General features: G+C 62.9%; 30 protein-coding genes and 1 rRNA gene (1 of these 31 running past the window's edge). 15 read left to right on the forward strand and 16 right to left on the reverse strand.

Annotated elements, in window-relative coordinates; genetic code table 11:
* The 3 genes from GC162_14760 to GC162_14770 all read right to left on the reverse strand — a co-directional run.
* Positions 1 to 162: the beginning of a diaminopimelate epimerase gene (locus GC162_14760; protein ID MBI1369901.1), read on the reverse strand. 657 nt of this gene lie to the left of the window's left edge; the window shows 162 of its 819 coding nt (coding positions 1-162); its start codon is at positions 160 to 162; the stop codon falls past the left edge of the window.
* Between the two features lie 4 nt (positions 163 to 166).
* Positions 167 to 1,582 (reverse strand): M48 family metalloprotease, encoded by a 1,416-nt coding sequence (locus tag GC162_14765; protein ID MBI1369902.1) that lies wholly within the window; start codon positions 1,580 to 1,582, stop codon positions 167 to 169.
* Between the two features lie 108 nt (positions 1,583 to 1,690).
* Positions 1,691 to 3,106 (reverse strand): hypothetical protein, encoded by a 1,416-nt coding sequence (locus GC162_14770; protein MBI1369903.1) that lies wholly within the window; start codon positions 3,104 to 3,106, stop codon positions 1,691 to 1,693.
* A gap of 83 nt (positions 3,107 to 3,189) precedes the next feature.
* Between GC162_14770 and GC162_14775 the strand changes: the two genes are divergently transcribed.
* The gene (locus GC162_14775; GenBank protein MBI1369904.1) at positions 3,190 to 3,768 is read left to right on the forward strand and encodes an NADH-quinone oxidoreductase subunit C; all 579 of its coding nucleotides are present in this window, start codon (positions 3,190 to 3,192) and stop codon (positions 3,766 to 3,768) included.
* 245 nt (positions 3,769 to 4,013) lie between these two features.
* Here GC162_14775 and GC162_14780 read toward each other — a convergent pair whose 3' ends face one another.
* The 4 genes from GC162_14780 to GC162_14795 all read right to left on the reverse strand — a co-directional run bounded on the left by GC162_14780 (position 4,014) and on the right by GC162_14795 (position 14,093).
* Complete coding sequence (locus tag GC162_14780) at positions 4,014 to 7,598, reverse strand: hypothetical protein (GenBank protein MBI1369905.1); 3,585 nt, start codon at positions 7,596 to 7,598, stop codon at positions 4,014 to 4,016.
* Between the two features lie 194 nt (positions 7,599 to 7,792).
* Entirely contained in the window at positions 7,793 to 10,273 is a 2,481-nt protein-coding gene (locus GC162_14785; protein MBI1369906.1) for a DUF1549 domain-containing protein, read from the reverse strand.
* A gap of 3 nt (positions 10,274 to 10,276) precedes the next feature.
* Positions 10,277 to 12,763 (reverse strand): peptidase, encoded by a 2,487-nt coding sequence (locus GC162_14790; protein ID MBI1369907.1) that lies wholly within the window; start codon positions 12,761 to 12,763, stop codon positions 10,277 to 10,279.
* 70 nt (positions 12,764 to 12,833) lie between these two features.
* The gene (locus GC162_14795) at positions 12,834 to 14,093 is read right to left on the reverse strand and encodes a DUF1501 domain-containing protein (protein MBI1369908.1); all 1,260 of its coding nucleotides are present in this window, start codon (positions 14,091 to 14,093) and stop codon (positions 12,834 to 12,836) included.
* A 687-nt stretch (positions 14,094 to 14,780) separates the two neighbouring features.
* On the opposite strand from GC162_14795, the gene GC162_14800 reads away from it, so the two are divergent.
* The 3 genes from GC162_14800 (at position 14,781) to GC162_14810 (ending at position 16,697) form a co-directional block, all read left to right on the forward strand.
* Positions 14,781 to 15,668: a 4-hydroxy-tetrahydrodipicolinate synthase gene (locus GC162_14800; GenBank protein MBI1369909.1), complete on the forward strand. Its 888-nt coding sequence runs from the start codon at positions 14,781 to 14,783 to the stop codon at positions 15,666 to 15,668.
* 150 nt (positions 15,669 to 15,818) lie between these two features.
* Positions 15,819 to 16,358 carry a sigma-70 family RNA polymerase sigma factor gene (locus GC162_14805; protein ID MBI1369910.1) on the forward strand — a complete coding sequence of 180 codons (540 nt, stop codon included), beginning with the start codon at positions 15,819 to 15,821 and terminating at the stop codon, positions 16,356 to 16,358.
* Between the two features lie 72 nt (positions 16,359 to 16,430).
* The gene (locus GC162_14810) at positions 16,431 to 16,697 is read left to right on the forward strand and encodes a 4Fe-4S dicluster domain-containing protein (GenBank protein ID MBI1369911.1); all 267 of its coding nucleotides are present in this window, start codon (positions 16,431 to 16,433) and stop codon (positions 16,695 to 16,697) included.
* A 179-nt stretch (positions 16,698 to 16,876) separates the two neighbouring features.
* Here GC162_14810 and GC162_14815 read toward each other — a convergent pair whose 3' ends face one another.
* The 5 genes from GC162_14815 to argB all read right to left on the reverse strand — a co-directional run bounded on the left by GC162_14815 (position 16,877) and on the right by argB (position 20,673).
* Positions 16,877 to 17,359 (reverse strand): GNAT family N-acetyltransferase, encoded by a 483-nt coding sequence (locus GC162_14815; protein MBI1369912.1) that lies wholly within the window; start codon positions 17,357 to 17,359, stop codon positions 16,877 to 16,879.
* A 30-nt stretch (positions 17,360 to 17,389) separates the two neighbouring features.
* Entirely contained in the window at positions 17,390 to 17,674 is a 285-nt protein-coding gene (locus GC162_14820; GenBank protein MBI1369913.1) for a hypothetical protein, read from the reverse strand.
* 13 nt (positions 17,675 to 17,687) lie between these two features.
* Positions 17,688 to 18,590 (reverse strand): cupin domain-containing protein, encoded by a 903-nt coding sequence (locus tag GC162_14825; GenBank protein ID MBI1369914.1) that lies wholly within the window; start codon positions 18,588 to 18,590, stop codon positions 17,688 to 17,690.
* Positions 18,591 to 18,786: 196 nt separating this feature from the next.
* Positions 18,787 to 19,710: an ornithine carbamoyltransferase gene (gene argF / locus GC162_14830; protein MBI1369915.1), complete on the reverse strand. Its 924-nt coding sequence runs from the start codon at positions 19,708 to 19,710 to the stop codon at positions 18,787 to 18,789.
* A gap of 87 nt (positions 19,711 to 19,797) precedes the next feature.
* The gene (gene argB, locus GC162_14835) at positions 19,798 to 20,673 is read right to left on the reverse strand and encodes an acetylglutamate kinase (protein ID MBI1369916.1); all 876 of its coding nucleotides are present in this window, start codon (positions 20,671 to 20,673) and stop codon (positions 19,798 to 19,800) included.
* 104 nt (positions 20,674 to 20,777) lie between these two features.
* Between argB and GC162_14840 the strand changes: the two genes are divergently transcribed.
* Positions 20,778 to 21,752, forward strand: a complete 975-nt coding sequence (locus GC162_14840) for a hypothetical protein (GenBank protein ID MBI1369917.1) — start codon at positions 20,778 to 20,780, stop codon at positions 21,750 to 21,752.
* 262 nt (positions 21,753 to 22,014) lie between these two features.
* Positions 22,015 to 23,052 carry a hypothetical protein gene (locus GC162_14845; protein MBI1369918.1) on the forward strand — a complete coding sequence of 346 codons (1,038 nt, stop codon included), beginning with the start codon at positions 22,015 to 22,017 and terminating at the stop codon, positions 23,050 to 23,052.
* Between the two features lie 143 nt (positions 23,053 to 23,195).
* Here GC162_14845 and GC162_14850 read toward each other — a convergent pair whose 3' ends face one another.
* The 4 genes from GC162_14850 to GC162_14865 all read right to left on the reverse strand — a co-directional run bounded on the left by GC162_14850 (position 23,196) and on the right by GC162_14865 (position 26,250).
* A complete protein-coding gene (locus GC162_14850; GenBank protein ID MBI1369919.1) occupies positions 23,196 to 23,750 on the reverse strand; it encodes a hypothetical protein in 555 nt (184 codons plus the stop codon).
* A gap of 136 nt (positions 23,751 to 23,886) precedes the next feature.
* Entirely contained in the window at positions 23,887 to 24,399 is a 513-nt protein-coding gene (purE, locus tag GC162_14855) for a 5-(carboxyamino)imidazole ribonucleotide mutase (GenBank protein ID MBI1369920.1), read from the reverse strand.
* Positions 24,400 to 24,492: 93 nt separating this feature from the next.
* On the reverse strand, positions 24,493 to 25,479 hold the full coding sequence (locus tag GC162_14860) for a hypothetical protein (GenBank protein MBI1369921.1): 987 nt from the start codon (positions 25,477 to 25,479) through the stop codon (positions 24,493 to 24,495).
* A 39-nt stretch (positions 25,480 to 25,518) separates the two neighbouring features.
* Complete coding sequence (locus tag GC162_14865) at positions 25,519 to 26,250, reverse strand: sigma-70 family RNA polymerase sigma factor (GenBank protein ID MBI1369922.1); 732 nt, start codon at positions 26,248 to 26,250, stop codon at positions 25,519 to 25,521.
* A 260-nt stretch (positions 26,251 to 26,510) separates the two neighbouring features.
* Here GC162_14865 and GC162_14870 point away from each other — a divergent pair, with 260 nt between their 5' ends.
* The 9 genes from GC162_14870 to GC162_14910 form a co-directional block, all read left to right on the forward strand.
* A complete protein-coding gene (locus tag GC162_14870) occupies positions 26,511 to 31,130 on the forward strand; it encodes a PEP-CTERM sorting domain-containing protein (GenBank protein ID MBI1369923.1) in 4,620 nt (1,539 codons plus the stop codon).
* Positions 31,131 to 31,203: 73 nt separating this feature from the next.
* Complete coding sequence (locus GC162_14875; protein MBI1369924.1) at positions 31,204 to 37,011, forward strand: hypothetical protein; 5,808 nt, start codon at positions 31,204 to 31,206, stop codon at positions 37,009 to 37,011.
* A 249-nt stretch (positions 37,012 to 37,260) separates the two neighbouring features.
* A complete protein-coding gene (locus GC162_14880; GenBank protein ID MBI1369925.1) occupies positions 37,261 to 38,649 on the forward strand; it encodes a hypothetical protein in 1,389 nt (462 codons plus the stop codon).
* A gap of 36 nt (positions 38,650 to 38,685) precedes the next feature.
* On the forward strand, positions 38,686 to 40,377 hold the full coding sequence (locus GC162_14885; protein MBI1369926.1) for a hypothetical protein: 1,692 nt from the start codon (positions 38,686 to 38,688) through the stop codon (positions 40,375 to 40,377).
* Positions 40,378 to 40,917: 540 nt separating this feature from the next.
* Positions 40,918 to 42,428, forward strand: a 16S ribosomal RNA gene (locus tag GC162_14890).
* 227 nt (positions 42,429 to 42,655) lie between these two features.
* A complete protein-coding gene (locus tag GC162_14895) occupies positions 42,656 to 43,105 on the forward strand; it encodes a TIGR03067 domain-containing protein (GenBank protein ID MBI1369927.1) in 450 nt (149 codons plus the stop codon).
* A gap of 24 nt (positions 43,106 to 43,129) precedes the next feature.
* A complete protein-coding gene (locus GC162_14900; protein ID MBI1369928.1) occupies positions 43,130 to 43,594 on the forward strand; it encodes a TIGR03067 domain-containing protein in 465 nt (154 codons plus the stop codon).
* 21 nt (positions 43,595 to 43,615) lie between these two features.
* A complete protein-coding gene (locus GC162_14905; GenBank protein ID MBI1369929.1) occupies positions 43,616 to 44,098 on the forward strand; it encodes a TIGR03067 domain-containing protein in 483 nt (160 codons plus the stop codon).
* 58 nt (positions 44,099 to 44,156) lie between these two features.
* Positions 44,157 to 44,826 (forward strand): DUF1549 domain-containing protein (locus GC162_14910; GenBank protein MBI1369930.1); only part of this gene is annotated, 670 nt, incomplete at its 3' end.

Consider the following 44,826-nt stretch of genomic DNA (forward strand, 5'->3'; position numbering starts at 1 on the left):
ACCCGATTCCGGCGGGAGGATCAGGATGAGCCCGTCGCCGCCGACGCCCGTGTGCCGGTCGGCGATGCGCGGGGCGAGCGCGGCCGGATCGCGGACGGTTTCTTCGAACCCGTTGACGTAGACGTAGTCGTTACCGATGCCGTGCATCTTCGTGAATCGCATAGGTCTACATTGTACGCCCGTGGTCAAGGGCGAAAAGGCCGACCATCACGGCGACGCTGGACCAGCGGATGAGGCGGATCTGCGCATCGATCGAAAGTTTGCGGACCGGCTTGCCGACGAGCGAGCGGAGGTAGTCGATGCGCCATTGGATCGACCCATGGCGCCAGCTTCGCTGCTCGACCGTCATGTGATTGAGCAGCGCCACCTGCTTGAGCGCCCCCGCGACGGTGTCGACGGCTTCGGCGCTGACGTTCGTTTCGCAAAGGTGCTGCACAGCGAACGTGTCGGCCTGCCGCTCGAAGCGCCGCGAGATGTACCCGAAGATCAGGGCCCACGCACCGATCATGAACAGCGCCGACAGCCCGTCGACGCCGAGCTTCGCGGTGTGGTTGAGATGTTTGTATTCGATGCCGGTGACGAACTGAAGATGATCGGTGAGGGCGGCGATGAGGTCGCCGACGAACCAGAGGGCGGCTCCGGCGCAGACGATCATCCAGGGCATGTGGTGCCGCTTGACGTGGCCGAGTTCGTGGGCCATGACGGCTTCGATCTGCGCGTCGGTCATGCGTTCGAGCAGGCCGTCGGTGAGCAGGATGAACCGCAGCGGGGCGATGACGCCCATGACGGCGCCGTTGATCATGCCCCCGTAGGTGCGCCAAAGAAGAAGCTGCCGCACGCGCACGCGATATTGTCCGCACAGGTGCAGGAGCCGCTGGCGCAGCGCGCTTTCGGGGAGCGGGACGGTGTCCCAGATGTAGCGGATCATCAGGGGCGCCAGCGCGAACGCCGCCACGCCGCCGAGCATGGTGAACTCGACCTGGTACTGTTCGATGGTCGACCCGGGCGTCGCCCAGTGCCGCACGGACTCGGTCCATGTGAGAATCAGCAGCAGCGGCGCGAGCATCAGTAGAAGCTGATGGCGCACCTGCGAGAGGACATATTGCCGGCGGGACCAGATGGGGAAAATCGGGCCGCCCTCGTCGACGTTGCGAATCAGCGTCGCCTCGCGCATGCGGCGGTCGATCGGGTAATGGGCCCACCACATCGCCGTGATCGTCGCCAGCGGCGGAGCGAGCACGATCAGGTCCGGCAGGAGGACCCAGTCGCCGATCAGATCGCGGACCCACGTGAGCATGCCCAGGAGGTACAGGTCCGCCATGAAGACGCCGACGCACGCCGCGCGCGCCGCGCCGATGATCAGGTCCAGCCGGTGCAGCGTTTTCGTGACCCGGCCCGGCTCGCGCCGCATCACGCCCCGCGTCCGCGCGCACGCCGCCAGCACGATCATGAAAATCACCGCGTAGGGCAACAGCGCCGCCAGCGCCATCGCCCCATGCCCCCACAGCGGCTCGACCGCCATGCCCGCCTCGTCATGAGCCAGCAGCCCCATCATCAACATCAAAATGAGAATCTGCATCATGAGGAAAACTCGAAATCTGAAACTCGAAACACGAAGTAGAAACTACGCCGCTCCGTCCGCGCCGGTTCCCGCTTCTTTACTCCCCACTCCGCACTCCCCACTCCGCATTTATCTCCGCACCACTCCCATATCGACCACCACATCGTGCGGCTGGTAATAATCGACATTCAGCGTGTCGCGGTTGATGAATGTGAAGACGAGGGCGGAAAACTGTTGTGTGGCGGCGATGCGGTGCATGTCGCCGATGCCCGGGCCGGCGTAGATCTGGTTCTGATAGTCCTGGGCGTGAAAGTGGTAGTGGGCCAGCGCGGTGTAGCCGTCGAGGACGAGCTCCTTGGGCGGGTAATAGATCAGGTCGTGCCGGCGGACCATCGGCTTGTAGAGATGCGCATAGGGGTGATCGGCGTCGGTGAGTCGGATAAGTCCGCCGTATTCGGTGCTTTTGTCGGCGAGGTCGGCGTCGGCCTGTGCGAAGATCTGCTCGACGCTCGGCCGCTCGCTCATGAGTCGCGTCACCATCTCCAGCACGACAAAATCCGCCCACACCATCTGATCCTGCCATTCGCGCAGCCGCTGCGGGTGCGTATCCATCGGCCCGTCGTACGTCGGACCTTTGAGATAATGCGGCTGCGCATCGAAGAATCGCCCGAGCTTGTCCGCCAGTTGCGCCCGCGTCATCTTCAGCACCGCCGCATCCGTCTTCGCGAACCACACGAGCGTCGGCAGATGGCGCAGCTCCAGTCCGTGCCGCTGCTCGGGCGTGAGCGCGGCGACCACATCGCGCGCCGCGGCGTAAAAGTCGTGATGCTCCGGCGAGCGCAATACCTGAAGCCAGGCGATCGTCTCGGGGTTGTCCGGCACGACGCCCAGCTCCGTCGCCCCCGCCTGAAGATCCGCCACCAGCGGGTCCTTCGCCTTGATCGAACGCATGGCGGCGATCAGCTTGTCGGGGTCGTCGGTCAGCCGATGCAGAAGATCCCATGCGGCGGCGCGCTGCGTGATGGTGGCGTCGGTTCCTTCGGCGAAGACTTCCATGACGACCTGTTCGATCGGTTCGCCCGGCCGCAGCGCTTCGATGGCGGCGCGCTCCGGGCGGTCGGCGTCCCTGTACACCGGCGTGCGAAGCGAATAGTTCCGCACCAGCGCCGGCACGAAGTCGACCCAGCGGCGCTCGACGGCGATGTTCATGATGTGCTTGAGCGTTTCCCAGTCCTTGCAGAGCACGATGGCGCTTTTGAGGAACTGCTTGGCGTCGGCCTCATTGATCTCGACAAGCTGATCGACGGCGTAGTTGCTGAACTCGGCGGGGTAGCCGCGTTCCCAGACGAGCTTCTGGAGCACGGCGATGCGCTGGGGGTCGGCGTACAACTCGGCTTGGGCCTGATGGGCGGCGTCCCATCGCTTGCGCAGGCCTTCCTGCCGGTCGAGCATGACGGCGAGCGGATGGTCGTAATGGGTCGGGCCCGACGCGCAGGCGGTCAGGCACAGCAGCAGGGCGGCCGGGAGCGTGATGCGGGTCCACATGGGCTTTGCCTCCGTCGGCGGCATTGTAGCGAAGTCGCCCGCCGCTATAATGACGCCTTTAACCACCGCTGGAGCACGCCCCGATGTCCGACCCCGCCGCCGCCTCGACCAAGCCGACGCCCGCCACTGCTCACCCGACGCTGGCGCGTCTGAAGGCCCAGTTCCCCGGCGCGGGGCTCAAGGCCGCCGAGTTCCGCGGCGATACGACCGTGCTCGTGCCCGCGGCGATGCTGCATGACGTGATGGCGTTTCTCCGCTCCGATCCGGAGTGCGATTACGACTTCCTCTCCGACGTGTTCGGCATCGATTATCTGAATTATCCCGATGCGATGGGCCGCTTCGGCGTGGTGTACAACCTCGCGTCGTACAAGCACAATCGCCGGTTGTTCGTGAAGGTCCTGCTCAATCCGACGCTCGACACGACGGGCATCGAAGACGACCCCGCTCTGCACATCCCCTCCGTCTGCGACATCTGGCCCGGCGCCGAATGGAACGAGCGCGAGACGTTCGACATGTTCGGCATCCGCTTCGACGGCCACCCGGACCTCCGCCGCATCCTGACCTGGGAAAAGTTCCCCGCTCATCCCCTCCGCAAGGACTACCCCCTGACCGGCCGCGGCGAACGCGAAATGTACCGCGTCCTCGCCCGCGACTCGGCGTAGCCACTGCATCATCACCATCGCACCCCGCGGCACGGTCGCCCTCGACCGTGCTTTTTCGTTTGAGGATGTTCACTACGCGGGCACGAGGAATATGGGGAGTTACAAATTGAAAATTGCCCATGGAAAAATGCAAATTGCAAATTGAGGACGCGACGCCGCCAATTTGCAATTTGCAATGGTCAATTTACATTTTTCAATCGTCTCTTCCCCGTGTCCCCCGTGCCCCCGTGGTGAATTGAATCTTCTCAATGCGGCTTGGCGGCTTCGTAGTCGGCGGTCAATTTGGCGAGCTGGGCCTCGGCGTCGGTGACGGTTTTGGCCTGCTGGTCAAGCTGAGTCTGCGCCTGGCCGGCGTCGTTTTTCGTCTTTTCGACGGCGGCCTTCGCGGCTTCGAGACGCTTGGGGGCGGCGTCGGCGTCGGCCTGGGCTTTGGCCATCGCCTGCTGCGCCTGGGCGTATTTCGCCGCCGCATCGTTGGCTTTGGCGGCCATGTCGTCGACGATCTTCTTCTGAGCGTCACGCGCGGCGACCGCGGCGTCGGCCGGGCCCTTCGCGGCGGCGGCCCCGTCGGTAAGCTGCTTGATCTCGCCCGCCAGCGCGGCGATCGCGTCGCTGGCCGTCTTCTGATCGCCGGCGATCTTCGTGAACGCATCATTGGCGGCGGCGGCCTCCGACTGCGCCTTGGCCATCGCGCCGTTCATGACATTCAGCTCCGCCTGCATCGCGGCGACCTGACCGGCGATCTGCTTCTGCTCGCCGTCGAGTCGGGCGACGTTGTCGGTCGCCGCCTTCGCTTCGCCTTCGAGCTTCGCGACATTCTCCGTCATCGCCTTCTGCTCGCCATCGAGCTTGTCGCGCTCGGCGTTAAGCGCGCTCGCTTCATTGGTGAGCTGCGCCACGCGATCCGCCAGCGACTTGTCATCGGGTTTCTCGGCGGCGGCCTTCTGAGCGGCGGCCAGTTCGTCCGCCTTCGCTTTGGCCTTGTTCACCGCGTCATTGAGCACGTTGCCATGATCGGCGACCTGCTTGCGCGCCGCATCCAGCGCCGTCGTCTTCGCCGCCGCGTCGGCCTTGGCCTTCTCAAGCTCCTCCGTCTTGCCCTTGAGGTTCGCCTGTGACTGGGCGATGGCGTCCGTCTTGGCCTTGAGATCCTGCTGGGCTTTGGCGGCGGCGGCGTTCTTCGCATCGAGTTCGCCCTTGGCCTTGTTCATCGCGTCGGCCATGGCGTTCAAGTTGTTCTGCGCCGCGGCCATCTGATCCTGCTTCGTCTTGGCGTCAGCGAGCATCTTGTTCATGCCATCGACCTTCGCCTGCGCCTCGGCCTCCAGCGGCGCCAGCGCGTTCTTGGCATCGGCCAGCGCCTTGGCCGCATCGTCATTCGTCTTGCCCATCGCCTGCGCCTGCTGCTGAGCCGCCTGCACGAGGCCGGGGGCGTCGGCGATGAACTTCTGCGCGTCGTTGAGTTCCGCCGCCGCGGCGTCGGCCGCGTTGCGCGCAATCGTCAGTCCCGCCGCCAGCGCCGCCTGCCTGGCCTTCTGGTCCGCCAGCGCGTTGCGGGCGTCGTACACGCCGCTGAAGATCTTCGCCGCCTTGAAGCGGGTCAGGTCATGGTCGGCGTTGTTCATCGTCCCCACGATCTGTTCGAGCCGCCCCGCGTTCTCGCCCGCCGCTTTGGCCTTGTTCGCAAGGTCCGGCAGAGCGCTCGCGATCGCTTCGATTTCCTTGTTCATCGCGTGCGTCTGATCGACGAGCGTGTTGCGATCGGCTTCGATCTTCTTGTACGCCGCATCCTTTTCCGCCGCGTCCTTCTCGGCGGCGGCGACGGCGGCGTTGGCCCCATCGAGTTCGCCCTTGGCCTTGGCCAGCGTTTCCTCGGCCCCCTTGAGCGCATTGGCGCGATCGTTGACCTGGTTCTGCGCCGCCGTCTGTTCCTGATGCGCCTTGTCGGCGGCGCCCTTCGCCGATTCCACCGCCTTGGCGAAGTCGGCGTTGTCCTTGGCCTTGTCCAGTTCCTCCTGCGCCTTCTTGAGCGCTTCATCCGCCGCGGCCACGGCCTTGTTCTTCTCCTGAAGCTGCTTCATCGCTTCGCCATGCTCCTGGCGCGCCTTCTCGGCGGCGCCATTGGCCTGTGCGAACGCATCGTTCCTGCCCTTCGCTTCGTTGCGCTTGGCGTTGAGCGTATTGTTGGCCTGATCGCGCGGGCCGGCGGCGGCCTGCATCTGCTTGGCCATCTCCTCGATGCGGCCCTGATGCGCCTTGACCTGCTCCTCGAGCTGGGCCTTGCGGCCCGTCGCGCCGGCCAGTTCGTCCGCCGCCTTCTTTGCCGCGTCGCGCGCGGCGTTGAACTCATTGGTCAGGTTCGGATTCTGCGTGCGAAGCTGCGAAAGCTGCTCACTCAGCGATGCGATGCGCTGATCGAGCGTCGGGGGATTGGCGGTCAGGTCGGTGACGATCGCGCCGCTTTCGGAATCGAACACGCGGACGATGCCCGTCCAGTCGCCGCCGACGACGCGCTTGCCGTCATACGTGAACGTCGCGCGCGTCGCCAGATCGGGGAACGCCTCCAGTTCGCGAATCTGCTTGCCCTCGCCGTCCCAGAGCCGGATGCGCTGATCGCGACCGGCTGAGACGAGACGCCCGTCGTGCGTGTAACGCACATCGAGCACGCCGCCGTTGTGCGCGTTCCAGCTTTTGATCTGGTTCCCGTTCTGCATGTCCCAAAGCTTGATCGTCCCGTCCTCCGACGCCGACGCCAGCACGTTGGAGTCGGGGCGCCAGGCCACGGCCGTGATCGCCCCCTTGTGTCCGCGCAGGTCGTAGAACATCTCGCCCGTCGGCGCTTCCCAGACGTGCAGCCCGCCGTTGCGGTCGCCGGACGCCATCAAGACGCCGTCGGGGCTGAACGCGATGGCCAGCACCCAGTCGGTATGCTTCTTGATCGAGTAGCGCAGCGAGCCGTCGGAAGTGTTGAACGCTTTGACGAGCTTGTTGGGCCCGCCGATGGCGATCATCGACTGATTGGGCGTGATGTCGGCGGCGAGCACCGAGTCGAATTCATCGCCGACGCTCGTGACCCGCCGCCCGTCGGCGACGTCCCAGAGCACGGCGAGCCCGTGATCGGCCCCGTGTCCGCCGGCGGTCAGAATGTACTTGCCGTTGCGCGTGAACCGCACCACATCCGGCACGCCTTCGCGGAAGGGCAGCAGCCCGAGCATCCGCCAGTCGTCGGAGTTGTAGAGAATGACCTGCTTCTGCCCGCCGACGGCGATCAGCGGGGCCCACGGACTGCTCGTCACCGCCAGCAGGGCGTTGGCCCGGCCCGTGTGAACGATCGGCTCCATCAACAGATCGCCCGGCATCGGCGGCGGACCGTCGGGCTTGCCCACCGAAATCTCGCCCAGCGCCAGATTCACCTTCGGCTTGCTGATGGGCATCGCCTTGGACCCGCTCGTCTCCAGCAGCCCGCCTTCGATCCACGCCTTGATCGTGTCGATCTGGTCCTGCGGAATCTTGGGTTTTTTCGGCGGCATGTTCGGCTCTTCCTCGTGATTGACCACGAGGAAGAGCGTCGACTGCCCCGCGTTGCCCGCCGTGACGATCTCGCCGGAGCTGGAACCGGCCATCAGTCCGCCGAAGTTCGACAGATCCAGGTCGCCCTTTTTCTTGTCGGGGTTGTGACAGGACGAGCAGTGCTCGCGGATGATCGGCGCGATGTTGTCGTTGAAGTTGAGCTTCGGCGCAGCCAAAGCGCCCGATGCGCTCAGGGCTGAAACACCCAGCGCGATGCACCATCTGCGACCGCGGTCATCCGTGAAAAACTTCGTACTCATCAGCAGGCGAGCTCCGAAAGGTGGCGGGTCCTCAGATTTCTCCCGATGCGCGGGAGGGCTTTTTCCATCCCCTCCCCCTCGAAGGGGGAGGCCGGGAGGGGGATTGCTTCTTCAGGCATGTCGAGTCATGCGTGTCGTTCCCGATCCCCGGAATCCCTCCCCCAGCCCCTCCCTTCAAGGGAGGGGTGAAAAGGTCAATGGTTGAACAGGAATTCCTTGGAGTTGAGCAGGGCCCAGAAGAGGTCTTCGAGTTCCTGCCGGGGGTCCTTGGCGTCCTTCATCATCTGCGAAATCCGCCCGGCTTCGTCGGCGGTGGGTTTGCGGCCGAAGCAGCGGATGTACAGGTCTTCGACGATCTGCTCGGGCGTCTTGCCGTCCTTGAGGGCCTGTTCGACGATCTTGCCCTGCTTGATCTTCCGCTCGACGGTGTCGCCGTTGAGCAGATGCAGCGCCTGCGAGAGATTGGGCTCCATCTTCACTTCGCACGAGCACACCGACTCGCGCTCCGCACGTCCGAACGTCTTGAGGAAGTACGTTGACGTCGCGCCGTCGGCGATCTGCACCGCTCGCGATCCCTTGGGCAGACCGCGGAACTTGTTCTCGTCCATCGTGTCGGTCACTTCCGAGATCGAATCGAAAAGCACTTCGGCGCGCATGCGGCGGATGTACGAGTGGGAGAAGTTCGTGCCGTCGGATTCGTTGGAGTCGTTCGTCACGGTCGAAAGCTGATACGTGCGGGAGGTGCAGATGTCGCGCACCAGCTTCTTGAAGTCGTAGTTGTACTCGGTGAATTTCTTGCCGAGGGCGTCGAGCAGTTCGGGGTTGACGGCGGGGTTGGACACGCGGACGTCGTCGACGGGTTCGACGATGCCCCGGCCGAAGAAGTGCGACCAGACGATATTCGCCAGGTTCTTGGCGAAATACGGATTGTCCGGCGAGGCGAGCCATTCGGCGAGCACCACGCGGCGGTCCTTGCCCTTGACGTCGGGCGAGGCCCCGCCGAGGAACTTGGGCTCCATCACGCGGTTGTCGACGGGATGACGGATGTCGCCATTGCCCTTGTTGAAGATGATCTGCTCGCGGGGGTCTTCGGCGTTCTTGCGGCCGACCTGCGTGAAGAACGACACGAAGCTGTAGTAGTCGTCCATCGTCCAGCGGTCGAAGGGATGATTGTGGCACTGAGCGCACTGAATGCGCATGCCCATGAAGACCTGCGCGACGTTCTCGGCGAGCTTCTTGTCATCGCGCTCGACCTGATAGAAGTTCGTCGCCGGCACGCTGAACGTCCCGCCCGACGAACTCAAAAGCTGCTGCACGATCTGGTTCATCGGCACGTTGTTGGCGAGCTGCTCGGACATCCAGTTGTAGTAGAGCAGGGCGGCTTTGTAGCTTAACGCCTGATTGCCGGCGTTGTTGTCGGAGCTGATCTGAAGCAGCTCGGAGAACTTCATGACCCACATCTCGACGAATTCCTTGCGGCTCAAAAGATCGTCGACGAGCTTGGCCCGCTTGTCGGGGTCGGTGTCGGCCATGAACTTGTCGTACTCGGCGCGCGTCGGCAGGGAGCCGATGATGTCGATCGTCGCGCGGCGGAGGAACGTCTCGTCGGAGCAGAGCGGCGAGGGCGTGATGCGCAGCTTCTTGAGCTTGTCGTCGACCAGTTCGTCGATGTAGTTGCTTTCCTTCACGTCCTGCCAGGCGTACTGCAAACCCTTGGGCAGCACGATGGCGTTGGACCCGACGGTGAACTCATCGAAGCGGGCCATGACGTACGCCTCGCCGCGCTGGCCGGCGACGACCTGGCCTTCGGGGTCGATCTTGCAGGAGACATCGTTGTTGGACATGAACACGGCGTAGCGCGTCACATCCCGATCGGTCCCGTCGGTGTAGTGCGCCAGCACGGTCATCTGCTGCGCGGCCCCGGCGCCGTCCATGACCAGCTTGTGCGGATACATCTCGATGCCGACGCACTTGGCGACATCCTTGACGTCATCCGGCGCGCCGGCTTCGAGCCAGCGGACGAGCGTGGCGTAGTATTCGGTTTCGGGCTTGAACAGTTCGCCGCCGGTGTGGTTGACTTTGCCGATGGCTTTTTCGACGAGGAGGGATTCGGCGGGGAGGGCGAGATTGATGCGCCGGCCGCTCATTTCGCGCGTGATGCGGTAGTAGTCGCCGGCGGGGTCGTAGCCGAAGAGCGAGAGGTGGAAGCCGTCTTTGCCGCTCGCTGAGCCGTGACACGATCCGCTGTTGCAACCGGCCTTGGCGAAGACGGGCATGACGTCGAGGCGGAAGCTGATGGGGCGTTCGGTCTGGGCGTCTTTGACGTTGACGGGGACGGTCAGTTTCTGTCCGCCGTATTCGACGAACATCTGCGTTTGGCCGTCCTTGGCGGGGTGGATCACGTGACCCTCGACCTTGACGAGCGAAGCGTCGGCGAAGCTGAGCTTGGCGTCGTTGGTGACATCGCGCGTGATGCCGTCGTCGTAGGTCGCCTGCACGACGAAGGACTGGCGGTCGCGGAGGGTATTAAGGTTGACGGCATCGGGCATGACGACGACGGACTTGAGCGCCGCCTCGCCGCGCACAAGGGTCGAAGCCGCCAGCAGCATCGCGGCGGCGAGGATGACACGGCGGATCGGGGTCCGGTCGATGGTTCGAGTGAGGGTATGCAACATCACTTATTTGCCCTCCGCTTTCGCTTTGGCTTTTTCGGCGAGTTCCTGACGAAGCTGCTCGAGGCGGGAGAGCGGCTTGGGCGGCGGCTCGTTGGGCTTGGCCTCGGGCTTGGGTTCGTCCTTCTTGGGTTCGGCTTTCTTTTCGACCGGGGCGGGGCGCGGCTTGTCGATCCGCAGGACGCTGCCCCCGGCCAGACTCTGCACGATCGGCTCGCCGTTCTGAATCAGCGTGAACTGGCAGAAGAGCGACTTGTGCTGACCCACCGGGCTGTTCGGGTCCGTCTTGATGTGGAAGACCGCCTGCTTGGAATCCTTGGTGATCATCACGGGCTCGGCCGTCACCTTGTCGGGCAGGCCGAACAGTTCGAGCTTCGCTTCGCCGTCAAAGGGCTGCCGCTGCTCGAGCTCGCAGACGATGTCGACGGGCTGACCCTGCTCGCAACTGACCATCTCCATCTTGCCCACGACATACTCGGGCACGATGTTGAGCTTGGCCATCTGCGTGGCGATGTACTGCCGTCCGCCGTTGACGTTCGCCCAGGCGACCATGCAGATGTCCCACGTGCCGGTCGCGGCGTTGCCGTTGGCATTGACGGGGTATTCGACTTCGTTTTTGCCTTTGTCCATCGTGACCGTCGAGTTGCAGTTGAACCCCGGCGAGCGGCGGAGCATCTGCACCGTGATCGGCTCGTCGAACCCGTCCTTCCGCTCGGCCACGACCTTGATGTTCATCCGCCCCGACTGCGCCAAGGGGACCTTCGGCTCGACGATGCTCACCTTGAACGGCACCTCGTCCTGCACCGCCATCGTGAACTGCGGCACCGTCGTCGAGATGTACGCCGTGTTGTTGGGCTGCCCGCGGACGAGCACGACGGTCTGGCTGAACGTGCCCTTGATGTTGTTCTTGTCCGCATCGATGTGCTCGCCGCGCAGCGTCGTCAGCTCGCCGCCGATCGGCGCATCGGGCGCGGCCTCGAAGAGAATCGGCACTTCGCTGACGTTGTCCGCCATGTTCGGCGCGATCATCTGCACGCCCTGCGGCATGTGATCGATGAGGAACTTCAATTCCCCGCCGAAGTTCTCGCGCTTCGCCGATAGCAGAATGGCGAAGCGGTTGCCCTTGGGGATGCTCGCCATCTGGCGCGTCTGCGTGTCATCCCGGTCGGCCTGCGGAATGGTGAAACTCACCGCCGGCGCCTTGGGCGTGATCTCCACGCGATACACATAATCCGGCCCGCCCTTGCCGAGCTGATCGGTGACGGACAAGACGTACTCGCCGTCCTCCTTGACCTGGAAGTTGAGGTAGCTGTCGAGCCCGCCGGAGTCGTCGTTGCCGCCGACGTTGGCGATCGACATCACCGGATCCAGCGGCGATCGCAGCGCCCGGGCGTACACGCGCACATCCAGATTCTGGCCTTTTTTAGCTTTGAATTTGAACAGATCGACATCGCCGGCTTTTTCGATCACGCCGTTGATCGCGACCGGCAGTTCGGCGTCGACGACGTTCGGAGCGCCGTAGTCATTGTTGGGCTCCGCTTCGTTGTACGAACCGAAGGGCGAGACGCGCATGTAGTTGGGCGACGGGCTGGACGCGCCGTTCTGCTCCGCGTACACGCCGTACATCTCGTTGGGCTGATCGGGAAGCTTGATCGTCTTCTCGATCGGCCCGGACACGTCGCCGACGAATGTGACCTTCAGTTCCTCGCCGACTTTCCCGCCGGGCGGGTAGACGGCCCGGGGGCGCGGGAAGTCGCCGATGTGCAGGCGGTACTGCGAATCGCCCGACCCGCCGTAGCTGCTTTCGCGCACCATCACGATGTAGTTGCCGTCCGCCGGCGCGACCACCGATGCGTAGCAGTCCTGCCAGAGCAGCGGGATGTCGTCGCACGACGCCAGCTCGAACCGCCGCATGTCCATGATCGCCACATACGGATCGAAATTCCTGCGGCCGAGTCGAATGGCTTCGACCTCGGCGCTGATGCGCTGGCCCTGCTTGGCTTCGATCAGGTAATAGTCGATGTCTTCGTTTTCGACGACGCCCTCGATCGTCGTATTCATGGCGACTTTCTGCGGGGCGTCGAAACTGCTGTTGGGCTCCGCCTCGCCGACCATCGGGTAGGGGCCGACGAAGAACGTCTTCAGGTCGGTCAGCCCGAACTTCGTGCGCAGGCGCAGATGATGCTCTCCCAGCGGCACGTCGGCGGCGACATTCAGGTGCACCTTGATGTGCGTGCCCTTGTCGCCGACGACTTCGAGGTTCGTGACGGTGAAGCCCGGTTCGTAGAACATGACTTCCTGCGGCTCGTCGAGGCGTTTGCCGGCCAGGTCGAGCGTGCCTTCGACGCCGCGCTGCACGCCGCCCTGTTGAATCCCGTCCAGGTCCGGCGGGCCGACGGCGATCGCGTCCAGTGAGGTCGTCAGCAGCAGGGCGGCGCAGGCGATGGCCGTCCGAATAACCGGAAGGGTTTGTGCGGAGAGGTGTGATTGCATGTCGTCCCCAAGGGGCATGGGTCTCGTCGATCCGGCGCGCGGAACAGGCCGGCGCACGAAGCACGGTGCATCAGGCGATGAGGTCCTTGATGACCTGCCCGTCCTTGACGATCTCGATGGGCCGCGCGCCCGGAGCCATCAGCTCCTTGTCGGCGACGATGCCCATCTGGTTGTACACGGTCGTGGCCCAGTCCGGAACGGTCAGGCCGTCCTCTTCGGGCTCCGTGCTCGTCGTGTCGCTCTTGCCGTAGATGAGGCCCTTCTTGAGTCCGCCGCCGGCCATGACGATCGAGAAGACCTTGGGGTAGTGGTCGCGGCCGGCATCGTTGTTGATCTTGGGCGTGCGGCCGAATTCGCTGGTGACCATGACCAGCGTGCTGTCGAGCATGCCTCGCTTGTCCAGGTCGCTGATCAGCGCCGCCAGCGCCTGATCGAGCTTGGGCGCCTGATTCTTGAAGGCGTTTTCGATCTTCTGGTGATGGTCCCATCCGCCGAACGTCATCGACACGAAGCGGACGCCGCCCTCGACGAGCCGGCGGCAAAGCAGCATGCGCATGCCCGCATCGTTCTGGCCGTACATGTTCTTGGTTTCTTCCGATTCCGCGTCGAGCTGGAACGCTTCGCGGGCGCCCTTGGAGCTGATCATCGCGTACGCCCGCTGATAGAACGAGTCCATCGCGTCCAGCGCATCGGACTTCTCCATCGAGCGGAAGTGCGCATCGACCGTATCCAGCAGCGTGCGCCGCTGATCGAACCGGGCGCTGTCCACGCCGCTCGGCAGCGACAGGTCGCGCACGGCGAATCCCTTGTTCGCCGGATCGGCGCCGAGACTGAACGGGCCGTAGGCGCTGGACAGATACCCGGAGCCGGCGAAGACATTGGGCTGGCTCGGCACGCAGACGTAGGGGGGCATGCTGTTGCGCGACCCGAACTCGTGCGACACGACCGAGCCGATCGACGGGAACTGAAGCGCCGGGCTGGGCCGGTAGCCGGTGAACATGTTGTGCGTGCCGCGCTCGTGGGCCGCTTCGCCGTGCGTCATGCCGCGGCAGACGACGAGCTTGTCGGCGATGTCGGCGCACTTGGCGAACGACTCGCTGAAGTATTCGCCGCTGATCTTCGTCTTGACGGTGCCCAGCGACCCGCGGTACTCCAGCGGGGCGTAGAGCTTGGGGTCCCAGGATTCCTGCGCCGCCATGCCGCCGGGCAGGAAGATATTGATCACGCTCTTGGCCGGGCCTTCCTTCGATTCGTAATTCTTCTGAGCCGCTTCGAGGCGAAGGGCGTCGCCGAGCGTCAGCCCCAGGCCCCCGATCACGCCGACCTGCATGAAGGTTCGACGGTTCGTACGTGTGCGGAAGTGATACGGATCGTCCAGCCACGTGCCTCGAATTGGATTGCTCATCGCGTCGTTCCTTCAGTAAGAGTTCGTGGGACCCAGATCATTGGGGGCGGGGTGTGGGGTGGTGCGGCGTCGTCCCGGGCGGAGAGTGCACCTGTTCACGCATTAAGGGTATTGTTCGTCGTCGAGCCGAGTCGGACAAGTGACCCTAAAATTTTCCTTATGCGTTTTGGCCGGATCGGCGTGATTACCGATGATGGCACGATGCTATTCTACCATCGGGTCCAACGGCCGCAACCTCAAAATAATTGCCCCCGTTTTCCAACTTCCGCCCAGGTGATCCGACGCCCCACGCAAGTCGCACCCCGATCCTGCCGATACCGCTCGTGGAGGATGTTCCATGCCTGAACAAGTCATCCGCATCATGTGTCCGAACCTCAAGTGCCGCCGCATCCTCGGCGTGCCCCCCACCGCGCGCGGTAAAAACATCCGCTGCGGCAGCTGCGGGTCCAACGTCCGCGTCCCCGCCGCTCCCCCGGCCCCGGCGCCCGCTGAAACCGCAAAGACCGTCGAGTAACACGCGACTCGCTTTGCATCAACCCCCAGCTTGACTAAGATGGCCCGGCGACGCGCGCGCGTCGCCTTTTTCGCTGCGCTTCCCAAAGGGCCATCCCCATGTTCCAAGGCGCTTTCACCGCCATCGTCACTCCCTTCGCCAACGGTCAGCTCGACGAAGCACGACTCCGCGACAACGTCGAATTCCAGATCGCCGGCTCCATCGACGGGCTCGTCCCCGTCGGAACCACCGGCGAGTCCCCGACCCTGACTCACGCCGAGCATAACCGCGTCGTCGATGTCGTCATCGAAGCCGTCAACGGCCGCGTCCCCGTCATCGCCGGCACCGGCTCCAACTCCACCGCCGAAGCCCTCGAATCCACGCGCCACGCCGCCGACGCCGGCGCCGCCGCATCCCTCCAGGTCAATCCCTACTACAACAAGCCCACGCAGGAAGGCCTCTACCGTCACTTTGCCACCATCGCCGACGAAGTCGACCTGCCCATCGTCCTCTACAACATCCCCGGCCGATCCGCCGTCGCCCTGACGATTGGCACCATCCAGCGCCTCGCCAAGCACCCCAACATCGTCGCCATCAAGGAAGCGACCGGCTCCCTCGACCTCGCCTCCGAAATCTGCGCGACCACCGACCTGGCCGTCCTCTCCGGCGACGACTCGCTCACCTTGCCCCTCATGTCCGTCGGCGGCAAGGGCGTCATCTCCGTGGCGTCGAACATCATCCCCGACCGCGTCACCCGCATGGTCCACCTCGCCCTCGGCAACCAGTGGGCCGAAGCCCGAGCCGCCCACCTGGAAATGTTCGAACTCTTCAAGGGTCTCTTCGTCGAGACGAATCCCATCCCCGTCAAGACCGCCATGATGCTCATGGGCATGGACAGCGGCGAATTCCGCCTCCCCATGTGCGAACTCGCCCAGTCGAATCTCCCCGCCCTCGAAACATTGCTCCGCAAGCACCACGTCCTGACCACCACCCCCGCCACGCGCTGACCCATTTAGCGGCGGCGCTCGCCCCGCGCGGGAATTTCACATTCCCATTCCCCCTGTTTAGCGACGCCGCAACGCGGCGTGCTTCTTATTTCTTCGAGAACCCCGTTACACCCGCACCTCTCCCGCCATCAATAATCACAGAGGTGCCCCATGCTCCTGACCCGCCTCGACAATCCGGCCGCCGCCGCGCCCCGCGTGACGCCCTCCGTCCTTGTCTCGTCCGACAACGAGCGCATGGTCCGCCGCTACGTCGCCGCCCTCTGCCACCAGCCCCGCGATGTCGACGACCTGACGCAGGAAGTCTTCGTCCGCGCCCTGACCCGCATCAATTCAATCCACAGCCCCGACGCCGCCCCGCGCTATCTCCGCGGCGTCGCCCGCAAAGTCGTGCAGGAGCATTTCCGCTCGCGCACACGCAGTCAGCGTCATGTCGAACTGACCGCCGAAGCGGTCGCCGGCTCCGTCCGCACGCCCGCCGCGCTCTGCGCCGATCGCGATGCCCTCCGCGCTCTGCGCGACGCCATCGCCGCCTTGCCTATCGTCTCCCGCCGCATGCTCGAAATGCGCTATCACGATGATCGATCCGCCGCGCAGATCGCCGCCGCACTCGACATCGATCACGCCGCCGTCCGCATGAGTCTCATGCGCATCCGCCAGCGCCTCCGCCGCGCCATCGGCCCGCATCTCTGACAACCTGACCCGACCCAGCGTCCCCAACCTCCGTGCGCGATCGCCGCGCGACCATCATGGAGTTCACAAATCATGGCTTTCGTCATTACCGACAAATGTGTCGGCGTCAAAGACGCCGGATGCGTCAGCGTCTGCCCCAGCGACTGCATCGCCCCGCGTCCCCACGACCCCGACTTCCCTGCCGCGACCCAACTGTACATCGACCCCCACGATTGCATCGACTGCGGCCTGTGCGTCGACGAATGCCCAGCCCGCGCCATCTTCGCCGAATCCGACCTCACCGGCGACGACCGCCGCTTCATCGCCCTCAACGCCGCCCACTTCAAGCGCCAACCCTGACCCCCCGTTTTGCATTATCGCATTACCCCGTGTAGAGCGGTATCGCAAATCAAATCGCGTTCCAAACGAGCCGCGACCGTGAGGGAGCGGTCAAGGAACATGATTGGATGCGGGTTCGACCGCTCGCTGACGCGCGCGGCTCGTTGAAGACGTGCAGCTACGCATTTATTGAAACTGCTTTAGGGCGTCCATGCATACCGTCGTTTCGTGCGGGAGCCCCGCTGGTAATGCGGGTCGTTGACCGGCACCGCGACCTCGTCCATGAATCGTGCGCCGAGTCGTTCGATGGTCCGCCGCGACGCGGCATTGTCTGGGTCGCACGTGACGATGACGGTTTCGTAGATCGATCGAACAAACGGCCCGATCGCCCGGCAGGCGGCATACGCATAACCCCGCCCGCGAAAACGCTCCGCGATCTCAAACCCGATATGCCCGGCACAAAGACGCACATGCTCCGTCTCCCCCACACGAAAGTTGATATGCCCCGCATCCGAACCGTCCGCCGCGATGATGCGAAAATGAAAAGACGGCACCAACCCCCGCGCCGCCTCACCGGGCACCACACGACTGAACCGCACCGTCACCTCGCCGAACGCCAACGATTCCGGCGGCAAGGGAAGCGACTCGATTTGTGTCGGATCGGTCATGAAACTCACGCCCATCCTTCTGTCGGTCCATGATCGCCTCAGCCGTCAATATCCCGTTTCTTCCGCAACAAGTTCGCCATCGCAGAAGACTCGATACGATTGAGGACGAAGACCCGCGAAGAACACCGGGCGCGACTTTTCGATGACCAGTGTGTGTCCGTCGAATTCGACGTGCCAGATGCGCTTGCATGAGAATGAAAAGTGTGTTCCCAGATTGTATGGACTTTGCAACGGGACGCGGACGCCGTCGACCGTGACCACGGCGCGGCCGGTAAACCAATGGCGTGAGAACTCGACGCACTTGCCGGAAATGGTCACATTGAATTTCATACCGTTTCCGATCTCACCCCGGCTTCACCCACGACATCCCGTTCCGCTCCGCCGCGGCCATCATGCGCTGGATCATGGCATCGTTGATCTCCGGCAATGCGGCGTTGCGGTCGGTCGTCGGCGTGAACGATTCTTCGAAGAACTGCTGCATGCCCGTCGGGCCGGCGGGGGAGATGATCACGATCGCACGGGCGGGGACCGTTTCTTCGTTCTTGATCGAATGCACCGTGCCGCGCGGAATGTGGATGAAGTCCCCCTGTTTGGCGCGAATCGTCCGTCCCCCCGCGGTGAACGTCGCCCCGCCTTCGAGCATGTAAAACGTCTCGTCCTCAAAATGATGCACATGCGGCGGCGGCCCGCCCCCCGGCGCGATCACCCCCTCCACAATGAAACAACTCCCATGCGTTTCCAACCCCGTCGCCAAAAACGTCACCCGATCCGCCGGCCCGCAATACATCGGCCCCGTCCCCGCGGGCACATACTTGACCGGCTCCGGATTCGACATGATGCAATGCCCTCCGATTGAGTTGAGTAGCGCCGCGATACAGGTCCGCCCCGGCCGGACACGATTTGCATGATGATACTCAAACCCCGTCGATGATCCATCGCGCGACGGGCGCGGGGCAACGGCGCTGGGGTGAGGTGACGGGCGGCGGCGCGGCATCCGGTTTATCCATTCCGCGCATCGGCCCGAACCGGCCCGGAACGGGTCGGCGATATAGCCGACCCCTTTGGGGTCGGGGTTGGGGCATTGGGTTGAACGGGGGGCGCGATGCGGAAGTGGGTATCCGGGGGCGGGGATTTTGTCGGATTTCGCACGGGGGTGTCGCGGATCGCGCATGCGGGAGGCAAATCTGCCCGCTGTGTGCGCATGGGTTTTTGTAAGTCGAGGAAATGCGTCGCACAGGCGTGACATGGCGCGATTTGACTGTGCGCATGGGCGCGCCCGTGCGCGCGGGAAGTCGCGTGGGGCGGCGATTTTGTGGGATTTTGAGGGCGGAAACGGGGGCGCACAGGGCGGGCGAAAATCGGAGTGGGGCGCGCGCCGGTGCGCGGGGGAGAAGCCCCGCTCCGCTGAAGCGGGGCGGGCCGGGTGGAGAATTGAGTAGGGGTCAAAGACCCGCGAGGAGGACGGCGAGGAGGCCCTTTTGGGCGTGGAGCCGGTTGTGGGCTTGGGGGAAAACGCGGGAGGGGGGGCCGTCCATGGCGGCGTCGGTGATCTCGATGCCCCGGTAGGCGGGGAGGCAGTGCAGGACGACGGCGTGCGGGGCGGCGGCGGCGATGAGCTGATTGTTGATCTGATAGGGGGCGAACACCTTGAGCCGCGCGGCTTTCTCCTCCTCCTGACCCATCGACACGAACGTATCGGCGTAGAGGGCGTCGGCGCCCTTGGCGGCTTGGAAGGGGTCTTCGGTGACGATGAGTTTGCCGCCGGCGGCCTGGCGTTCGATGCGTGCGATCGCAGCGTCGGAGAAGGAGTAATCGCGCGGGGCGGCGAGCGTGAAGTTCACGCCGAGTTTGACGCATAGTTCAGCCAGACTCAGCGCGACATTGTTGCCATCGCCGACGAACGCCACCGTGCGGCCGGCGAGGTCCGGGCCGAATTCGTCGATGAGCGTCATGACGTCGGCGAGGGCCTGACACGGATGCGAATCATCGGAGAGGGCATTGATGACGGGCACGCTCGCGTGCTCCGCCATGCTCAGCAGTTTCGCGTGCTCGGCGACGCGCGCCATGATGGCGTGCACCATGCCGCTCAGGACGCGCGCCACATCCTCGGGGCTCTCCCGCTTGCCGAGGCCGATCTCCTGATTGGACAGCGGCACGGCGTGCCCGCCGAGTTCGGTGACGGCCAGCTCGAAGCTCACGCGCGTGCGCAAGCTGGGCTTTTCGAAGATCATCGCCATCGACTTGCCGCGCAGGAGCGGATCGTTGACGCCCGCCTCCGCCCGCTGCTTGCGCAGCTTCACCCCGACGTCCAGCACGTGCTGGAGCCACTGCGGCGAATGGTCGGCGATGTCGATGAAATGAGTCATGAGCAGCTTTCAGCAGTCAGCGTTCAGTCATCAGCGGATAAGGCATTCAAGCGACAACGCTGAATGCTGACCGCTGATGCCTGGCGGCTATTCCAATACGATTTCGGTTCCGATGCCCGTGCGGGAGAAGATTTCCAGCAGGAGCGAATGCGGGATGCGGCCGTCGACGATGTGCACCTTCTTGACGCCGCCGGCGAGCGCGGTGAACGCCGCCTCTACCTTCGGGAGCATGCCCGCGGAGATGATGCCTTTCTCGACCAGCTCTTCGATCTGCGCCTTGGTCAGATGGCTCACCAGCGTGTCGGCCCCTTCGCCGGTGCGGATGCCGTGCGTGTCGGACACAAGCACGAGCTTCTCGGCTCCGAGCGAACCGGCGATCTTCCCGGCGGCGGAGTCGGCGTTAATGTTCAATTTCCCGCCCGCACTGTCGCGCGCGATCGGAGCGATCACCGGAATGTACTCGGAGGCGATGAGCACCTTGAGCAGATTCGTGTTGACCGAATCGACTTCGCCGACGTAGCCCACGTCGATCTTGCGATTGTCCTCGCCCTTGAGGTAGAGCCGCTTGCCGAAGATCACGCAGCTCGCCAAGCTGTGCAGCGGCATGGCCAGATGTTCGTAGGCATTGATCTGATCGACGATGAACTTGTTGACGTCGTTGATGAGTACATGCTCGGCGATCGTCAGCGTGCGCTCGTCGGTGTAGCGACGGCCCTGCACGAACTGCGCTTCCAATCCCTCCGCCGCCATCGCCTGATTGATCGCCTTGCCGCCGCCATGCACGACGACCGGGCGCATGCCCACCGCGTCCATGAAGCACACGTCACGGATGAGCCCCTTGAGCGCTTCGGGGTCGTCCATGATCGATCCGCCGACTTTGACGACAATCGTGGCGTTCTCGAACTGGCGGATGTACTGATGCGCTTCGATCAGCACCGCGGCTTTCTGAATGGCTTCTTCCATGACCGGCTGTCCCATAGCGAGCATCCCAAGGGGGAAAAACGCACATGATACCGGCTTGCCCGCGCGTTTGCCAACCGCTGGCCGTTCGCACACAATGCCGGGCTATGCAACACACACCGATTCGCTTCATCGTGGCGCTTGCCGCCGTGCTGTTCCTTCACACCGTCGCCTTCGCGCAGTCCAATGCCGCGCTGATGATCAAGCCGTGGACCGAGGGTCAGGCCGGCTCCGTCAACGCCCAGTTCGTCTATCAGGGCAGCAGCCACACGCGCGACGCCGCCCGCAACGACTTCTCCCTCCAGCGCTACGAAGCGACCGGCCGATTCCGCTTCAACACCACCGATGAGCACAGCCCCGCCGTCGGGTTCAACATCCTTCAGTACCAGCTCGACTCGCCCGACCCGCGCCTGCCCGAGCGGCTCTCCGATCAGTCCTTCGCCGTCGGCTTCGGCGTCGGCAAATATGAAGACTGGGAATTCGGCCTCACCGCCGGCGTCGGCTTCGCCGGTGACAATCCCTACGGCGACAGCAACGGCTTCTACGCCAAGGCCGACTTCATCGCCTCCCGCAAGATCAACGCCGACGAATCGCTTCAACTCTTCCTCAACTACAACGGCAATCGCACCTTCCTCCCCGATGTCCCCTTGCCGGGCGTCGCCTTCAACCACCGCGTCAGCGACGAACTGACCTACACCGCCGGTCTGCCGTTCAGCTCCATCAAATGGCAGCCCGGCGCCGGTCCGTGGACCCTCCGAGCGTCGTACGCCATTCCTTTCACCGTCGACGCCGCCGTCGAATATGCGGTGACGGACACGCTGTCGCTTCAGGCCTCATTCCACAACGACTTCAACGCCTTCCACATCGACCGCACCGACGACCACACGCGCCTGTTCTTCGAGCAGCGCCGCATCGAGGCCGGCCTCCGCTGGACCGCCTGCCGCAACTGCACCCTCGACCTCGCCGCCGGCTACGCCTTCAGCCAGAAATTCTCCACCGGCTTCGACTCCCGCGACCTGGACACGCTTTTGAAAGTATCGAACGCCCCGTATGCACGCGTGGGCATCGATCTTTGGTTTTGATGATTTGAAGCACGGAGACACGAGCTTTCTTACGAGCCGCGACCGTCAGGGAGCGGTCAGGGAATGATGTTTGGACGTGGGTTGGACCGCTTGCTGACGCGCGCGGCTCGTGATACATGGCACCCATCACCTGGTTGTCTGCCCTCCGTGGCTCCCCGTGGTGAATCTGTTTCTCTTTTCGTTGTGGCGTGGTGAGCTTGGGCGGATTATGCTTTAGTAGCTACTGACCCGCCAGGTTGGTTTTTCGGGAAGAGCTTTCGTCATGCAGCAATGGGCCGTTGAACGGACGTCGAGGCGTCGCCGCATTCGTTTGTCGTGCGCAGTGGTGCTGTTGTCGTTGTGCGGTGCTTTGGGGGCGGCGCCGACGGAGCCGGTGGTGACGCCGGCGGAGCGGACGGAGGCAATGAAGCTCGCTTACGACTATCGCAAGGCGCGGACGGATGAGGAACGCTCGGAGCTGGTCGCGAAGGCGGCGGGTTCGACGGCGATGGCGAAAGAGCGCGTGCTCGAACAGGTGCATGTGCTCATCGGGCGCGATCGGGAGCGGTATCAGACGATGATGCTGCGGGCGACGCAGATGGCAGCGGCGAAGATGAAGAGCGGCGCCGACGCCAACGATCTGAATCAGCAGCGCGAGGCGATCGACAAGGTGATCGCGGCGCCGACGAAGGAAGCGGTGCACGACACGGCGGACCCGGCGCTGGCGAAACTGCGGACGGCGCTGGTGCCGGCGACGAGCGACATCCTGGCGGCGGATCAACGCATCGCCGAGGTGCGACAGTCGCTGGAGGTCTACGCGGAGCAGGCGGCGAAGCTGGGCGATGCGCCGGTGGAGCGGACGCTGTCGAATCTGGATCAGGCGGTGATCATCGCGGCGCTGGGAACAGCGCAGGATCGCGCGGCGGTGGCGGCGAATACGAAGCTTTACGATGAGCTGGACCCCGAAGAAGTCGCGGGATTTTTGGAGCTGGATTTGATCCGCGTGCTGTTGAAGCGGCCGGTGCAGGTGATCGACCCGAAGCTGGTCGGGGCGGCGCGTGGGCACAGCCGGGAGATGGTGGAGAAGGGGTATTTCTCGCATGAATCGCCGACGGCGGGGCTGGTGTCGCCCTGGGATCGGGCCAAGCGGGCGGGCACGAGCGCAAACGCGGAGAACATCGCGGCGGGGACGAACTCGGGCGTCGGGGCGATTCAGATGTGGTGGCACAGCCCGGGGCATCTGACGAACATGATGGCGAACCACCGGCGCGCTGGGCTCGGTAAATCGAGTCAGACTTGGACGCAAATGTTTGGGGATTGAGGCGTCATGCTCCCCGCCCTTGAGGGCGGGGCTGGGGGCGGGTGAGGCGCGTCAGATCGTGCAGGTTTCGTTTCGATGCGGGTGCGGGCCGGGGCTGATGCGGTTCACCCCCACCCAACCCTCCCCCTCGAAGAGGGAGGGCTTCAATCATCGTCATCATCTTCGAGGCCGAATTCTTTGAGCCAGCGGTCGGTTTCGGTGTCGAGGTCGGCGGGTGGGGGTTCGTGGCCGGTGAGGCCGAATTTTTTCATCCAGGCGTCGGGGTCGTTGGGCATAGGCGGGCGCGGTTTGGCGTGCTGCTGATGCTCATAGCGCGCGAAGGCGCGGGCGAGTTGATTGAGGAAGGTTTCGCACGACAGCACGCGGGCACGGCGGCGTTTTGCGGCGCGCTGAATGCGATGATCATTGGACACGACGGTCAGTTTGCGCGGGGACGTGTCGGCGTCGATGAGGCGCTCGATGACGTCGTCGGCTTCTTCGGATTTGCCGGAGTGGAGCAACTCGGCCCGGCCGATGTCGCACAGGGCCAGATCTTCGTCGGGTTTGGGATTGCCGTCGCAGACGACGATGAGGCGGCCGGGGTCGAAGTTGGAACGGTCGAGCATGGCGGCGAGCTGGAGGGCGTTGATCGACGCGTAGCGCTCCGGGAGCACGTGCGAACAGTGCAGCACGTTGTAGGCGTCGAGGATGAGGGACATGAAGGGAGAGGGGGGTTGGGGGTTAGGGGTTGGAGATCAGGGGGTAAGGATAACATGCATGGGAAAAGCACGCCCCGCTGAAGCGGGGCGTGCCGAGGGGGCGCTGGTGTTTTGCTGATCCTTGAACTCCGAGCCCTTATTTGATTGAGGCGCGGAGTTTGGCGTCCTTGGCCTCGACCTGTTCGGTTTGGCCGGCGCGCCAGGCGGTGACTTTTTTGGCGAGGTTGGGGTCGGTGAGGGCGATGATCTGAGCGGCGAGGACGGCGGCGTTTTTCGCGCCGGCGGAGCCGACGCCGACGGTGGCGACGGGGACTCCGGGGGGCATCTGCACGGTGGAGAGCAGGGCGTCGAGTCCGTCCATGACGCCGCCTTTCATGGGCACGCCGATGGTGGGGCAGTGGGCATGCGCGGCGACGACGCCGGCGAGGTGGGCGGCCATGCCTGCGGCGCAGATGAACACCTTGACCCCGCGGCCGGGGGCGTCTTCGACGATCTTGAGCACCTTGGCGGGGGTGCGATGCGCGGACGCGACATGCACGTCATGCGCGATGCCCAGTTCGCTCAGCAGTTCGTGACACTTGCTCATGGCTTCCCAGTCGCTGTCGGACCCCATGAGAATGATGGCTTGGACGGGTTTGGCGTCGCTCATTGCGGTGACTCCTTTGAAGAAGGGGATGATAGCAGTGAGCGAGACCGCCGCAAGCGGCGTCGCTAAACGTGGCGAAGGGATAATAAATTGAAGTTACGGCACGAGGAACGAATCGTCGACGCTGGTCGGACCTTCGAGGCCGGTGTAGTTGTCGAAGCCCTCGTCGCCGGCGTGGAAGATGTTGTCGTCGTTGGCGAGGTGGGGGTTGTCGAGCCAGGTGACTTGGCCGTTGGTCATGAGCACGTTCTGTCCGCCGTCGGCGCCGTGGTTGAAACTGCTGGTGTCACGGGCGAGGCCCATGCGGTAGTGGCCGGTTTCGAAGAAGGGGTTTTTGTCGGCGAGGATGGCGATCAGCGGACCGCCTTCGAGACTGGCTTTGTTGCGGGAATACTGATTCTGAAAGCTGAAGCTGGCGGAGGCGAACGTGGGCCAGTCGCGGGCGTCAGTGGGCAGCGACTCGGGCGCTTCGGGATTCTCTGAGCAACTGAGCAATTTGAGCGTGACATATCCGTCGCGCACCGCCACGAACAGATGCGCCGAGTTCGACAGCGCATTGCCCTGTTCATCGAACTGGTTGGTCAGCCACCAAGGCGACCCGAGCCGCGACTTCGTGGCCGGCATCGACCCGCGATTGTCGGCGGCGTAGCTGATGAGCCCCATGCCCGCCCCGGCGAGATTCGCCTGACAGGCGACCTGCCGCGCGGTCGATCGGACGCTCGACAGCATGGGCCAAAGCAGCGACACGCCGATGAGGAACATCGCGGCGGTGGCGACGAGTTCGCGCATGTCCACGCGCAGCGGACCGAACCCGCCGCCGGACCCGGTCAGATGATCGATCTGCTGCGAGAGGGCTTCCTGGCGGCGAGTGGACTCGATAAGCTCGAGCGTTCGCGGAACGAGCAGGTCGCCGGTCGAAGGGGTGGGCAGATGGTCGAGCAGGCCGAGCAGTTCCATGATCCGGTGCGCCCGATCGTGATGAATTTCGTCGAGGGCGCCGAGATCGAAGCCGCTGTCGATGAGCGCGTCGAGGACGGTCTGGTCCTGTGGACTGAGCGTGTCAGAGTATGGAAGGTCCGTCATGGCCGAAAATCCGATCGTTGGGCACAACACCAAAAAGTGTTACGACGTTTGTTCTTCCCGATGCTCCTGCTGCCAGGTCTTAGCAAACGTCGCGACTGCCGTATGCAGGCGGCTCTTGACGGTTCCGAGCGGGATCGACAAGGCGTCTGCGATTTCGTTGTACGACAGTTTCTGGAAATACGAGAGAAGCAAAATTTCCCTCAGATGCTCAGGCATCCGAGCAATAGTACGCTGCACCTGCTGCTGGAGTTCGCCCGCCTGAAGATTTTCATCGGGCATGGGCAGGTCGGATTTGAGCAGGTCCACGAAGCTGCCCGCTTCGCCGTCGCTGCTCATCGGGGCGTCGAGCGGCGCGGCCGGCCGGCGACCCTTTTTCCGCATGTAATCGCGGGCTTTATTGGCCGCGATCGTAAAGAGCCACGGCTTGAACCGCCGCTCCGGATCGAACGACTCGGCGGACAGGTGCACCTGCAGGAAGGATTCCTGAAAAATGTCCTCCGCCGCGGATCGATCGCCCATGAACCGCGCCAGAAAATGGAACAATTCGTTGCGGTAGCGCTCGATGAGCACCTCGAAAACCTCGTGCTGACCGCGCTGGTACAGCTCGATGAGCTGCTCATCCGTCATATCCTGCGGATCTTGCGTGTTTTTGGTCGAAGCGGAACGGCTCATGCGGATCCTGGTTTGGTTCAGGCCGCTGATTATACGACCATGCGCGCGTGCCACAACGCCGGCCATACCGCCACCAAGATGTCCAGTTCTCGTACCCATCTCGCTGATCCTTCATACGCTTGGATGCCCGGTCCGGTTCGAATGTTTCACCCGCAAGTTCCCATCCCTCGTTTTTGACCCAAAATTTGCATTTTGTTTGCAACATTTCGATTGACGCCTCGAACGGCGGTTCGGTACACTCCGGTAGTCATTTTCGCCGAGGTATCGCTGTGGATTCCGGGATCCCTCGTGATTGTGATCGGTCTTGAACGACGCCCGCCGGGCGCGCGTGGAGGTCTGTCGTGATGCGTAAGTGCCTCATGAGCGACTTGCTGATGTCGCTGCTATTGATCATCGGGGCCATGCCTGCCGGGGCGCAGACCAACGATACATGGAAGGCGGACGCCGGCGGCGACTGGTCCGATCTGGCCAACTGGCTCAACGGCATGCCGCCCAACGACGGCGGCGTCGCCACGTTTCCCGATGTGCTCAGCAACATCGCCAACATCAACCTCGACATCCCCGTCGAACTGTCCGGCCTCGTCTTCGACAGCGCCTACACCATCAACCTCAATCCCACGACCGGATCGCTGACGTTCGCGAACGGCGTCGACACCGCCACGATCGACAACACGCATGGCGCACACGCGCTCGGTGCGTTCACACTCAACTCCAACCTCGCCATCAACAACACCAGCGAAACGCTCACGTTCGGCGGCGTCATCTCCGGGCCCGGGGGCCTGATCAACAACAGCGGCTTCACCGTCCTGAACGCCAACAATACCTACGCCGGTCAAACCGTCATCCAGGGCGGCCGCATCGATGTCGCCACCGACGCTGGTCTCGGCGCCGGAACCGACACCGAAGCGGACGGCACGATCGTCAAATCCGGCGGTGTGCTGCGACTGGGGCCCGGCGTCGACATGACGCATGAGATGCTCATCCTCGAAAACGGCGGCGAACTGAGCTCCACCACCGGCTCCGGCACCGAAAACGTCTTCACCAACGAAATCAAGCTCGTCGGCTCCGGCGTCATCAATCCGCAGGGCACGCGCAGTCTGCTCTTCAAGGGCGTCATCTCCGGCGACGGCGATCTGATCATCAAACGCGCCAACTATGGAATCTTCTTCAACGACAACACCTACACCGGCAAAACCACGCTCTCGAACGTCAATCTCACCGTCCTGACTTCCAACGGTCTGGGCACCACGGACCAAGGCACGGAACTCATCAGCGGATACCTGTTTCAGGAAGTGCACACCGATGAGGATTTCACCGTCCACGCCCGCGGGACGCTCATGCTCGGCGGGTCGGACACGCCCTACACGAACGAACTGATCTTCTTCGGCGGCACACTCGGCGGAGATCGGCCGCCTTCGTCGCCGAATCTGGTCGACATTCAGTCGCAGGTCCACGCCATCGGCGCGATCACGCTCAACAACGTCAATTCCGGCGGCGTCACCACTCAAATCTCCGGCGGACTCGATGTGCAGGGCGATCTGATCCGCCTCGGGGCCAACGGGCAGATCATCCTCAACAGCGCCGCGACGATCTCCGGAAACGTCGACGTCGGCGGCGACCTGACCGTTCGCCACGCCTACGACGCGCCCGGCGCGCTGACCATCCTCGGCGGCTTCGCGCGGTTCGAAGTCGACCAGTCGGTGGCGGATTTGCGGATCACGTTCAACTCGACCTACTACCTCAGTTCCGCGGACCTGCCTGAATTGCAGACGGGCAACGGCGCGGTACTGACGGTGCTGGCGCCGGAGATCGAGCTTGAGACGGCGATCGACATCGACGCGGACATCGCCGGCGTGCAGGTGATTCATAAGCGCAGCGGCAATCGTCTCGTCGCCTCGAACATCGGCGCATCCAACGACGCCCGCATCGACGTCGAAGCCGGGCAGTACAACGTGGCGGGGGCGACGGGTCTGGGCTCGACCGTCGGCGAAACCTTTGTGGTGGGCAATCTCGGTGACGTGGCGATCAACGCCGGCGTCAGCACCGCCGAGAACTTCCATATCGAAAACGCAAACGGACTGGGTCTGGCCGGCGCCCTGCGCGGGTTCAGCAACGGCGCGACGGTCACGGGCAACATCGAACTGGGCGACGGCGCCACCGTCGGCGCCGGACTCACCATCGCCGGCACCATCAGCGGCGGCACGCTCGAATTCTCGTCCCACGACACACGCACTTTTACCTTCGTCGACGCCCTGATCGCTTCCTCCGGCCACACCTACACCGGCCTGACCCGACTCAACGCGGTGAACCTCTTTCTGATCAACAACGGCGCGCTGGCGTCGACCGCGGGTGTCTTCGTCGGACGCAATTCGCTGTTCGTTCTCGATAACAGCGGGACGGCGAATCTGACGGATCGCCTGGCCGACGACGTGCCTGTTCAGATGGCGTTCGGAACGCTGGAAATCCGCTCGGCCGTGGGCGGATCGAGTTCTGAAACGATCGGCGAAGTCGATCTGCTTCAAAGCAGAAATACGATCAAGGCCACGCTCAGCGGCGGCGGAACCGGCGCCGACCTGACCCTCGGCAACCTCGTGCGATCCGCCGGCGCGACGGCCGACTTCCGCACGACCCCCGCTTCCGGCGCACGCATATTCCTGCCCGGCGTGACGCTCAACGACGGGCTCGTCGGCGGATGGGCCGTCGTCTCCGACAAGAAGGACTTCGCCACGCTGACCGCCAACGGCGTCGAACCGCTCAGCACGACCGGCCGGGCGTCGCAGATCAATGGTGCCGCCGCCGACGCCAACGTCCGCACGACCGTCGCCCTCAATCCGCTCACCGCCGATCAATCGATCAACTCGCTTGTCGTCGATTCCACCAGCGCGATCGATGTGGACCTCGGCGGGCATCTGCTCAACGTCGCCTCCGGCGGCATCCTCAACGCCGGCACGGGTTCGCCGAACCATTCCTACTTCAACGGCTCGCTGACCGCCGGCGGAAGCACGCCCGACGCCGAACTCTTCATTCATGCCAATGTCGTCAAACTGAACATCGCCGCGAACATCGTCGACAACCCCGGCGGAGCCGTGGCGCTGGTGGCGGGCGGGTCGGGCACCGTCAAACTGTCCGGGACGAACACCTACACCGGCGCGACCTACGTCAACACCACGCTCGAAATCGCCAACATCAACGCCATCGCCCCCGGCAGTCCGCTTTATCTGGCCGGGACGTACAAGGTGCTCGACACGGGCGGCGGGGTCCTGCCGCTTGATGAAGTGCATCTGATTGGCGGTACATTTTCCTCCGCCAGCGGAACCTGGAAGTACGATCCGCAGGGCCTCATCGCCGAGTCCGGCACACTGGCGGTCGCGCTGACCGGCAACGCGGACATCATCAAAACCACGCGCGGCCGGCTCCTCATCAGCGGCGTCAACACCAGCTACTCCGGCAACATCGATGTGCAGGAAGGCATTCTCTCCGTCGGCGGGACTGCGGTGCTGGGCTCCGGTGTCACGACGATCCACGACGGCGCGCAGCTTAACCTGTACAGCTCCACCGCCGGGGGCAACATCGACCTCGCCGGCGGCATCGTCTATCTGCAGAACACCGGCCTGTCATGGTCCGGCTCGCTTCACGTCAGCGCCGAATCGACCTTCGTCGGCTACCAGCCCGATGTTTATCCCATGCGCATCGCGGCGACGAATCTGCTGGCGAATCTGAGCGGCGACGGAAACCTGCACATCGACGCGCTGACCGGCACCGTCTCCCTCAAGGGCGACAACGCCGACTACACCGGCGCGATGATCGTCGAGAGCGGCACGCTGATCAATGCGTCGCTTGACACGGGCATGGGCTCGATCGTGGTCAAACACGGCGGGGCGTATCAGGAAACGGCAGCAACAAGCCGCGTGATCCATCTTGACGGCGGCGTGGCGTCGGGGTCGGCGATGAGTTCGCATGTGGTGGCCGAAGCGGGTGCGGGTTTAGGCGTGCAAACCTTCACCGGCACGCTGGACATCAATGACGGCGTGCAACTGCTCACCTATAACACGATCAACGAAACCATCAGCGGGCGCGTCAATGTGCGGGGTCACACCGCGATGCGCGGTTTGTCGACGACCGTGACGCTCAATGGTCTGATCGCCTCCGATGCGCCGGACGCCGTGCTGGATCTGCGCGTCAGCGATGTATTCAGTCTCTCAGCCAGCTACCTCGTGCATGACGGACAGAGCTTGACGATCCTGCGCGACGGGCAGACCGCCACGCTGGCCGTCAGCGGCGCCGGCAAGTCCGTCGGCGGCGCCGGTGCGATTCACGACAGCGTCGCCTTGAAAAACAATGCGGCGCTCAATCCCGGCAATTCTCCCGGAACGCTCATGATCGACGGCGCCCTGACGATGGACACAACCGTCACGACCACGATGGAGTTCGCCGCCGACGGAGCGCATGACCGGGTCGACGTGTCTGGCGACGTGGCTCTCGCCGGTCACCTGAATCTGCTGCTCGACGCCGACTTTTCGCCCGTCGCCGGCCAGGTCTTCCCGCTGCTGACATACGAAGGAAATCGCACGGGTCGCTTCACGTTCGCCACCGGCCCGGGGCTGATCGATCAACTGGCGATGCTGCTGCTTTACGACGACGACCCCGGCGGCGTGACGGGCGAAGTGGTCGCCCGGGCGACGCTGCTCGGCGACGCGAACGTCGATGGCAAGGTCGACATCAGCGATCTGGTCCTGCTCGCCAAAAATTTCGGCGCTCTCGGCTCGATGGACTGGTTCGATGGCGATTTCAACTTCGACGGCACTGTCGACATCAGCGACCTCGTCCTGCTGTCCAAGAACTTCGATCTGACGGATCCCCCGGCCGCGTCGTTGATGATCTCGGTCGGCAATGTGCCCGAGCCCGCCACGCTGGGGCTTTTATTCGCCGGTCTGGCGAGCATGGGGCGATCTGCGCGGCGACAGGTTCGGCGCAAATAGATAGGAAGACAGCGAACGAGGAGTCGTCATGATGTCCATGTCATTCCGGGCGCGATGGACCCAAAGGGGACGGATGATCGCTTGTTGCGCCGCGGCGTTGTGGCTCGCCGGTTCCGCTGGAAACGCCCATGCGGAGATTGAAGCGCACTGGCTCAACGCCTTGACCGGGTCATGGGGACAGACGGCGATGTGGTCGACGAATCCCGTGTTCCCCAACAACGGCAGTCCGAATCCCGGCGACTTGTATGACGTATATTTCGACGCGACCGGTGCGGCCTACATCGTCAGTGCCACGCAGAACGTGACGCTCTCGAGTCTGACCCTCAACTCCCCCGACGCCACCATCGAAGACTACAGCGGCAAAACAATGGAGATCGGCGTCCTGCACGTCGACGCCAGCCGCTTCAAAATCGGCGGCGGCTCCACCCTGCTCAACACGCGCATCGAAACCGCCGGCGACGGCCGCGTCCTGCTTCAACTCTTGCACGGTTTCTCCGTCTTCGATAACGTCACGCTTGCCGGCAACCTCACCGCGCAGTCAAGCAATGACATGATCATCCGCAACGGCCTGACGCTCGACGGCGGAGCGATCAATGTCAATCCGCTCGCCGGGATGTATTTTCAGGGCGCCGGCGGACTGAACGGAACCGGCACAATCACCTTCGGCACCGGCACCTCCAACCCTGGCTACATCGAGCCGGACCCGGACCACGCACTGGTCATCGCTTCGGGCATCACCATCCAGACCGGCACCGCCAGCGGCGTCTTCGGCGGCATGAACCCCGATGCGCAGACACAGCAAGTGATCAACAACGGAACTATTCAGGCCTCGGCGGGACAGCAAATCTCGTTCAATGTCGCGTCCTTCGTCAATCAAGGCCTGACGCGCACCAATGGCGGGACGCTGAGCATCTACGCGGATTGGACCAATCTCGGAACGATCGAATTGAACGGCGGCATCCTCGAACTGGGCGGACAATTTGCCTGGAGCGATCTGGGCAACATTCAGCGCACCGGCGGCGAAGTGAGGATCACCGGAGTTTTCGACAATTCCGGCCAGACGCTTCTGCTCGACGCGCAGACGGGGTCGTGGGATCTGAATGGCGGGACCATCGTCGGCGGCACGATTCAGGCCACCGGCGGCGCGGCCTTCATTCCGCACTACGGCACGCTTGACGGCGTCACGCTTGACACGCCCACGACCGGCGCATTCAAAATCACCAATGGACTGACGCTGCTGAAGGATCTGACGCTCACTGGCACGCTGAGCGTGGCTGACACACAGACCATCGACGGCCACGCGACCATTCACGCGCAGGGTTCGAACGCGCGCATCGATGCCGGCGGCCCGGGGTTTCAATCGCTCACGACCGGGCCGGGCATCGTGATTTCCGTCGATCCCGGCGCGTCGCTTCTGATCGGCTCCGCGACCAATAATCCGCTGGCTTTTGACAATCAAGGTACGATCAATGTCGAGGGAGGTACGCTGGCATTGTCGTTCGAGCAGTTCACCAACACCGGCACGATTCATCTCAACGCCGGGACACTCAATCTCGGCAGACAATTCACGACCGCCGCGCTGAATCATTTCGACCGCATGCCCGGCACGACCGTCAACCTTGTCGGTACGCTCGACAACACCGGCGCGACGCTGAATCTTGCGAGTCTCGGCGGGGCGTGGCATCTCGGAGCCGGGGCGCGGATCGCCGGAGGATCGATCCAGACCGATGCGACCAACGCGCTGCTGATCGATGTCCTGCCCGGCGGCGTGACGACCTATCCCGTCCTGCAGGACACGAATCTAAGCGGCCCGTTGACGCTGGATGTGAATCAGGTATTGCAGGTCGAAGGCACGCTCAACCTCGAAGCCGGGTCGACGCTCTCGATGCTCAGCACGTCGAGCCCGATCGCCGGCGCGACGATCATCGGTGCGGCGAACTCGGTGATCGACGGTCCGGGCGAAATCGTGTTCAACGGGTCGGGCTCCAGCAGCCGCATCAAGCCCGGCGCCGGAACGATGACCTTCGGCGCCGATCTGGTGATCCGCACCGGCGCCACCGGCGGCGCCATCGGCGCTAATTCCTCCCCGTCCGCACCGCGATTCATCGTCAACAACGGCCTCATCTCCGCGCAGACTCCCGGTACGACCATCACCATCAGCAACAATCTCGCCACCGACCTGTTCACCAACAACGGCATCGTCGAAGCCGCCAACGGCGCGAGCGTCGTCATCGCCAATCACTGGGCAGGCGCGGGTCTGCTTCGCGCCCTTGGCGGCAGTCTTTACCTCGGCGGCACGTTTACCGGCGCGGATGTCCAGAACATGCAGAACGTCGGCGGCCACATCGTGCTGCGTCAGGGCACGCTCGACAACACCGGCAACACGCTGATGCTCAACAGCACCACCGGGTCGCTCGAACTGGGTCAGGCCGGGATCCTGATGGGCGGAACGGTCGTCGGCGCCGACGGGGCTGGGCTGATTGCGATTATTGACGGCAGCAGCGCCACGCTGCAGGATGTTCAAATCGACGCGCCGCTGACGATGATGCGCGAGGTCTATGTCAAGGGTCACGTCTTCTTCAACGGCGCGGTCACGATGAACGGCTTCAATCTCCGCTCGCTCGATCATGATGTCATCGACGGCGCCAGCGCGATCAATCTCACCGGCTCGATTCTCAGTCAGTCCAACCACGCACTGACCATCGGGAGCGGCCTGACTTTCACGGATACGACCAAGGCGTTGACCGTCGGCGACTCGAGCGGCATATTCACCAATCACGCCGCCTTCGCGGCGGATGGCGCCGCGGCGTCGCTCGAGTTCAAGGGCCAGAGCTTCGCCAACGATGGCGTGCTTTCGGCGCTCAACGGCGGCAAGATCAAGATCAGCGCGACGCAGTGGTCCAACACCGGCGCGATCCATCTCAATGGCGGAACCCTCGAACTCGCCGGGGCTTTCTCAACCGCCGGCCTCGGAGCCATCGACAATGTCGGCGGTGCGATCATCCTCACCGGCACGCTCGACAACACCGGCGCGACGCTCAAGCCCGACGCCACGATCGGCGACCTGACACTCAACGGCGGAACGATCACCGGCGGCATCATTGACCTGTCCATGGGCCATCTGATCTACGCCGGCAACACCAAAAACAAGATCAGCGGATCGCAAATCCTCGGCCCGCTCGATCTGACCACGGACGGCGCGAAACTCACTGTCGAAAACGGCGTCGCCTTCAATGGCATCGCCAACGTGACCGGTTCAGGCGCCGCGTTGAACATTGATGTTTCGAGTTTGCCCGACGATGTGCTGATCCATCTCGGCGACGCGACGGGATTTGCGCGGACTTTGACTTTGTCGATGGCGGATACGTTCACGCTCGGAGCGGATGCGCTTGTGCGGGGCGGCAATGCGACCGTCAACTCCCACGGCAGCGTCGATCCGAACGGGCCGGTGATCAACTTGGGCGAAATCCGTGCCGACATCAACGGGCAGACGCTCATCCTGGCGCCCCGGACGCTGCGTAACCACGGCATGATGAACGCACAGACGGGCGGCATCCTCGAGGTTTACAATTCGACGGCTTTCACGAACGAAACCGACGGAACGATGCACGCCGCCGGCGGCACCCTCTGGATCGACGCAAGCAACTGGACGAACAACGGCCTGATCGACGCGGTCAACGGCAGCACATTCATCCTTGCGCGAACATGGACCAATACCGGTTCGATTAATGTCGCGGATTCGACGCTTGAAATCCGCAATTCGTCGACCACGCCCGGGAACATCACCGCCGTCGATTCGCTCATCAAGGTGACCGACAGCGCGACGACCGCATTCCTGCATCAGATTCAGTCGACCAATGTGAGCTATTCGGTAATCGGCGGAATCGTGACGAATACCAGCGATGTCATCACGCTCGACGCGCCGTGGGCCATTGGATCGAACGGCCAGATCAAGGGCGGCGTGATCGAGGACTTTGACGGCTCGCCGATGATGATCAGTGCAGGAGCGAGCGCCAGCACGTTTGACAGCGTCACACTCAACGGCAACGTCGTTGTCAATCCGGGAGCAACGCTGTTGCTGACAAAGACCATCTCGCTTGGCGCCAACGCCACGATCAGTCTCGTGAGCACCGCGGCCGACGGCGTGGCCACGCTCCGGGATGGCACGAGCACCGGCATTGTCGGGTCGGGCCAGATCGTCCTGAACGGCTCTGACGACGCAAATCAGATCACTTATTACAACATCATCGGGAACGGCGTCACGCTGCGCACCGGCACAACGGGGGGCACGATCGCCAACGGCATCAACGCCGGGCTGGTCCTCGTTGAAACGCCCGGTGCGACGGTGACGCTGCTTTCGTCCTTCCGCAACGCCGGCGTCGTTCGCGTGACGGATGGGCAGGTTGTCCTTGGCGCCGCCACCGGTCCTTTCACTTCGCTTACGGGCTCTTTCATCGGCAGCTACGAACGCACCGGCGGGACCATCTCGATCGCCGCCAAGACCATCAGCAATAGCGGCAATGTCATCGACTTGGACAAGATGGGCGACGTGTCGCTGCTGTCCGGTACGCAGATCACAGGTGGGACGATTCGCTCGCACAATGGGCACGAACTGATCTTCACGACGACGGGCGCGTTTTTCTCGAGCGTCGTGCTCGATGCGGATGTGCGCGTGCTGGCGGGGGCGAGTGGGGCAGCGCCGAATGTGGCGGGGCACCGGATCACGCTTGAAGGTGCGGCGGACATGGACGCGACGGTCGGGCTGCCTTCGACGTTCCACGGTCAGGTGTTTCTGGCTGGGTCGGACAACGCCAATCGCATCGGCCTGACCAATTTCCCCAACGCAACGATCAACAGCGACACGCTCATCGAAACGCAGACGACCGGCGGCGTATTGGATATGGCGGCGAGCCCGTCACTGGGGTTGATCAATCTCGGAACACTTCGTGCGAACGTCGACGGCAGCGTCGTCACCGTGATGTCGAGGCTGCTCGGCAATTACAGCGCGTTTGCTAATCAGGGGCAGATTGAAGTGACGAATGGCGCCCGAATTGAAGGGGTCGCGTTAAGCACATCGACGCAGCCGTGGTTCGATCAGACGGCTGGGGCACTGAAGCTCGATCAAGGCACCTTCGCCACGCCGGACCGCGCACGCATCCGAGGTGGCGTCGTCGAAGGGCGCGGTGTGATCGAAGGCGATGTGGAACTCAAAGGCACGGGCGTGCTTCGGCTCGGCGTGACGGGCGGGGCGCCGGGGGCGCTGATGATTGAGGGGGATTTGAGCATCACCGAGCCGACCGCAAAGGTCGATGTCGTGATCGACGGCATCGGGGGCTTGAGCGAACACAATCGCGTCGACGTCACGGGTGATGTGACACTGGGCGGCATGCTGGCGTTGTCGCTGGCGGACGGTTACACGCCGACGGCGGGGGATGTATTCACACTGCTGACCTATGGCGGGACGCGGACGGGGCGATTCGATGAAGTGACGGGTGCGGGGTTGCTGGGCGATTTGGCGCTGTTGGTGCTTTACGACGACGATCCGGGCGGCGTGGCAGGGGAAGTGGTGGCGCGGGCGACGATGCCGGGCGACTCGAATGCGGACGGACGCGTGGACATTTCGGATCTGGTGGTGCTGGCCCGGAACTTCGGCGCGATCGGCACGATGGACTGGTTCGACGGAGACTTTAACCTCGATGGCAAGGTCGATATCAGCGACCTGGTGCTGCTGGGCAGGAACTTTGATCTGCATGATCCGGCGGCGGCGGCGCTGGCGATTCGCGTGGACAACGTGCCGGAGCCGGGGATGGCGATGATATGGCTTATGTCGGGCGCGGGAGTTATGAGGCGCTTCGGTCGACGCTGCCGCGCTCGGCACTAGCGCGGGGCGGGTCCGGCGGCGCGTGGATCGTGCCCGAGCCGACATCGTCACTCATCGTTGCGCTGCTCGACGCGCCTTCACAAACACCCTTTTTTATCGAACAAAATAAACAAATCCGCCTGTAAAAACATCACGGATTTTACTTGTGGTTTTTATATTAGGATTTTAGGATCAGGATCGATCGCGGGGTCGGCGGTTGATCATTTCATTTCGTATCGGGACCGCAATGGGGCTGCGCAGTCGGCCCGCATGGGGGTATGCACGATGGCGACGTATCACAGATGCGCGTCGGTGTGTGTGTGGGTCGGCACGGTGGTGTCGGTGCTCGTTGTCACATCATTGCCGCCGGGGGCGCGGGCGGCGATCGTGACCTCGGGTCAGGTTTCGCCGGCATGGAACGGCACGGATCCGTGGAACACCGGCTCAACCCTGGCGATCGCCTTCACCGGCACCGGCTCGATGACCGTGACCAACGGCAGTCACGTCAACAGCCCCAATTCCACGCTCGGCACCTCGCTCAATTCCGTCGGCACCGCGACGGTCAACAACGCCTTCTGGCAAACCTCGACGCTGACCGTCGGCGGCACGGGCCAGGGCATCATCAACGACCTCAACGGCGCCAGCGTGTCGTCTTCATCGACCATCACCATCGGTCTGAACGACAGCGCCGTGCAGAGCAGCATCGTCGTTGACAACAGTGCCCAGTTGACCGCCACCGGCGCGATGACGATCGGCTCCGCCGGCAAGGGACTGCTCAAGCTCGATCACGGCGGCACCGCCTCCAACACCAGCGCCACCCTCGGCTCCGCCGCCACCGGCGTCGGCGATGCGCAAATCCTCAACGGCATATGGACCAACACCGGCATTCTCACCGTCGGCGGCAGCGGTCACGGATCACTGACCATCGGCTCCGCCGGCCACGTCACCAACACTGAGGCCGACATCGCGCTCAACGCCAACTCGGTGGGCGTCGTGACCGTCGACGGCGGCACATGGACGAACAGCGGCTTTTTGATCGTGGGTAAAGCGGGCGCCGGCGAGCTGTACATTCACTCCGGAAGCACCGTCAACAGCAGCACCTCAAGTTATCTCGGCTTTCAGAGTATGTCCTCCGGTCTCGTCGAAGTGGATGGCGGCGTATGGCACACCAACATCATCCTGGAAATCGGACAATCAGGCAGCGGAACGCTGCACATTTCCAACGGCGGCGTGGTGACCGATGACGATGGCTACCTCGGCGACAGCGGCTCCTCCTCTGGAACGGCGACCGTCGAAAACGGCACGTGGACCAACAACGGGTATCTGATCGTCGGATCCAACGGCGTTGGCTTCCTCGACATTGGCGCCGGCGGGCACGTGTCTTCGGGGGCGTTCGCCGATATCGGCGGCGGGGGTATCGGGAGCGTGACCGTCGAAGGCAATGATGCACGACTCGATGTCGCCATGGACTTGACCTTGGGACAGACAGGGACTTCGAAGGGGACGATGGTGATCAAAGACGGTGGTGTCGTGACCGACCAACGCGGATTTGTGGCCTTCGGCACCAATACCAACGCGGCTGTCTCGATCATCGGCGACGGCTCCAAGTGGATCAACCTCGGAGATGTCGGCGTCGGCGATGACACGGGCCAGAACTAAGGAACGGGTACCGTCACGATCCTCGAAGGCGCCGAGATGGATGTTGGCAAATCGTTGTACATCGGGGCCAGGGGTACGGTGAACATCCTCGGCGGAACGCTCCGTCTCACCGGGGACACGCCGTTTGTCTTAAGAGTCGGCGGCCAGCTTGAGTTCAACACGGGTACCATCGCGTATGACGGCGACCTGAACTTCGGCTCGCTTGCATACGGCAAGCTACTGACGCTGTTCCCCACGCGCACAATACCGACTTACCAGGGCTTTGAAGTCGCCGGTGCCTTCACGCTCGGCGAAGTCATCACCGTCGACGGCGGCACGCTGAGCTTCGGCTCGCTCCTGAACGCCGGCTATCTCGATTTTCAGAAGGGCACGATCAACGTGCTCTCCGCCGATGTGAACATCGGGTCCTCCGGCTTGTTCGGCCCGTCCGTCGTTCTCGACGCCACGAAAACCATCAACGTCTCCAACAATGTCACGCTCAATTCCATCGGCACCGTCGATCTCAAAGGCGGCATCTTCAGCGGCGGGGTGATCGACAATCAGGGGCTCATTCTTCTGGAAAGCCCGCTGGGCGGATTGGCCGGCGGAACGCTTTCCAACAGCGGGCTCGTCACAGGTTCGGGACGCATCGACAATGCCCTGGCGAATCAAGCGAGCGGACAGGTGCGCGTCCTCGCCGGGCAGGACCTGCGTTTCACCGGCAGCGCGCCGCATGATAACGCCGGCCTGATCGAGTCCGTCGCCGGCGTCATGGAGTTTACGGATCATCTGACCAATGAAGCGGTGGGCCGCATCACCGGACGTGATGCGCTTTATGTCTTTACCGGCGGGCTGAACGACCTCGGTCAGCTTAATTTCACCGGCGGAACCAATGATGTGTACGGCGATGTCGATGTCGCAGGCGGCGGTCGCATCACGACCTCCGGCCCGACCGGCACGACCAGCAATTTCTTCGGTAATGTGCATCACAACGGCCAGCGCATTCAGACTGCGGCGGGGAACATGAGCGTGTTCTTCGGCGATGTCACAGGGGCCGGGGCGTTCACCGGCACGGGTACGGTGCGCTTCGAGGGAACCTACTCGCCCGGCAACAGCCCGGCGGTGGTGAGCTTCGGCGGCGACATGCAGATGGGCGATGCGTCCGAGTTGAAAATGGATCTGGCCGGCAGCCCCAACAAGCCCGGGCTCAGCCCCACGAGCGATGAACTGATCATCACCGACGACGTCGCGCTCGATGGCAAACTCAAGTTGAATCTCGCCCCTGATTTCGCCCCGATCGCCGGACAGATTTTTCCGCTGCTGGCATTCGGCGGCGATCGCACCGGCCGCTTCGATGACATCGACGGCCAGGGTTTGCTCGGCCAGGTCGCTCTGCTGGTGCTTTACGATGACGATCCGGGCGGCATCGACAACGAAGTGATCGCCCGCGCGACGATGCTCGGTGACGCCGATGTCAGCGGCCGCGTCGATATCAGCGATCTGGTGATCCTCGCCAAGAACTTCGGGGCGGCAGGACAGATGGACTGGTTCGATGGCGACTTCAATTTCGATGGCAAAGTGGACATCAGCGACCTGGTGCTGCTGGGCAAATACTTTGATCTGAGCGACCCGGCGGCGACCCCGATTGTCACAGCGCTTCGGGCTGTGCCGGAACCGGGGATGTGCGTGTTTTGGATGGGGATGTTTGCGGGAATGGGCGGATTTTTAGGGAAAAAGCGGGGGAGTTGACGTTATGAAAACCGGTTGCTAAAGTATGCCTGTACGTGCTGATTGGGCAACTGATCAGGGTGGGACCTCGCTCCCCGCGAGGGTCGAATATATTTTCGACTAACACCGCGAACACGACTTGACACCGGCCGCGAGGTGGCTAATATCTCCGGTCGCTTAACCGCCCCTGAATAAAGGGCGGGCCCTGAAAAGGGTGTTGGTCTTTGACAAGTGAACAGTTGAGACGCCGCGAGGATGTGGCGATTCGGCAGGCAAACACAATAGCTTGTCGAGTCGGATCCCCTCTGTCGAATAACAGCCGACAGAGTGGCTCAAACATCCTTGTGACGCCTGTGAATTCCAATGATTGTCACGAAAGTGACACGCAAGAAGAATATCCAGCGAATGGATGTTTGAGCCTTACCTGCCGTCTTAGCCGACGGCAGGGTGGTGGGACTCGAAAGAGTCTCTTCCACGACCGGTCGATCCTATGATCGATCAAACCGGATCTAAACCTTCTTTCGAAGTGACGCCCGAACCGTCGGGCTAGCAACGATAAACAAGTGAAGAGTTTGATCCTGGCTCAGCGCGAACGCTGGCGGCATGGCTAAAACATGCAAGTCGAACGCGAATCCACCTTCGGGTGGTAGTAGAGTGGCGAACGGGCGAGTAATGCATTTCTAACGTGCCTCAAGGCCAGGGATAGCTCACCGAAAGGTGTGGTAATACCTGATAACCCAATCGGATCGCATGAACTGATTGGCAAAGGCTTGCTTCCTTGAGATCGGGAAATGTGGTATCAGGTAGTTGGTGGGGTAATGGCCTACCAAGCCTATGACGCCTAGCGGGTGTGAGAGCATGACCCGCCGCATCGGAACTGAGACACTGTCCGGACTCCTACGGGAGGCTGCAGTAACGGATCTTCCGCAATGCACGCAAGTGTGACGGAGCAATGCCGCGTGCAGGATGAAGCCCTTCGGGGTGTAAACTGCTGTCAGGGTTCAGGAACACAAATGACCAGACCCAAAGGAAGGGCCGGCTAACTTCGTGCCAGCAGCCGCGGTAATACGAAGGGCCCGAGCGTTGCGCGGAATCACTGGGCTTAAAGCGTGCGTAGGCGGGGGCGTAAGTGCCTTGTGAAAGCCCACGGCTCAACCGTGGAATTGCATGGTATACTGCGTCCCTTGAGGTCGGTAGAGGTTGTCAGAACTCTAGGTGTAGCGGTGAAATGCGTAGATATCTAGAGGAATGCCAATGGTGAAGACAGGCAACTGGGCCGATTCTGACGCTGAGGCACGAAAGCGTGGGGAGCAAACAGGATTAGATACCCTGGTAGTCCACGCTGTAAACGATGCGCACTAGATCCTGGAGGTTCTGACACCATCAGGATCGAAGTAAAAACGATAAGTGCGCCGCCTGGGGAGTACGGTCGCAAGGCTAAAACTCAAAGGAATTGACGGGGGCTCACACAAGCGGTGGAGCATGTGGCTTAATTCGAGGCAACGCGAAGAACCTTACCTGGGTTTGACATGTTCGAAAGAGTCAGGAAGTAGAACCCGGAAACGGGAACGAACGGTATCCAATCCGGAACCTGACACAGGTGCTGCATGGCTGTCGTCAGCTCGTGTCGTGAGATGTCGGGTTAAGTCCCATAACGAGCGAAACCCTGACCCTCAGTTGCTAATTATAGGACTCTGGGGGGACTGCCGGTGTTAAACCGGAGGAAGGTGGGGATGACGTCAAGTCCTCATGGCCTTTATGCCCAGGGCTGCACACGTGCTACAATGGCGTGAACAAAGGGATGCCAACGCGCGAGCGGGAGCGAACCCCAAAAAACACGCCCCAGTTCAGATCGGAGGTTGCAACTCACCTCCGTGAAGTCGGAATCGCTAGTAATCGCGGGTCAGCAACACCGCGGTGAATGTGTTCCTGAGCCTTGTACACACCGCCCGTCAAGCCACGAAAGGAAGGGGCGCCCGAAGTCACCTCGTGCCGAAGGCGAAACTTCTGATTGGGACTAAGTCGTAACAAGGTAACCGTAGGGGAACCTGCGGTTGGATCACCTCCTTTCTAAGGAAGAATCTAGACCGGTTGGACGCCATTCCAACCGTGTTTATCGTGTCACCACTCTCGTCGGCATACAATCTTACGCTGCTCAATTGTCAATTACCCCAACCCCCGTTCGGGAAACCGGGCGGGGGTTTTTTCATATCATCTTCTCGGCTCATCCAGATTTTCTTTCGCCCGTCATCCAGCCTCTGATAGAGTTTCTGGCATCCTGCCCTCCGCCGAGACTGTCATGCGTGCCTTTCTCGTACTCGCCCTCTTTTCACCACTCGCACTTGCCGTCCCAGTGACCAAGGAAAAGGACACCCCGAAGGACGAAATTGCGATCCTCGGAATCTGGCAGATCGAACAGTTCGACGCCGGCGGGGAGAAAGTTCCGCCCGAGGTGAACCAGATCCAATTTGTGTTCGCGAAAGAGGGGAAGTTCTCTCTGACGAACGGACCGAGGGATCGCGGTGCTGGCACGTTCAAACTCGATCCGAGTGCCAAGGTGAAAACCCTCGATATCACAGTCGACGGCACGACCATGCTCGCCATCTACGAACTTGACGGCGATACGCTGAAATTGTGCATCCCCGACAAACCGAATTCCCCCCGCCCGGAGGAGTTCAAAGCCGACTCTGGAGCAAGAATCGCCGTCGTCACTTTCAAGCGGGTGAAGGACACGACGAAGGACAAGTAACCTGCCCCAACACTGAGGTCACTCATGCGCCTGCCCACGCTGGTCGCTGTCGTTCTGATCCCTGCCGTGCTCGTTGCCGCCCCGATCCCGAAAGACAAAGAGAAAGCCAAGGACGAAGTGCTCATTCTCGGCATCTGGAAACTCGACAAGTTCGACAACGGTGGTGAACCCGGAGGCCCGCCTCCGGACGAACTCGACAAAATCCGGTTCGTGTTCGAGAAAGATGGCAAACTGAAACTGACCGGCGGACCGAATGGCGAGTCGATCGAAGGCGAGTACAAACTCGACCCGGCCGCGAAACCGAAAACGATGGACCTCACGATCCAAGGGCGAACTGCACCCGGCCTTTACGACCTCGACGGTGACACCCTGAAGGTTTGCATCACAGAAGGGGAAAACGCCACCCGGCCGACCGAGTTAAAGCCCGACGGGAACCGCACTCCTGTGGTGACCTTCAAGCGGGTCAAAGAAGAGAAGAAGGACAAGTAGCCCCCATTTTCGAGGAATCCCATGCGTCTGCTAACACTGATCACGGCCGTGCTGATCCCCGCGGCGCTCGTCGCTGCCCCAATTCCGAAGGACAAGGAGAAGCCCAAGGACGCGGAACTGATCCTCGGAACCTGGAAACCCGAGGCCTTCGATCTGGGGGGTGCGCCGGGCGCCCCTCCCCAGGAAGTGCTTGAGAAGATTCGTTTTATCTTCGAGAAAGATGCCAAGTTCAAAATCGCAGGCGGACCGGAAGGGGAGGAGTTGGCCGGTACGTTCAAACTGGACGCGGCCGCCAAGCCGAAAACGGTCGACCTGACGATGCAGCGCCCTGGCAGCGATCAACCCGAGACGATGGTCGGGTTGTACGAACTCGATGGCGACACTCTCAAGTTATGCGTTCCCAACGGACCGGGTGAGGCTCGCCCCACCGAGTTCAAACCGGACGGCAAGCAATACGCAGTCATCACCTTCAAGCGGGTGAAGGAAGAGAAGAAGGACAAGTAGGCGGCATCTCAGATCCCGAACCGTGTCATTATCGTGATACGGTTCCTCACCTCCCCTGTTGCTCTACCTGCACTTCTCGGTCACAATAACACTTCTGCTGATCATCGCCTCGCTTGTGGTGTTATTGCTAATGACTCGCCTCTCCGTACTCGTGCTTTTCGCGGCTCTCTCCAGTCCAGTCAACGCCGCCGAGCCGGTGGTCGACTTCAACCGCGACGTCCGCCCGATCCTGTCGAACAACTGCTACGCCTGCCACGGGCCGGACGAGAAGGAACGCAAGGCCCGACTGCGGCTCGACACCTTCGAAGGTGCCCAAATGAAGGGCGCCTTGGTTCCGGGCGAGCCGGACGAGAGCGAACTCGTCCTACGAGTCGAATCGGGCGATGCCGACGACCTCATGCCCCCGGCGCAATCAGGGAAGAAGCTCTCCGCGAAGGAGATCGCCACACTCCGGACGTGGGTGCAACAGGGGGGCAAGTACGCTACCCACTGGAGCTACGTCAAACCGACCCGCCCTGCCCCGCCACCGGTCGCCGACCCGACACGCAACGCGATCGACAATTTCCTCTTCGACCGTCTCTCCAAGGAAGGGCTTAAGCCGTCGCCCGAGGCCGACAAACCGACCCTCATCCGCCGGGTGGCACTCGCGCTCACCGGGTTGCCGCCGACCCTCGCCGAGGTCGATCAGTTTCTTGCTGACGACTCCCCCGACGCCTACGAGACGATGG

Source organism: Planctomycetota bacterium (assembly GCA_016125255.1).
Taxonomy (GTDB): Bacteria; Planctomycetota; Phycisphaerae; order Phycisphaerales; family Zrk34; genus RI-421.

Excerpts from the sequence above, each read along its gene's own strand:
- GC162_14790 (MBI1369907.1), bottom strand. The coding sequence starts at position 12,763 with ATGCAATCACACCTCTCCGCACAAACCCTTCCGGTTATTCGGACGGCC.
- GC162_14870 (MBI1369923.1), top strand. The coding sequence starts at position 26,511 with ATGAGCGACTTGCTGATGTCGCTGCTATTGATCATCGGGGCCATGCCT.
- GC162_14765 (MBI1369902.1), bottom strand. The coding sequence starts at position 1,582 with ATGATGCAGATTCTCATTTTGATGTTGATGATGGGGCTGCTGGCTCAT.
- GC162_14895 (MBI1369927.1), top strand. The coding sequence starts at position 42,656 with ATGCGTGCCTTTCTCGTACTCGCCCTCTTTTCACCACTCGCACTTGCC.
- purE (MBI1369920.1), bottom strand. The coding sequence starts at position 24,399 with ATGAGCGACGCCAAACCCGTCCAAGCCATCATTCTCATGGGGTCCGAC.
- GC162_14845 (MBI1369918.1), top strand. The coding sequence starts at position 22,015 with ATGCAGCAATGGGCCGTTGAACGGACGTCGAGGCGTCGCCGCATTCGT.
- GC162_14820 (MBI1369913.1), bottom strand. The coding sequence starts at position 17,674 with ATGAAATTCAATGTGACCATTTCCGGCAAGTGCGTCGAGTTCTCACGC.
- GC162_14775 (MBI1369904.1), top strand. The coding sequence starts at position 3,190 with ATGTCCGACCCCGCCGCCGCCTCGACCAAGCCGACGCCCGCCACTGCT.
- GC162_14795 (MBI1369908.1), bottom strand. The coding sequence starts at position 14,093 with ATGCAGGTCGGCGTGATCGGGGGCCTGGGGCTGACGCTCGGCGACGCC.
- GC162_14880 (MBI1369925.1), top strand. The coding sequence starts at position 37,261 with ATGGGGGTATGCACGATGGCGACGTATCACAGATGCGCGTCGGTGTGT.
- GC162_14875 (MBI1369924.1), top strand. The coding sequence starts at position 31,204 with ATGATCGCTTGTTGCGCCGCGGCGTTGTGGCTCGCCGGTTCCGCTGGA.
- GC162_14770 (MBI1369903.1), bottom strand. The coding sequence starts at position 3,106 with ATGTGGACCCGCATCACGCTCCCGGCCGCCCTGCTGCTGTGCCTGACC.
- GC162_14810 (MBI1369911.1), top strand. The coding sequence starts at position 16,431 with ATGGCTTTCGTCATTACCGACAAATGTGTCGGCGTCAAAGACGCCGGA.
- GC162_14905 (MBI1369929.1), top strand. The coding sequence starts at position 43,616 with ATGCGTCTGCTAACACTGATCACGGCCGTGCTGATCCCCGCGGCGCTC.
- GC162_14850 (MBI1369919.1), bottom strand. The coding sequence starts at position 23,750 with ATGTCCCTCATCCTCGACGCCTACAACGTGCTGCACTGTTCGCACGTG.
- argB (MBI1369916.1), bottom strand. The coding sequence starts at position 20,673 with ATGGAAGAAGCCATTCAGAAAGCCGCGGTGCTGATCGAAGCGCATCAG.
- GC162_14815 (MBI1369912.1), bottom strand. The coding sequence starts at position 17,359 with ATGGGCGTGAGTTTCATGACCGATCCGACACAAATCGAGTCGCTTCCC.
- GC162_14800 (MBI1369909.1), top strand. The coding sequence starts at position 14,781 with ATGTTCCAAGGCGCTTTCACCGCCATCGTCACTCCCTTCGCCAACGGT.
- GC162_14865 (MBI1369922.1), bottom strand. The coding sequence starts at position 26,250 with ATGGGTACGAGAACTGGACATCTTGGTGGCGGTATGGCCGGCGTTGTG.
- GC162_14840 (MBI1369917.1), top strand. The coding sequence starts at position 20,778 with ATGCAACACACACCGATTCGCTTCATCGTGGCGCTTGCCGCCGTGCTG.
- GC162_14785 (MBI1369906.1), bottom strand. The coding sequence starts at position 10,273 with ATGTTGCATACCCTCACTCGAACCATCGACCGGACCCCGATCCGCCGT.
- GC162_14780 (MBI1369905.1), bottom strand. The coding sequence starts at position 7,598 with ATGAGTACGAAGTTTTTCACGGATGACCGCGGTCGCAGATGGTGCATC.
- GC162_14900 (MBI1369928.1), top strand. The coding sequence starts at position 43,130 with ATGCGCCTGCCCACGCTGGTCGCTGTCGTTCTGATCCCTGCCGTGCTC.
- GC162_14860 (MBI1369921.1), bottom strand. The coding sequence starts at position 25,479 with ATGACGGACCTTCCATACTCTGACACGCTCAGTCCACAGGACCAGACC.
- GC162_14805 (MBI1369910.1), top strand. The coding sequence starts at position 15,819 with ATGCTCCTGACCCGCCTCGACAATCCGGCCGCCGCCGCGCCCCGCGTG.
- GC162_14825 (MBI1369914.1), bottom strand. The coding sequence starts at position 18,590 with ATGTCACGCCTGTGCGACGCATTTCCTCGACTTACAAAAACCCATGCG.
- argF (MBI1369915.1), bottom strand. The coding sequence starts at position 19,710 with ATGACTCATTTCATCGACATCGCCGACCATTCGCCGCAGTGGCTCCAG.
- GC162_14885 (MBI1369926.1), top strand. The coding sequence starts at position 38,686 with ATGGATGTTGGCAAATCGTTGTACATCGGGGCCAGGGGTACGGTGAAC.